Below are 57,671 nucleotides of genomic sequence, written 5' to 3'. Positions count from 1 at the left end.
CCACAGCTCGGCGAGGGTTCCGTCAGCCGTGGCCCCGCCCGTGACATCGAGGCACAGGCCGGACTGGACGCCGGTGATCGTGCCGTCGGAGTTCAGCGACCACTGCTGGTTGCTCTGGCCGTTGCACTGCCAGATCTCCACCTTCGTCCCCGGTGTGGTCTGGTTGTTGTAGGCGTCCAGGCACATCTGACCGCTGCCGGAGTAGACGGTGAGCTGGTTGGAGACGGTGTGCGTCCAGGTCTGGTTGGCGCCGCCGTTGCAGCTCCAGATCTCCACCTGGGTACCGGCGGTCGTGGTGGAGTTCGGTACGTCCAGGCACTTGCCCGCGCCGACCGCGTGCAGCTCACCGGTCACGCCGGTGCCTCCGCCGCTGCTGCCCCCCGCGACCCGGTACATCACCGTGCCGTGTGCCGGGACCGAGGCGCTGATCGTGCCGGAGGTGGTGGAGGACGCCCCCGACCACAGGTCGGTCAGGGTGTAGGCGGACGCCCCGGTCTTGCCGATCGCGGCCGCGGTGGTGGTGATGGTCGCCGTGGAACCGGTCTCGTTGAACAGCGCCACCGACACGTCTCCGCCCGCCAGCGGCTTCGCAAGCACGTCCAGGCCGCCCGAGGACGACACCATGGTGCCCTGTTTGCCGAGGGAATCCTGGTCGACCGCGATCACCCGGGAGTTGGTCAGCGTGGACAGGGTGTCCGCACTGGCCGAGGGGATGTTGGTGCCCGCGATCAGCGGCGCGGCCATCTCCGCCCACAGACTGAACTCGCTGCGGCTCTCGGTGGCCGTCATCGAGCCGTTGCCGACCTCCAGCATGTCCGGGTCGTTCCAGTGGCCGGGTCCGGCGTAGGAGGCCAGTCCGACATTGCTGTGGAAGATCGACAGCATGCTGGAGAAGTTCGGGCTGATGTCCCCGGTGGTGCGCCAGCTGTTGCCCACGTCCGCGCCCCAGGTCCACACGTTCTCCTGGCCCCAGTTGCACAGGCTGTACAGGATCGGCCGGCCGGTGGCCGCCAGGGCGTCCCGCATCGCGGTGTAGCGGGTCTGCGCCGGCACTCCGTTGTTGTTGCAGTTGTCGTACTTCAGATAGTCCACGCCCCACGACGCGAACGACTGTGCGTCCGTGGTCTCGTGCCCGAGGCTGCCCGGGAAGCCCGCGCAGGTCGCGGTGCCGGCGGACTCGTAGATCCCGAGCTTCAGCCCGAGCGAGTGCACGTAGTCCGCGGTGCCCTTGATGCCGTCGGGGAACTTGGCCGGGTCCGGCACCAGGTGGCCGCCGGAGTCGCGGTTGTTGGTCATCCAGCAGTCGTCGATGTTGACGTACGAATAGCCCGCCGCCTGCATGCCGTTGGTGTGCATCGCCTGCGCGGTGGACTTGATCAGTGACTCGGAGACGTTGCAGCCGTACGCGTTCCAGTCGTTGAAACCCATCTGCGGGGTGGGCGCGAGCCCGTTGCCGAGCGCCGCGGCCGGCTGCGCCGTGCTGAGCGAGAGCACAGGGGCGGCCAGGGTGAGCAGCAAGGCCGAGAACGTGAGCGCCAGGGTTCTGCGCAGGGACCGCAGCGGGGGCAGCGGCCGAAGACGCCTGGTTCTCGACATGGTCATGGGCATAAGTCATCCGCTCCTGGGGCGAGTTGGGGACTGAAAGGCGTTCAGCGATAGCCGGCGGCAGTGATGTCGGCCTGCACCGCGTCGTCGGTGGCGTCGGAGGGGTAGCCGGCGACGACGGCTCCCTCGTAGAAGGTGCCGGCGCTCAGGTTGGCGCCGCCGCCGGGCTTGCAGCAGTCGCCGCCGCTGCCCAGGACGATGGCCCCTTGTTTCTTCATGGGGCTGTATCCGCCGGGAAGCCCGCCGTCCCACAGGGTGGTCAGGCCGCCCGACTGGGCGTTGCCGCCCTTGAGGGCCAACCTCGACGTGCCGTTGTTCTTCAGCATCGCCGTGACGAACTTGCTCGGGAACGCCCGCTGGTTGGGGTTCCAGGACTGGCTGCCGCCCGGGTACAGGCCCCATTCGAGGTCGGCCTGCACCCAGGGACCGCTTCCCGAGCAGCCGCCGAACCAGCACTCGGTACCGAAGTTGATGGCGTCCATCGCCCCGGCGGCGTCGGCCTTCCTGGTCGTCTCGCTGTTGCCGTAGTCGAAGCAGCAGCCGTTGTTCACGTGGGTGCCGCTGGTCACCATGTACGCCCCTTCGGGTGCGGCACCGGTCGGCACGCCCGTCAGGTGACCGTCCCGCCAGTAGCTGTTGCCGGGGTTGATGTACAGCGAGTACGCCTTGGTGCCCCCGGCGGTCAGCGACTCGGAGGTCGCCTTCGCGGGGCTGCTCTGACCCGAGCCCGGGACCTGGGCCGAACCCTGGTACCACAGGTCGTTGCCGTGCCCCGACTGGTCGCGGACGGCGGTGATCACGCAGGTGGTGCCCGCACAGAACGAGTCCTGCGCCGCGGCGTCGGCGAAACCGCCGGGCGTCAGCACGCCGATGTCCCGGGTGGCGTTGTCCGAGGAGCGCCTGACCTGGTAGAGAGAGCCGTTGTACGAGCCGTAGAGCGCCCGCACCGTGCTGTGCGCGGCCACACACGGCGTACCGCCTGCGGCGTAGAGGTCGCACGGGCGGCCCGACCCGCCGGACGGCGGCTGCGGGATCGACGCGGTCGCCCACTTCTGGTTGCTCTGGCCGTTGCAGGTCCACAGGACGACGGCGGTGCCGTCGGCGGTGCCCGCGCCGCTGACGTCCAGGCAGAATCCGGCGGCGACACCGGTGACGGACCCGTCGGAGTTCTGCTGCCACCTCTGGGTCGGCCGCCCGTCGCACGGCCTGATGACCACCGGGGCCCCGGGAGCCGTCCGGTTGTCGTAGGCGTCCACGCAGCGGGTGCCGTTCATCGTCCGCAGCTCGCCCGCCGACGTGAACGCGAACGCCTGGTTGGCCTGGTCGTTGCAGTCCCAGATCTCCAGCGCCGTGCCCGACGTGTCGACATTGCCCTTGACGTCCAGGCACCGCCCCGACGCCGCGCTCACCAGGGCTGCCGCGGACGCCGGCGCCGACCAGGTCGGTGCGGACGCCAGCAGCATGGCCAGCAGTGCCGTCACGCATACGGCTGCGGCCGCCGGTAAGCGTGGGACACGAGCCGCGGGGCGGCAGGGCGGAGCGGATAGAGGCTGCATTCTGTGTCCTCGGATCTGCGGGGGAAAGGGGACGGAGAGTGCCGTGCCTGTCCGAAGGTGCTCGGAAGGGGCGTCGACCGTTCCCGTCAGCGCGCGCTGGAGCGCCCACAGGGAACACTCAGACATCCCATGACGCATAGTGATCCCACAGCCCCATCTCCCTGTCAATAGACCTGTCTTGGCGACCCAAGGCGGGATACATCCCATGTCTTGGTCCTGGTCGGACGGTTGTGAGGGCATGCCGAAACCCGCGTCCGGCGACGGCTGCCGTGCCGGACGCGGGGACGGGCCCCCGATCACCTCACCTGAGGTTCCAGTGCTGGTTGGCACCGCCGTTGGTGTCCCAGACCTGGACGGGACTCCCGTTGGCGCCCTGGCCGGCCGGAACCTCCAACGCCCGGCCGGAGGCCACGTTGACCAGGGTGTACGAACCGTCGCCGTTCTGGGTGGCCCGCCAGTGCTGGTTCGCACCGCCGTTGTTGTCCCAGATCGTCAGGCGCGTGCCGTTGCCGGTCTGGCCACCTGGCTCGTCCAGCACCCGCCCACTGGCGATGTTGGTCAGCGTGTACGAGCCGTCGCTGTTCTGGTTCGCCCGCCACTGCTGGTTCGCGGCGCTCCCGTTGGCGTCCCAGACCTGCACCGGCGTGCCGTTCCCGGTCTGCCCGCTCGGCACGTCCAGCACCCGCCCCGCGGAGGCCACGCTCACCTGGTACACCTGGCCCGAGACGATGCCGCCGCCCGGGTTCTGGGTGCCGCCGCCCAGCGCGGACAGGACCGCGTCGTAGGCGGGCTTCTTGTTGCCGTTGTTGTCGAACAGCAGCGGGTTCTCGCCGCTGCGCCAGGAGTCGCTGTCCCGGATGCCCCACACGGTGATACCGGTGCAACGCGCGACGTTCATGCACGCCTTGACGGTGTTCGCGTAGGCGCTTGCCGGCGCCTGCGCGATGTCCAGCTCGGTTATCTGTACGTCGACGCCGAGCGCGGCGAAGTTGGACAGGGTGGTCTGGAAGCTCGCGGGCGGGCCGCCGGTGCCGAAGTGGGACTGGAAGCCGACGCAGTCGATGGGCACGCCCCGGGACTTGAAGTCGCGCACCATGTTGTAGACGCCCTGGGTCTTGGCGTCGGACCAGTTCTCGATGTTGTAGTCGTTGTAGCAGAGCTTGGCCGCCGGGTCGACGTTCCGGGCGGTGCGGAACGCCTCCTCGATGAAGCCGTCGCCCAGCACGTCCTGGAAGACCGAACTGCGGTGCCGGCCGCTGCCGTCGTCGGCGAACGCCTCGTTGACCACGTCCCAGGCGTAGATCCTGCCCTTGAAATGGTTCATCTCGGTGGTGATGTGGTTGTCCATCACGCCGCGCAGGGTGTTCGCATCCCTGATGGAGCTGACCCAGGACGGGAGTTGGGAGTGCCAGACGAGCGTGTGCCCGCGCATCCGCTGACCGTGCGCGGCGGCATGGCTGACGATCTGGTCGCCGGGCCCGAAGTTGAAGTTGCCGCGGGACGGTTCGGTGGTGTCCCACTTCATCTCGTTCTCCGGGGTGATCATGTTGAACTCCCGGTCGAGAATGGCGGAGTACGTCGAGTCTCCGAGGCGGCCCGCGGCCACGGCTGTGCCGAAGTAGCGGCCGCTGTCGGCCGCTGCCGCGCCCAGGGTGCCGGAGGCCGCGTGGGCGGCGGGGTTCGCCGGACCGGCCAGGGCCAGAGCCGTGCCGGCTGCCAGTACCCCGGCCAGGGCCAAGGCCTTGCGCGAACGGGGCTCTGCGTTGAGCCAGAACATGACGGATCCTTCTCCTTGTGTGTGTGGGGGGAGCACCGATCACAAGCCGGTGCCGGGGTCGCGAGTCGGGCCGGTCACTGGGCCGAGCTGACCGGCAGTGCGCTCCACTGCTGGTTGGCTCCGCCGTTGCAGTCCCACAGGACCAGTTGCGTACCGTCGGTGGCAGACGCGCCGGGGTCGTCGAGACAGCGGCCGGAGACCGGGTTGCGGTAACCGCCGTTGTACGCCTGCCATTGCTGGTTGCTGCCGCCGTTGCAGTCCCAGATCTCGATCTTGGTGCCGTTGGCGGTACCACCGCCCGTGGCGTCGAGGCACTTCCCGAGCGCTCGCAAGGTGCCGTCCGAGCGCGCGGACCAGGCCTGCGCATCGGCGCCGTTGCAGGACCAGATCTGCACCGCGGTCCCGTTGGCGCTGTTGCCGCCGTTGACGTCCAGGCACTTCCCCGCGACCCCGGAGCGCACCGGCGCGCCCACGGATACCGGCGGCTTGATCCAGCCTGCCGCGTCGGCGGCCTGGACTCCGGCGTGGAAGGCGTCCGCCATTTTGCTGTAGCCGTTGTCGTTGGGGTGGTAGGGGTCGGACAGATCCGCGGTGGTCACAGCGCTCATGTCCACCAGGCGTACATGCTTGCCGGCGGCCTGCTCGGCCTGGACGATGCCGGGCAGCCTGGAGTTGAACGCGGGGCGGGTGGCCTCCTCGGTGCTGCTGGTGGAGACGATCACGGTGCCGACGAGGACGGTCGCGTCAGGGGCGTCGGCCGTGATCTGGTCGATGAGCGCATGGAGCCGGTCGGCGGCGGGATCGGCCTGGGAGCCGCCGTTCAGGTCATTGGTGCCGATCTCCAGAGTGATCACGTTGGGTCGGTACCGGGCCAGCACGGAGTCCGCGATGCCGGCTATCTCACTGATGTGCCAGCCGGAGTGGCCTTCGTTGTCCGGGTCGGACATCGTGCCGTTGCGGCCCGACCCCACGAAGTCCAGGGCATGCCCGTCGTTCGCCAACTGGTTCCACAGGAAGCCCCGGTAGCCGTTACCGGAGGAGCTGCCGACGCCCCAGGTGATCGAGTCGCCCAACGGCATCAGGCGCAGGGTTGTGGGCGCCGCGGCGGCCCGTGCGGCAGCGGCCGGTGATCCGGTGCCGGTGGCGGCCGCCGCGGGCAACGCGGTGCCGGTGCCGATCGCTGCCGTCAGAGCGACGGCCAGGAGTGCCGTGGACTTCTTCATCTGTGTTCCTCACTGGGTGCGGGACAGTGGGTGGGGTTGAACGAGCGGGTGAGTCGGTCAGCGCGGAGTGAAGTCCTGGTTGCTGCCGGTCGTGTTCTTGCAGGGCCATTGGTCGAGTTGCCGGCCGAGGTTGCTGCCGCCGCCGTAGACGTCCAGGCACAGGCCGCTGTTCTGGTTCTGGAAGGAGTACGAGCCGTCGGACTGCCGTACCGGCAGCCACAGGGCACCGGTCGCTCCGCTCGGGGCCTGCTGCACGATGTCGGGCGTACCGGAGGCCGTGAGGCTGCCCGAAACCCCCACCGCCAGGCCGGAGTTCTGCGCCTGCAGCTGCCCGTAACCTCCGGAGACCGGCACGAACTGGAACTGCTGGTTGCTCTGCCCGTTGCAGGTCCACTGGTCGATCGCGGCGCCCGCACTGCCGGAGCTGCCGTACACGTCGAGGCACAGGCTGTCGCTGCCGATCACCAACTGGTGGTAACCGGTGGGGAAGCCGCCACCGCCACCCGGGGCCTGAACGCCCGCCTGCTGGATGACCTGCTGCGCGCCCTGCGGCCAACTGGTGCCGCTGACCTGGACGTTGCCGGTCAGGACGTTGTTGTGCGGCGGGCCGGTGGCCACGTACGTGTTGCCGCCGTTGTACCAGTTGCCGGAGAACGTGCTGTCGTCCGTGTGGTTGTTGGCGTTGGCGTTGGTGAGCGCCCAATTGCCCGCGTCCTGAACCACGTTGTTGGACACCTTCAGGTACCGGGAGCCCTCGTCGAGGTAGAGCGCGGTGGTGCGGTGGTTGTCGTACATGTAGTTCTCGGAGATCACCGAGCCGGGGTTCGCCGACAGGTTGTAGATGCTGCCGCCGTCGAACATCGCGTTCTTGGTGTCGTAGATCAGGTTGTGGGAGACGGTGTTGTTCTTCAACGTCGTCGGAGTGGTGTAGACGGGCTGGTAGTTGTACGTGCCCCGGTTCACGTAGTCCTGGCTGCCGCCCGGGTCGTTGGCGCCCCAGCCCCACCCGATGTCGATCCCGTCGTAGGGCAGGTGGTCGCACTGGTTGTGGGTGATCGTCGCGTTCGTGACGTACGTGGACAGGATCGCGGCGGTCTCCTTGTAGTCGGTGCCCACGCCGCTGACCTTGTTGTTGCTGATGGTGATGTTCTGGTTGGTCATCTGCGGGTTGCTGGGATGGTGCGCGTCCGGCTGGATCCCGCCGACCTGGATGCCGCTGCCCGCGGTGTCGGTGAACGTGTTGCCGGTGATGGTGACGCCGTTCGCGCCGAGTCCGGTGCCGGAGGCGTTGGCGACGCCGTCGTTGCCCACGCCGAGCCCGGCCTGTCCGAGCTCGGAGAAGGTGTTGCCGGAGAAGGTGATGCCGCCGGCGGCCGAGACCTGGACGGCCGCGGGCATCTGCGCCCAGCGGTTGCGGGTGGCCTCGAACTGGGTGCATCCCGACTTGCAGCTGCTCAGCCAGTTGTCCGGCATCGGGTAGGCGCCGGTGATGTGCGCGCCGCTCTGCTGGTCCGCGTAGCCGTCGGGTCCGCTGGGTCCGAGCCAGGAGGTTCCCGTGAACCGGATGCCGCTGAAGGCGAGCCCGGTCGCCGGTGCGCCGTAGCTGCCGCTGATGCCGAGCAGGCTCTGCAGCCGGGGCAGTTCGACGTCGAGGCTGTTCGGGTTCTGGCCCGTCTGGGCGCGGTAGTACAGATCGCCGGCGGACGAGTCGAGGTACCACTGTCCGGCCTGCTGCAGGAACGCGTAGTTGTTCTCCAGGTACATCGTCCCGCCGGCGAACGGCGCGTTGATGGTGTCGTAGCCCCAGGAGTTGTTGTTCCATGCGGGCTGCTGCATCGTGATGGTCCTGCCGCTCATGGACTGGACCGGGGCGTAGCGGTCGGTGAAGGAGTTGAGGCTCTCGACCTCCATGTGGTTCTGGTCCGAGAGGCCGGCCAGGTAGTCGAGGGAGGAGTCGGTGACGGTCAGGCCGGTCTGGGTGAAGGCGAAGGCGGAGCGGGGCACCTGGATCGCCGCCCGCGGCGCCTCCTTGCCGTTCACGTACAGCTGGCGGGTGTTGATGCCCGTACCTACGTGGACGGACCAGATGCCTTTCGCCTGGTCATGGACCTGCCAACCAGTGATCTGTTGGGCGCCGGACACCACCGGCTGCTGACCGGACGCGGCCTGGTAGGTGATGGTGTGACCGTTCTGGCCGCCGTCGCCGGAGCCGAAGGCCAAAGGCCTGGACAGCCGGTAGGTGCCGCCCGCCAGATGGACGACGACGTCCGTGTCGGCCGACAGCTTGTGCGCGGGCTGCTGCGCCTGGTCGAGGGCGGCGAAGGGATGCGCGGCGCTGCCGTCACCACCGGGCGCCGCGTCCGGCGCCACGTACAGGTCGGCGGCCACCGCCGCACGCTCGACCGTCTCCGCGTGGGCGACCCCGGCCGTGGCCGGCCCGCAGGCCAGCAGGGCGAGCAGCGCCATGGGGGTGGCCCACAGGCCGCGGAGCGCTCTGGCTCTGGACATCGTCATCCTCCGGTGGTGACGCTTGTGGTCCTGTGCTGGCTGTCACGCGGTGGTGCGCGGCCCGAGACCGGCGGCGAGCCGGCCTCGGGCCGGGGCCCTTCAGGTCAGTTCAGGCGCCACTGCTGGTTGGACCCGCCGTTGCAGGTCCACAGTTCGGCGAGGGCGCCGTTGGCGGTGGAGGCGCCGGTGACGTCGAGGCAGAGACCGGACTGGACGCCCGTGACGGTCCCGTCGGAGTTCACCTGCCACTGCTGGTTGGCACCGCCGTTGCAGGGCCAGGTCACCACCTTGGTGCCGGCGGACGTCTGGTTGTTGTAGGCGTCCAGGCACATCTGGCTGCTGCCGCTGTAGACGGTCAGCTGGCCCGAGGACGTGCGCGTCCAGGTCTGGTTGGCGCCACCGCTGCAGTCCCAGATCTGCAGCTGCGTACCGGCCGTGGTGGACGAGTTGGGCACGTCCAGGCACTTGCCCGCGCCCACCGCGTGCAGCGCGCCCGTGCCCGTGCCGCCGGAGGCATTGCTGTATCCGGCCGCGGTGATGTTGGCCTGGACGGCGTCCTCGGTGGCGTCCGACGGGTAGCCGGAGGTCATCACGCCCTCGTAGAAGGTGCCTTGGGCGCCCTTGCTGTTGTCGCCGCCGGTGCCGAGGATGATGGCCCCCTGCTTGCGCATCGGGTTGTAGCCGGAGACGTTGGGCCGGACACCGTCGTAGAAGGTGGACAGGCCGCCGGACTGCGCGTTGCCGCCGCGGATCGCCCAGTGGTTCGGGCCGCCCTTGATGATGGCGGTCGTGTAGCGGTAGTTGATGGTCGGATCATTGGCGTTGTAGTGCTGGTTGACGCCGGAGAACAGGCCGTTTTCGAGGTCGGCCATGATCCAGGGGCCGTTGCCGCTGCCGTAGCCCCATACCTTGATGTTGCCGAAGTAGATGGCCTCCATCGTGCCGTTGCCGTCGTCGTTGCTGTCCGTCTCGGCGTTGCCGTAGTCGAAGCAGCAGCCGCCGTTGTAGTGCGTGCCGTCGAAGATCGCGTACATGCCCTCGGGGTTGTCCCCGGTCGCGATACCGTTGGTGTGGTTGTTGCGGTAGCCGGTGCCGGGCGCCACGAAGACGCCGTACGCCTTGTGGCCGCCCACCGTGGTCGGCGCCGCGGTCGCGTTCGCGAGGTTGTCGGGTCCGCCCGCGGCGCCGCCCCCGGGCGCCTGGGTGAGATTGTTCCCGCGGCCCGACTGGTCGTAGATGATCGTGATCAGGCAGCTCGTCCCCGAGCAGAACGAGTCCTGGGCGGCGGCGTCGGCGTATCCGCCCGCGCTCAGGACTCCGATGTTCGTCGTGGTGTTGTCCGAGGCACGCCGGACCTGGTAGAGCGGCCCGTTGTAGGAGGCGTACAGGGCGCGTGTCGTGCTGTGCGCCGCCACGCAGGGCGTACCGCCTGCGGCGTAGATGTCGCACGGGCCGGACGTGGCGGCCCGGGCCGTCCCGGCCGTGGCTGTGGCCCCGGCCAGCGCCCCGGCGACGAGCGCGGCCGCGGCCCCCGCCCGGGCGACTGTCTTCCAGCGAGTGCGGACCGAGCGGCCCGGCGAAGGCGCGTCTGCCCGCAGCGGCATGCCGTCCGGCGTGCCACGGTGCCGAAGCGCTGCGCACAACCGCTGGACGCCGCCGCGTCCGAAAGGCAGGCGGCGTCTGGTACGTGTGGTTCCCATCTGATCTCCCTACCGTGCCGGCGCAACCCGGTCGGGTTGTGGCGGTGGCGCTGACAGAAGCGGAAGCGCTCGAACGTGCGGTATTGCCAGGGGATTGCAGAGAGGTTTCAGGGGGAGCCAGGGCTCCCGGTGTCGTGGGGGGTGTCAAGGGCACAAAGCCCTGTGCTGCGAACGGTGTTGCGGAATCGATTCGACTGCTGATTCCTGTGGTGCGCAAGCCGTCGGCGCCGTCGAAAAGTTGCGATGTGGCGGCAGTCGGACCACGGCGCCACCGCCTGCCGGGGGGAGGTGGGGGTGCGGCCCGGATCCTCCACAGGTCTCACGATCATGCTGGTGAGCAGGTATGTCGTCGGTAGACCGGGCCGCGGAGAGCCAGGTCACAGGGCGCTGACCGAAGCTGTCGCGCCGCACCCGCGCGTCGCTGACGCAATTTGCGCCGGGACACGCCGTTGACCGGCACACAGCCAGTCATGACGTCCCGTCGAAGCGCTTGCGTCGAACCGATTCGCCCACACCTCGGGGCGCCGAGTGCGACTCGGACGTATGCCACTGCCGGCAGCTCGACGAGCCAGCAACGCGTTCCAGCGCTGCTCCCCTACTGGTTGAGCACCCCGAGCGGATCGTCCAGTACCGGCTGCCACGCCAACTCTGCCGCGCCGACCAGGCTGTTGTGGTCGAGGGTGCAGGCCAGGATGGGCACTCCCCCGCTCTGGCCCCACAGGCTGCGGTCGGCGACGACGGCGCGCAGGCGCTCGGGGTCGGCGTCCAGGAGGGTGCGGTGGAGGCCGCCGAGGATGATGCGGTCGGGGTTGAGGATGTTGACCAGACCCGCGAGGCCGAGGCCGAGACGGTCGATGAGGGCCTCGGCGGCGGTGCGGATGGCGGGATCGTCGTAGTGGTGGCGGATCAGGTCATTGGCCTGGCGGAGGAGGTTGACCTCGGGGCCGGGGTCGCGGCCCGCGGCCGTGAGCAGGGCCAGCGGATCGGCCTCGACATCGAGGCAGCCGCGGCTGCCGCAGTGACAGGGGCGGCCCTCGGGGTTGACGGTGAGGTGGCCGACCTCCAGGGCCAGGCCCGAACTGCCCATGTGCAGGCGGCCGTCCAGGACCAGGGCACCGCCCACGCCCCGGTGGCCAGTGGCCACGCACAGCAGGTCCCGGGCGCCGCGGCCCGCGCCGTGCCGGTGCTCGGCGAGGGCGGCGAGGTTGACGTCGTTGCCTGCGAAGGCGGGCCCACTGATGCCGGCCTCGCGCACGCACTCCGCGAAGATCCGGCGGACCGGCGCACCGGCGGGCCAGGCCAGGTGCAGGGGGTTGAGGGCGAGCCCGTCCGGTTCGGCGACCGCGGAGGGCACGGCGAGTCCGGCGCCGACGCAGCGCCGTCCCGTCGAGTGCAGCAGCTCGGCGCCCGCCTCCACGACGGAGCCGAGGACCTTCGCCGGGTCGGCATCGACGGTCTCGCAGCCGGGTGCGGTGGCGACGATACGGCCGCCGAGACCCACCAGCGCCGCCCGGAATCCGTCGGCATGCACCTGCGCGGCGAGGACGACCGGGCCGTCCTCGGCGACCGCGAGCCGGTGCGAGGGACGGCCCTGCGAGCCGGCCGCCGCGCCGGGCCGGGCGTCGACCCGGATCAGCCCGAGGGCCTCCAGTTCGGCGGCGACCGCTCCGGCCGTGGCCCGCGTGACGCCCAGCTCGGCGGTGAGCACCGCCCTCGTGGGCGCGCGCCCGGTGTGCACGAGCTCCAACGCGGGACCGAGCGCACCGCGCCCCCGGTCCAACCGCGTTCTCGAGGTGGTCCCTTCCCCCGTCGGCCGGGGGTCCGCCTTGCCGCTCATGAGGGCGAGTCTCCCATGATCCGCAGTTACAGCGGGCTACAGGCCGCTGACCCGGAGCGTGATGTTCAGCCGTCCTGCCAGCCCCAACTCCGGGGGCGCGGTGCCCGCGTACACGCGCGGCACCCCGTGGTGGGCCGGCCGGGACGGTCCGCCGAACACGAACAGGTCGCCGCTGCGCAGCTCGAGATCCGTGTAGGGCTTCGTGCGGGTCTCGGTGTTGCCGAAGCGGAAGACGCAGGTGTCGCCCAGGCTCAGGGAGACCACCGGTGCGTCGGCCTTCTCGTCGCTGTCGCGGTGCATGCCCATGCGGGCTTCGGCGTCGTAGAAGTTGATCAGTGCGATGTCGTACGGTGCCGCCGGTTCGCCGAGTGTCTCCAGCACCGCCCGCCGCCCCAGCTCGCCGAGCCAACCCGGAAACGGCTTCACCGGAGCACCGTCACCGTCGACCGCCGTGCGGGCGTAGCCGTACGGGTACCAGTGCCGGCCCAGGCAGACCTGCCGGGCGGTCATCGTGCCGCCGCCGGGAGTGCGCACCGTGCGCAGGCCGGCCGGTGGGCGCGCCCACCCGCGACAGGCGTCCAGCAGCTCCCGCTAGGCGTCCGCGGCCAGCCAGCCGGGCACGTGCACCGCGCCGGGCGCAACCTGCGTGCGCTCCCGTGGGAACAGCTCGGCATCCATGTCGCCCATTCTCCCCCCCACCGGCCGTGAGCTGCGGCTCGGTTAGCCTTGACGCACGATGAACGACCGTATGACGACGCCGTGGGGCGAGCTCGCGCTGGCCCGTTTCCCCGAGGACCCGCGCGAGAGGCTGCGTGCCTGGGACGCCTCCGACGAGTACCTGCTCAGGCACCTGGCGGCCGAGAAGGTGCCGCTGTCCGGCACGGTCGTGGTCCTCGGCGACCGCTGGGGCGCGCTGGTGACCGCGCTCGCGGCGCACCGGCCCGTGCAGATCACCGACTCGTTCCTGGCGCAGGAGGCGACCCGCGCGAACCTGGCCCGGGCCGGCGTCGAGACCGGGGCCGTACGGCTGCTGACCACGCAGGATCCGCCGCCCGAGCGCATCGACGTCCTCCTGGTCAGGGTCCCCAAGAGTCTCGCGCTCCTGGAGGACCAGTTGCGTCGGCTGGCGCCCGCGGTGCACGAGGGGACGGTCGTCGTCGGCACCGGAATGGTGAAGGAGATCCACACCTCGACGCTGCAGCTGTTCGAGCGGATCCTGGGGCCGACCCGCACCTCCCTGGCCGAGCGGAAGGCCCGGCTGATCTTCTGCACGCCCGACGCCGCGCCGGAGCGGCCCGCGAACCCGTGGCCGTACAGCTATGCGCTGCCCGAGGGCATCGGTCCGGTCTCGGGGCGCACCGTGGTCAACCACGCGGGGGTGTTCTGCGCCGACCGCCTCGACATCGGCACCCGCTTCTTCCTGCAGCACCTGCCGGCGGCGCTGGGCGGCCGACGGGTGGTGGACCTGGGCTGCGGCAACGGCGTGGTCGGTACGGCGGTGGCGGTGGCCGAGCCCTCGGCCGAGGTGCTGTTCGTGGACGAGTCGTTCCAGGCGGTGGCCTCGGCGGAGGCGACGTACAAGGCGAACGGCGTGCCCGGGCACGCGGAGTTCCGGGTCGGGGACGGGCTGGCGGGGCTGCCGGACGGGAGTGTCGACCTCGTGCTCAGCAATCCGCCGTTCCACTCGCACCAGGCGACGACCGACTCGACGGCGTGGCGGATGTTCACCGGGGCGCGGCGGGTGCTGCGTCCCGGCGGTGAGATGTGGGTGGTCGGCAACCGGCACCTGGGATACCACGTGAAGCTGCGCAAGGTGTTCGGCAACAGTCAACTGGTCGCCGGCGACCCGAAGTTCGTGGTGCTGAAGGCCGTCAGGAAGTGATCAGGCGGCGGGCCGGCCGACGGTCCGGATGATCCCGGTCACCGCCCGCGTCATCGCCTCCCTCCCCACGCTCAGGTACTTGCGTGAGTCGACCGCCTCGGGATGGGCGGCGAGGAAGTCGCGGATCGCGCCCGTCATGGCGATGTTGAGGGCCGTGCCGACGTTCACCTTGGCGATGCCACCCGCGACCGCCGCGGCGAGTTCGTGGTCCGGCACGCCCGAGGAGCCGTGCAGGACGAGTGGCACGTCCAGGGCGGCCGACAGGCGTTTGAGGAGGTCGTGGTCGAGGGCGGCGGTGCGGGTGGTCATGGCGTGGGTGCTGCCGATGGCGACGGCGAGGGCGTTCACGCCGGAGTCGGCGACGAAGGCGCGCGCCTCGGCGGGGTCGGTGCGGGCGCCGGGCGCGTGGGCGTCCAGCGGCGGCTCCGCGGGCTTCTCCCGCCCACCCGACCCTGCCTTGCCGCCGACCTGCCCCAACTCGGCCTCGATCCAGAGGCCTTGGGCGTGCGCCCAGTCGACGGCGGCTCGGGTCGCGGCGAGGTTCCGCTCGTAGGGCAGGCGGGCCGCGTCGTACATCACGGAGCTGAAACCGGCGTCCGCCGCCTGGCGCAGCAGGTCGTCGCTCTGGACGTGGTCGAGGTGCAGCGCGACGGGCACCGAGGCTCGTTCGGCGGCGACGAGGGCCGCGCGGGCGAGCGGGAGCAGTCGGCCGTAGCGGAACTTGACCGCGTTCTCGCTGACCTGGAGGACGACGGGGGCCTCGGCGGACTCGGCGCCGGCGATGACGGCCTCGACGTGTTCGAGGGTGATGATGTTGAAGGCGGCGACGGCGGAGCGCCCGGCGGCGGCCCGGGTGACCAGTTCGCCGGTGGTGACGAGCGGCACGGCTTCTCCTTCGGGCTTTTCGGGGCGGTCAGGGCGGTCAGGGCGGTCAGGGGGCGAGGATCACCGAGCGGGTGAGGTGGCGCGGCTGGTCCGGGTCGAGGCCGCGGGCGGCGGCGACGGCGACCGCGAGGCGCTGGGCGCGGACCAGTTCGGCGAGCGGGTCGAGGCCGCCCGCGATCCACAGCCCGCCGGTGGCGCGCACCTGCTCGGCCAGGCCCTCAGGGGCTTCGCCGAGCATCCAGGTCGCCGTGCCGTGGGTGGTGATGCTGATGGGGCCGTGCCGGTACTCCATTGCCGGGTAGGCCTCGGTCCAGGCGAGTGCGGCCTCGCGCATCTTCAGGCCGGCCTCGTTGGCCAGGCCCACCGTCCAGCCCCGGCCCAGGAAGGTGAACTGCGTGCAGGCGACGAGCCCGTCCGGCAGCGGGGCCGTGAGAGCGGTGCGGGCGTCGGCGACGACGGCATCGGTGTGCAGGCCCAGCTGGGCGCGGAGCAGGGTCAGCGCGGTCGTCGCGAACCGCGTCTGCACGACGGACCGTTCGTCCGCGTAGTCCAGCACGACGGGGTCGTCGGCGGCCGCCATGACCGGCGTGTCCGGGTCGGCGGTGATCGCCGTGGTTCGTGTGCGTCCCTTCAACCGGTCGAGCAGGTCGAGGACTTCGGTGGTGGTGCCGGACCGGGTGAGGGCCACGACACGGTCGTACGAGCGGCCGTGGGGGAACTCGGAGGCGGCGAAGGCGTCCGTCTCGCCCCGTCCCGCACCCTCGCGCAGTGCGGCAGCCGCCTGCGCCATGAAGTACGAGGTGCCGCACCCGACGATCGCGACCCGCTCCCCAGGCGCCGGGAGCGCTCCGCGGTGCCGGTCCGCCTCCGACGCGGCACGTGTCCAGCACTCGGGCTGGCTGCCCAGCTCGTCCTCGACATGGGTCATGCCGGGCCCTCCACTGTTCCGATCCTGACGCGATGACGTATGTGATTGTTCTTGCAAGATATAGCGAGCTTTCGAGCAGAATCAAGCATTCGAACGCATGCGGGGGTGTTCTGACGTCGCCGGGGATCGAGGCTCGGAGGTGGCTCCCCGGTTCGAGATCGCGGTGACCGGCGGGGTCGCACGCCCGTGGTCGTACGAACTCACCGGGCCGCTCGCGGACGGCGTGCTCGACCGGATCACCGTCGATGTGGCCGTGCCCGGTGTCGTCACCTTCGACGTCACGCCCGTCGCCGCCGCGCACGACGAGGCGTGACCACCGACTCCGGCAAGCTCGGCCGGCGGGCGTTTGCCGGGACCTGCGCGGCCGAGTCGGTGGGCACCCTGGTCACGGACACGGCGGCGGGCGCGGACATGGTGCGCCGCTTCGAGGAGACGGGGATCGCGGTCGTCACGGTCCGACTCCCGGCAGCGCGCCCCGGCCTGCGCGATCCAGACGCCCGGCCGGGTGATTCCGCCTAGGCTGGGAGCGCGGACGCAGGTCGGGCCAGGGAGGCTGCGATGGGCTCAGAAGCGATCTACCAGGGCGTCCCGGAGGCCGCTCCCCGGTATCTGCCCATCGCCGAGCACGGGCTGATCGGCGATCTGCGCAGCGTGGCCCTCGTGGGCACCGACGGCACCATCGACTGGTACTGCTGCCCGGCCTTCGACGCGCCGAGCGTCTTCGCGGCGATCCTGGACGCGGAGCGCGGTGGCTCCTTCGAGCTGGCGGCGTCCGTGCCGGCGCGGACGAAGCAGTTCTACTTCCCCGACACCAACGTGCTGATCACCCGGTTCTTCACCGAGGACGGCGTCGGCGAGGTGCAGGACTTCATGCCGCTCGACGGCGGCAACGTCGAGACCGAGCGGCACCGGCTGATCCGGCGGGTGGTGTGCGTGCGCGGCTCCATCCCGTTCCGCACGCGCGTGGCCCCGCGCTTCGACTACGGCACCCGGCCGCACACCCTGCGCCTGGTCGGCGAGGTCGCGGTGTTCGCATCCGAGGCGCTGTCGCTCGCACTGACGGCGACCGTGCCGCTGGAGGCCGACGGGCAGGACGCGCACGCCGACTTCAAGCTCTCCGAGGGCGAGACCGCGGTGTTCGCGCTGGACCAGGTCGGCGGTGACGTGGAACCGCGCCGGTGCGCCAAGCTGGAGGCGGAAGAGCAGTTCGGCACGACGGTGGCGTACTGGCGGCGCTGGCTCTCGGCGTCCAAGTACCGTGGCCGCTGGCGGGAGATGGTGCACCGCTCCGCCCTCACCCTGAAGCTGCTCACCTACGCGCCCACCGGCGCGATCGTGGCCGCGCCGACCACCAGCCTGCCCGAGCAGCTGGGCGGCGAACGCAACTGGGACTACCGGTACGTATGGGTGCGCGACGCCGCCTTCGCGGTGTACGCGCTGCTGCGGCTCGGCTTCACCGAAGAGGCCGAGGCGTTCATGAAGTTCCTCACCCGGCACGTCAGTCCGTGCGCCGACGGCGCCTCCGCACCCCTGCAGATCATGTACGGCATCGACGGCCGCACCGACCTCACCGAACTCGAACTCGACCATATGGAGGGGCATCAGGGCTCCGCGCCGGTACGGGTCGGCAACGCGGCCGCCGATCAGCTCCAGCTCGACATCTACGGCGCCCTGATCGACTCGATCTACCTCTACGACAAATGGGCCAAGCCCATATCAAGCGCCCAGTGGGACGACGTGTGCACGCTGGTGGAGTGGGTGTGCCGGCACTGGGACCAGCCCGACGAGGGCATCTGGGAGACCCGCGGCGGACGCAAGAACTTCCTCTACTCCCGCCTGATGTGCTGGGTTGCCATCGAGCGGGCCATCCGCATGGCCAACCGCCGCGGTCTGCCCGCCGATCTGCCCCGCTGGCGCGAGTCCCGTGACACGATCTACCGGCGGATCATGAAGCGGGGCTGGTCCGAGACCCGGCAGGCGTTCGTCCAGCACGAGGACGGCGACGACGTACTCGACGCGGCCGTCCTGATGATGCCGCTGACGAAGTTCATCGCCCCCACCGACCCCAAGTGGCTGTCCACCCTCGACGCGCTCACCCACGACCTGGTGTCCGACTCCCTCGTCTACCGCTACGACCCGATGGCCAGCCCCGACGGGCTGCGCGGCGACGAAGGCACGTTCTCCATCTGCTCGTTCTGGTACGTCGAGGCCATGGTCCACGCCGGCCGCATCGACGAGGCACGCCTCGCCTTCGAGAAGATGCTCACCTACGCCAACCATCTGGGCCTGTACGCCGAGGAGATCAGCCACACCGGCGAGCAACAGGGCAACTTCCCCCAGGCGTTCACGCATCTGGCCCTCATCAGCGCCGCCTTCAACCTGGACAAGGCCCTCGGCTGAGGGTGGTGCTGAGGACACCGTTGATCCGGTCCCCAGGCCCAGGGACGGCGGACCCCGCGGCCGGAAGGATTCATGACGTCGGCACACAGGCCGACGCGGAATCCACCTCACGGACTCGGGGGAACACCCATGACCGAAACCTTCGCCAGGCGCCTGACAGGCGTCGCCGGCATCGCCGCCGCGGCCGCACTCATCGTCGAAGTGCCCCTGTACTTCGTCTACTCGGGCCCGCCGCCGGACGCGAACGTGCTCGCCCGGCTGCTGCTCGGAATCGTCGCCCTCGCGTGTCTGGTCGTGTTCGTGACGGCCTTCCGTGAACTGGTCAAACGCACGCATCCCGGCTACGAGTGGGCAGGCTCGATCGCCTCCGCCACGGGACTGGTCTACGCGACGATCACCCTGGTCTCCATGGGCCTTGAGGCCGGCGCGGTCATCGCCACCGACCATCCGATCGATCCGACCATTACGGTCAGCGGCACGTACATCCTCTACGGATCGATCTCCCGGCTGATGCTGGGCCTCTTCCTGACGGCCGTCGGCCACGTCGTCGCACGCACCGACGTCCTGCCCCGCTGGATCAGCCGCTCGGCCTACGTCCTGGCCGCGATCAACCTGGCCTTCGTACCGTCCCTGTTCTTCGGCAACACGCCCGCGCACTTCTATGCGGCGAACGGCTGGGGCACGACCGCTCTGATGGGGGCGATCCTCAGCTACTGGCTGCTGGCCGTCGGCATCTCGACCTACCGAAGCTCCACCCGCCTGCGCGACTCCGTGGCCGCGTAGCCTCGGACGCGGATCACCGGGACCTCATCCACTGGAGCCCTGATGACGAGCCTCGACGGCCTGTCCGGCCCCGCTGCGGACGAACTCGACGCACCGCCCGCGCTGACACTCTCCCGAGTGCGGTTGGGCGCCGGTCCGGCCTTGAGGGCACGAAGGAGGCATACGGCATTCAGGAGACCGCGTACGAGGAGCTGGTCCGCCTGATGCGGCGTGCCGTCGCACATGGCATCGAGCACGCCCGGCTGCTGACGGCCGCAGATGTGCCGCGGTTCGCGGAACTGGGCGTCACCGCCGGGGTGCAGCCCGCGGATGCCACCGATGACCGCGATGTGGCGGACCGGCACTGGGCGGGGCGCACCGGCCGCGCCTTCGCGTACGGCGACCTGCTGGCGTCCGGTTCCCGGCTGGAGTTCGGCTCCGACGCTCCCGTCTCACCGCTCGACCCCTGGCTGGGGATAGCGGCGGCCGTACACCGGACGGACGACGGGCGGCCTGCCTGGTATCCCGAGCAGCGGATCCCGGTGGCGGCGGCACTCGCGGCGTCGGCACAGGGACGCTCAAAGGTCGGGGTCGACGACGCGGCCGACCTGGTGGTGGTGGACGTGGACCCGTCGGAGGCGGACCTCCGCACGCTGCGGGAGATGCCGGTGCACGCCACGATGCTGGGCGGACGCTGGACGCACGGGCCGCACTGACGGTCCGGCCCGGCAACCTCCCGCAGAGAACCGGCCAAAAACCGCAACCTTTCTGTCATCCTGGATGTCTCATCAAATACCAGTACGAACCATGCTTCGGGGGACGAGATGAGACGAAGCAGAAAAACACGCAGCAGAACCGCATGGGCGACGCTCATGCTCCTGGGCACCGCGATGGGAGCGGCCGCGATTCCGGCCGAGGCCGCACCAGCCACGACCGCCCAGACCGTCACCTGCCCCACCGGCTGGGGCAGCCTCGCCAAGACGCGCGCAGCATCCACGACGAAGCCGGTGAGGAACGTCAGGACCGGCCGCCACACCTGCTACGACCGGATGGTCATCGACATCCCCGGCGCGGGCCGGAACAGCCTCGGCTACTCCGTGAAGTACGTCAGCCGTCTCCACCAGGACGGATCCGGGCGCCTCATAAACGTCGGCGGCCGCGCCGTCCTCGAGATACGGGTGCATGCACCCGGCTTCGACCCCCACACCGGGGCGCCCACCTATCCCGCCCGGGCGGGCCGTCCGCTGCCGGGCGTCGACGTCACCGGGTACCGCGCCTTCAGGGACACCCGGTTCGCCGGCAGCTTCGAGGGCGACACCCTCCTCGGGCTCGGCCTCCGGGCCCGGCTGCCCTTCCGCGTACTGCGGACGGACGGCCACGTGGTCGTCGACGTGGCCCATACCTGGACCGGCAAGCCCTGACGCGCATCAGACACCAGGAGAACCGGCAGAACCGGCAGAATCGGGAGAACCGAGAGAACCGAGAGAGCCGAGCCAGTCGATCAGTAGCCGGTTGACCTCCTCGGGGCGTTCCTGCTGAATCCAGTGGCCGCAGCCGTCGAGGACGTGCGAGGAGGCCAGGCCGGGAAGGGTGGTGGGGTACGCCTTGATCGCGTCCGCCAGCCAGGTGGTGGACGCGTCGAGGGCTCCGCCCATGAACAACGAGGGCTGCGCGAGGGGGGCGCCGTGGTGGGCGGCCAGGTCCTCCCAGTCGCGGTCCATGTTCCGGTAGCGGTTCAGGGCCCCGGTCAGGCCGGTCCGTTCGAACTCCCCGGCGAAGACGTCGAGTTCGGTCCTACCGAGCCAGTGCGGCAGACGGTCTGCCGGAAACCTGTCGCACAGCGTCCCGCCGCGGCCGACGAAATGCGGGTCGGGCGCGCCGGGCGCGGGCATGGTGTCGGCGGACAGGGCCGCATAGAAGCCGGCGAGCCAGCCTCGTACGTCGGGCTCGATCTCGGCCTCGGCCCGGCCCGGGCGCTGGAAGTAGGAGACGTAGAACTCCTCCTCGCCGCCCATTCCTGCGAAGACCTCGCTGGGCCTGGGGCCGCCGGGCGGGGTGTAGGGCACGCTCAGCAGCCCGACCGCGCGGAACACGTCGGGCTGCAGCAGAGCCGAGGTGGCGGCAATGGTGGCGCCCCAGTCGTGTCCGACGATCACAGCGGACTGCTCGCCGAGGGCGTCGACCACGGCGACGTTGTCCGCGACCAGGTCGAGCATGCGGTACGCGGCCACGTCCTCGGGTCGGGAGGAACGTCCGTAACCGCGGACGTCAAGGGCCACGGCACGGTAACCGGCGGCGGCCAGGGCCGGCAGCTGGTGCCGCCACGAGTACCAGAACTCCGGGAAACCGTGCACGAGCAGCACCAGAGGCCCGCTGCCCTGCTCGACCAGGTGGATGCGGCCGGCGGGTGAGGGCACAAGGCGGTGGTGGGGGCGGTCGGCGGCGAGGGTCGGCGGCATGGGTCCCTCCCGGGGGCGAGCAACGAAGGCGCGAGTGACGATCCTGCCGGGTGCGCGGCGATGCGGTCGATGCCCGTTGCCATTTCGGCAAATCGGCGACCGGCCGCCGGACATCTGCGCGGCGAGCATGAGCGTCGGCCGGCAGACCCCGCCGTCGGGCCGCAGGCCCACGCACCGGTCGCTGGGCCGGTACGGGACGGCGCACCCGTGCGGGACGGCGGGGCCCATTGGCGGGCCAGGCGCCTTGGCGGGCCCGAAGCCCCGGCGCCGAGTCGCCAAGCGCCCATGCCTCGACGAGCGCAGGCCATGAGACGGCGGAAGCGTGCGCCGGGCCGAAGGCTCCGGCGTCCGCCGAAAAAACCTCGCACCCGCACAGCGGACCAATGCCAGACAGCGGACGCCTCTCCACCCCGCAAGGCCGGTATGCCGACCCCCATGCCCGCCGAACAGCCCAGGCGCCGGACGCCGTGTGCCCGGCCCAGACTGCAAACCCGGGCGGCGCACGCCTCGCCGGGCCGAAAGCCCAGGCGCCAGTCGCGCGACAAGCGCGCCCCCGACGGCGGATGCGACGCCGGGCCGCACGCCCCCGGACCAGCGCCGGCGCCGGCCGCGAGACAGGAGATTCGTCGGTCGGAGTGCCGGGATTCCCGGCCGCTCAGTCCTCCGCGAGCAGTTCCACCGGTGTGGCGATGACGTCCACGAGGGCGTCGCCGCGCAGTGCCGTGAGGGCGAGGGGGTGTCCTATGGCGTCCTCCAGCATCAGGCGCTGCAGGGCCTGGGCACTGGTCACCGGTTCGCCGTGGGCGGTGAGCAGCAGGTCGCCGTCCCGCAGTCCGGCCCGGGCGGCGGGGGACGCGGGCACCACCTCGACGATCCGCAGGCCCGTGCGGCGGCCGGTGCGTGCCCGCAGCAGGGGCGGCAGCGGCGCGGGGATACCGGCGAGGCCCAGACAGGCGCGGCGGACTCTGCCGTCGGAGAGCAGGGTCGCGATGATCCGACGGCTGGTGCCGTTCACCGGGATGGCAAGACCCAGGCCGACGTCGGCGATGGCGGTGTTGATGCCGACGACGCTGCCGTCGGCCGTGGCGAGCGCCCCGCCCGAGCTGCCGGGGTGGAGGGTGGCGTCGGTCTGGACGACGTCGTCGATGACGCGGGTCGCCCGGCCCGCGCTCGCCGGCAGCGACCGGCCCAGTGCGCTGACCACGCCGGCGGTGACGCTGCCGGTCAGCCCGAGAGGGTTGCCGACCGCCACGACCAGCTGCCCCACCCGTAGCGCGTCGGCCTCTCCGAGCCGGACCGGGGGCGGCGTCGGCCCGTCGGCGCGGACCACCGCGAGGTCGGAGAGCGGGTCGGCGCCGATGACGTGGAAGGGGGTGGTCGTGCCGTCCGCGAAGTGCGCCGTACCGGCGTCGGAGTGCCCCACGACATGGGCGTTGGTGAGCAGGAAGCCGTCGTCGGTGAACACCACCGCGGAGCCGGTCCCCATGACGAATCGGCCTCTGGAGCGGCGGTGCGCGACGTTCAGGGCCGCCACCTTCGGGGTGAGTTCGGCGGCGACGGAGGTGACGATCTGCGAGTAGGAGTCGAGCGCGGCCTGCTCCTGGCGGGAGCGGTCGGGCTCGGAAAGTGTCTCAGCCACGAGTCGGCCTTTCCGCTGGCCCAAGGGCATACATGCGCGTATTACATGCTTACACCCTTGCATCGGCAGACGGACCGCGACTTCGCTGCGGGCTGACGCCGGCGTCCGTTCAACGTGTGCGGGGCCCCGCGGTGCCGGAGTCCGTCCGCCTCGAGGTGCGCAAAGTGCCGACCGTCCTCAGCAGACGGTCCGCGGGTGCGCGCAGCTCGGGGTGGGCATTGACCGTGTTCCGCAGGCCCCGCACCGGTCTCCGCCACAGCCGGTGGGCCGCAGCGACCGGGTGGGGGCGGCTGGCGAATCCTTCCGCCACGCGCAGCTCGCGGGTCTTGAGCCAGTCCTTGTACTCCTTGTCGCCACGCCCCAGGTCCATCAGCGTCACCCCGTTCCGGGCAGCAGCCTCGGCGGTGCGCAGATGCATCATCAGGCCGGGCGAGTAGTAGTGCAGGTCGGGGTCGTAGGCGGTGAACCAGGCGGCCAGCACGGTACGCGACCTGGGCCCGAAGTGCGCCGCCACCGGCCGGTCGCCCGCGTACAGCACCGACAGCACACCGGTGAAGTGCTCCTCGCGGACCTCGAAGAGATGGTCCACCAGGTCGACGATCCACGGCCGCGAGAAGCGGTCCATCCGGCCCGTCCTGCGGTACTGGGCGGACTTCCACTGCATGAGCCGGCGCAGCATCCGCGGATCGCGCTCGTCGAACTCGAAGCGCACCTCGCCCACGTCGCGCCCGAGACGGCGTTCCTTCTTCAGCGTCGTCTTGGCCAGCCCCGGGTAGGCACCGCGCAGCCACGGCGCATAGCCGCTCTCGTCGGGCTTCAGATCCACGACCGGGGAGGCGAACGTCCCCGTGACATGCCGGCCGAACGGCCTCTGTTCCGCGACGAGATGGTCGAACTCGAAGATGGACAGCCCGCAGGCTCTCAGCAGGTCCTGGGCGTCCCAGGTGACTCCGGGGCGGTGCACCAGCGCCTGGCAGTCGGAGAGGCCGAGCCCGACGGCCCGACCGATGCCGAAAGCGTTGCGTTCGTACGGGAAGAAGCCGACCGGCGCCCCGTCCTCACGCAGGACGGCGATCCGGGTACCGGCGCGGTATCTGCCGATCCCGAGTGCGAACTCCGGAGCCAGGAAAGGATTGGCGTACTCGGGGGACTCGTCCATCGCCGCATGCCACGCCGTACGCAGCGAGGTGCTCAGTTCGTCGGCTCTGTGGATCGTGACGTCCACGTCAGATCATCCGCCCTTCCCCAGGCTCCGCGAGGGACGACCCGGCCGCAGGGCAGGCCGGTAGAGCGTGTGGACCCCTGTTCATTGATCGCATCCGCGACCGCTCCCCCCGTGACGTCCCCCCGCGGCGCACTGTCCGCGTCCTACCACGTTCTTTGAGTATCAGCCGGTTCCCGGCCGTGTACACGGTCGTTCCGCGTTTGATCCTCGGGTTCCGAACTGCCCGCCGAGGATCAAACGTCGCGAAACAGTACGCATGTTGTCAAGAGTGCCTGCCGCTGCAAAACGGCAGCGGAAGAAGTGGTCCTGGCCGGGCACGTACATTTCACGCCGTCCTCATGTGCGGTCCGTTTCGCCGGGCCGGGCTCCAACTAGCGTCGTGCAGTGGCCCGAACCGACCCGAGTGAGGTTTCGATGTCCGCAAGACACACCCTCGCCGCCCTGGCGCTGGCTCCGGTGCTCGCCTTCCCGGCGGCGGCTCATGCGACGACGCACGAGGGCTCCCGCGTGCCGCCCGGGAAGACGCACTTCGATCTGCAGGCCCACCGCGGCGGCATCGGCATGACGACCGAGGAGTCCCTGGAGGGATTCGGCAAGGCGATGCGCCTTGGGGTGTCCACCCTGGAACTGGACACCCAGATCACCAAGGACGAGAAGGTCGTCGTCAACCACGACCGACAGGTCAGCGCCCAGAAGTGCCGTGACACCGCACCCGTCACGCCGGGCGACCCGATGTATCCGTACGTCGGGAAGTACATCAAGGACCTCACGCTGGCCCAGATCAAGACCATGGACTGCGGCTACCAGCAGCTGCCCGGTTTCCCCGAGCAGGAGGTGGTCAAGGGGTTCCGGATGGTCGAGCTCAAGGACGTCCTGAACCTGGTCAGGAGCTATCACGCGAGGCAGCTCAAGCTGAACATCGAGACCAAGGTCGAGGCGGGCGCCCCCGAACAGACCGCGCCGCGCGCGCTGTTCGTGCGACGGGTCTACGAGGAGATCCACCGCTCCGGCCTCGAGCGCCAGGTCACCATCGAATCCTTCGACTGGGGCGCGCTCAAGGCGATGCACAAGCTGGCTCCGAAGTGGCCCCTCGTCGCGCTGACGAACTACGACTTCCTCCAGGTCGGCCGGCCGGGCGCCTCGCCGTGGCTCGGCGGGATCGACGCCGACGACTACGGCGGCGACTTCGTGAAGGCGGCGGCCACCATCCCCGGTGTCAGGGCCCTCTCACCCAACTACGGCTTCCCGCAGACCGGAAAGGTCGGTGACCCGGACTTCCGCTTCTACTCCGACCGGACGATGGTCGAGGAGGCCCACGCACGGGGCCTGAAGGTCATCCCGTGGACCTGCGACGATCCGGCCACCGTGGAGGCGCTGATGGACATGGGCGTCGACGGAGTCATCACCAACTACCCCAACCACGTACGGCAGATCATGGCCGACCGAGGCATGCGTCTGCCCAAGCCGTACCAGCCCCGTTGACACAGGCACAGCGGCAGCACACCCGTTTCCTTGGCGCCGGCAGCGCAAGTGATCTACGTCTCAGCCGGTGAACCGGGGGGCGGTGAACGCGGTCACAGCAGATGACGTAGTCATCGAGTGCCCGCGGCGGATGATCCGTGTCGGCACATAAGGACGCCCTCCACTGTGCCCCACACCCCCACTTCGCTCCTCCCCGACAAGTCCATACCGGCGCCGGTCGCGCCTCCCCCGCATGACCGGCGCCCCCGTCCGCCCGGCCGCCTCGATCCCCACCTCCTGGCGACCGCCCTGTTCGCCGCGTACGCGACACTGTCCATCCTCCGGTACGAGCATCTGGCGACCCGCTCCTGGGACCTCGGTATTTTCGAGCAGGCGGTCCGTGCCTACGCCCGGCTGCAGGCACCGGTCGCCGATCTGAAGGGGCCCGGGTTCGACATCCTGGGCGATCACTTCAGCCCGGTGCTCGCGCTACTCGCCCCCGTCCACCGGTTCTTCCCCTCCCCTGTCACGCTGCTCGTCGCCCAGGCCGCCCTCTTCGCGCTGTCGGCCGTGCCGGTGACCCGTGCGGCCGCCGGGCTGCTGGGGCGGCCGCGAGGGCTCGTCCTCGGCCTGGCGTACGGCCTTTCCTGGGGTCTGCAACGGGCGGTCGACTTCGACTTCCACGAGATCTGCTTCGCCGTACCCCTGATCGCCTTCAGCCTGGAGGCGCTGCTGGCCCGCCGGTGGCGGCCCGCGCTGTGGTGGGCGCTGCCGCTGGTGCTGGTCAAGGAGGACCTGGGCCTGACGGTGGCGGCCATCGCGCTGGTCGTCGCCCTGCGCTGCCGCCGCTCTCCGCGCCCGCTCGTGTACGCCCTCGCGGTGGCGGTCCTGGGCATGGTGGCCGCCCTCGTCACCGTCACCGCCGTCATCCCCGCCTTCAACACCACCGGCGGCTACGGGTACTGGTCCAAGGTCGACAGCGGCTTCACCCTCTTCGACGGCACGGGCACCAAACTACGCACCCTGGCCTGGCTGTTGATCCCCACCAGCGGCCTGCTCGCCCTGCGTTCACCCCTGTTCGTCGTGGCACTGCCCACCCTGGGCTGGCGCTTCTGCTCCGCCGACGACCACTACTGGGGCACCGACTGGCACTACAGCGCGGTCCTGATGCCGGTCGTCGCGCTGGCCCTCGTCGACGGGCTCGCCCGGGCGCGCACGAGCTCCCGGCCGTGGCTGCGTTCGTACGCCCAGCACCTGCCCGCAGCGGTCGCCGGAGCCGCCCTGGCCCTCACGACCACGCTCCCGCTGTCCACGCTGACGGAGTCCGCCACCTACGACACCCCTGAAGGCGTCCCCCGCATCGAACGCGCCCTGGACCGCATCCCGGACGGCGCGACGGTCGAGGCGGACATCGGCCCCAGCAGCCGTCTCACCTCCCGCTGCCGCGTCTTCTGGATCGGCGCCACCCGCGGCATCACCCCCGACTACATCGCCCTGAACAACACCGGCAAGTGGGTCGGCGACGTCCAGGCATACGCCCATCAGCTGCACCCCGACGCCCGTTATGTGATCGACGACGCCGCGTACGGTTACGTCGTCCTCAAGCGCAGCTCGTGACCGGCAGGCACCGGACGTCATTGACAAGCCGGATCCGCCAAGGTTGTCATGTCCACATGCTGCGATGCTCTGGGACCTGCTGCCCTCGCCGCGGGTACCGTCATTGAGCGGGCGCCGCGCGCTGCTCGACGCCGCCCTGACCGAGTTGACGGCCCGCCCCGGAGTGCTCCTCCACGGCCCCGCGGGCATCGGCAGGTCCACGCTCCTGACTGCTCTGGCGGCGTCCCTGGCCGCGCAGGACAAGTCCTGCACGCTGTTGTACTGCTCGCCCGCCCAGGAGGACGCCCGGCTGCCGTTCGTCGGCCTGATCGACCTGTTCACGCGGGTGCCGGAGCACTCCCTGGAGGCCCTGGCATCCCAGCCGCGGGCGGCGCTGCGGGCAGTCCTGCTGCGCGGCCCGGAGCCCGCCGACGACCAGGGCCGTCTCGCGGTGCGCGTCGCCGTCGTCGACGTGCTGCGCACCCTTGCCGCCACCGGCCCCGTGCTCCTGGTCGTCGACGACCTCCAGTGGCTCGACGAGCCGAGCGCCGAAGTGCTCGCCTTCGCCGTACGGCGACTCGACGGCCTCGCCGTCCGGGTGGTGGCCGCCGAGCGGGTGGCCGACGGCGAGCAGCCCGAACGGCTGCGCTGCTGCCCACCGGGCACCGTCGAACTGCCGGTGCCACCCATGACGGACGCAGAGGTGGCCCACCTCGTGCGTACGGCGATCGGCGCGGATCTGCCGCCGGCGGTGCTGCGGGCGGTCCAGGACATCGCTGCCGGAAACCCGTCGTACGCGGTGGAGTTGGGGCGTGCGGCCCCGCGCGATGCGGCATCGGTCGGCTTCGGGCGGGCGCTGCCCGTGCCCCGGAGACTGCGCGCCCTGCTGCTGGACCAGGTACGTACGCTGCCGGCGGCCGTGCGGCACACTCTGCTCGTCGCGTGCACCACCGCCCGCCCCAGCCTCACCGTGCTGCGTGCCGCCGGGCTCGACGACCCCGCCGCGGACCTCGCGGAGGCCGAACGGCTCGGTGTCGCGGCGGTCGACGCCGACGGAACCGTACGTTTCAGCCATCCGCTGATCCGGGCCGCCGTCCGTGCCGACGCCCCGGAACACAGCCGCCGGCAGGCGCACGCCCTGCTGGCCCGCGCGGTCACCGAGCCCGTGGAGCAGGCCCGCCACCTCGCTCTCGCGCACCCGTACGAGGACGAGGCGACCGCGCGCACGCTGATGTCCGCGGCCGAGGCGGCGCGCCGCGACGGCGCACCCGATGCCGCCTTCGAACTGGCCGGGCTCGCCGCCCTGCGCACTCCCGGCGACCGCCCCGCGGACCGCGCCGACCGGCTGCTGGCCGCGGCCGACTACGCATGCGACGCGGGGCAGTTGGAGGAGGCGGGGCAGGCGGCCGAGACCGTGCTCGCCGGGTCGGGCTCCGCACGGCAGCGGGTGCGGGCCCGGCTGATCCTGCTGCGCAACGCCGGGCAGGCGCTCGGGGGCGCCCGTGACCTGATCGAGGAGGGCCTGCGGGACGCCGACGGCGACCCTGAGGCCGAGGGATGGCTGCACCACTGGGCGGCCGTACGCGGCCTGCTGTGCGGGGAGTTGGCTCAGGCGGCCCGGCATGCCCGGCGCGCTGCCCGGCAGGCGGCCCGGGCGGACGACACCGACACCCGCATCGGCGCCCTCGCCACCCTCGCCCGGGTGCAGTCCCTGGCCGGGGAAGCGGCCGCCGCCGGCGCCGCACTCGACGAGGCCCTCACCCTGGTCGGCGGCGCCGACGCCGGCCCGGAGAGCTGGGGGCTGATCCGGATGCGGGCCATCCTCGCCCTGGACTCCGACCGGGTCACCGAGGCCGGACAGCAGGTCGCCGGACTCCTCTCGGAGATCGGAGAGTTCGCCGGGGTCGAGGAGGTCATGGCGACCTTGGTGGCGCTGACCCGTATCCAGGTGCGCGCCGGGCACTGCCGGGACGCACTGCGCACCGCAGCCCGCTGCACGCGTGCCCTGGCCGAGACGGGCGTACAGGCGGCTCCCGCCCTGTATGCGGCGGCGCTCGCGGCGATCGCGGGCGGCACCGCCGACGAGGCCCGGCACCTGGCCGAGCAGGCGGTCAGGGCCTCGGAGGCGGACGGCGACCGGCTGTTCCTGCTGCGCGCACTGGCCGTGCTCGGACAGGCCGAGCTGCTCGCCGGCGACCCTCGGAGCGCGGCAGCAGCGGCCGAGGCGCTGCACCGTGTCAGGGAGCTGGGCGAAGCGATGGGCGCCGCCGATCCGCCGTTGCTGCACTGGTACGGCGACCTGGCCGAAGCCCTTGTGATCCTGGGCGAGACGGACACCGCCGGGGCGGTCCTCCACGAGGCCCGCACACGGGAGTCCGGCGATGCGCCCGGCAGCGTACTTGCGGCTCTGGAACGGGCGGAGGGGCTGCGGGAGGCGGGGCTCGGCCGGGCGAAGGAGGGGGCGGTACGGCTGCGTGGCGCGGTGGACCGTCTGCGTCAACTCCCGCTGCCCATGGAGCTGGTGCGCACCCTGATCGCCCTCGGCGCGGTCGAGCGCCGTGCGCGCCGCAGGACCGCGGCACGAGCAGCCCTCGGTGAGGCGTTGGAAACCGCGACACGGATCGGCGCCGCTCCGCTGGCGGCGCGGGCCGGGGACGAGCTGGCACGGCTGGATGCCGGGGACCGCAGCGGCGAGGCGGGCGCGGCCGGACCCGAACTCACCCCCACGGAAGCCAGGATCGCCGAACTCGTCGGCGGCGGAGCCACCAACCGCGAAGTCGCCGCGGAGCTGTTCATCAGCATCAAGACCGTGGAGGGCGCCCTGTCGCGGGTCTACCGCAAGGTCGGTGTCCGCTCGCGCACCGCGCTCGCCCATGCGATGGCGGTCGCCGTCATCGCGTCCGGCGCGGCAGCCGTGAACTCGGGCGACGACGACCAAGTCAGGCCCGCCGTAGAGGCAGTGACGTCGAGTCAGCCCGGACGGGTCCGGGCGGCCCGTGCGCTGGACAGCCACCGCTGACGTGACATCCGGCGTTCATGTGACATCAGTTGTTAACACGTGAAGCAAGGGTTCCCCCGCTTATGCGGGTGGGGCGGATGTTCCTACGTTGAAGCCGTTCCGACTTCCGGGACATCACCCCCCACCTCCGGAGGACTTCAGTGAAGTCACGTCTGAAACTGCTCGGCCTGGTCACCGTTCCGGCGCTGCTCGCCGCCGCCGTACCCGCGGCCCACGCCGCGGGCACCGCCCAGCCGCACTCGACGCGCGCGGCCGTCACCGGAGATGTCCTCAAGGGACTGAACAAGAACGCCACCCGCACGGGCAGCGTCGCCGCCGGGAAGCGGATATCGGTGGCCATCAGCCTGACCCCCAGAAACGACAAGGCGCTCGACACCTTCGTCGCCGAGGTCAGCGATCCGCGGTCGAGCTCCTACGGCCACTACCTGACGAAGGGCCAGTTCGCGGCGCGCTTCGGCCGGACCGCCGCCGAGGTCCAGCAGCTCAAGGACTATCTGCGCGCGCAGGGCCTCACCGTCGGCAAGGTCCACTCGGGCAACCTGCTGGTCGACGCCAGCGGCACCGCCGCCCAGCTGGAGAAGGCCTTCGGCACCAAGCTGTCGACGTGGAAGGACACGGCGTCGGGGCGCTCGTTCTACGCCAACGACACCGCGCCGACCCTGCCGACCTCCGTCGCCTCCCTCGTCAGTGACGTGGCCGGCCTCAACAACCGCCTCACCCTGCACCACCAGGCGCCCTCCACCGTCACCCCGCACAACGGTCCGGGCGGCGGCTACACACCGGCCCAGCTCAAGGGCGGCTACAACGTCTCCGGCACGTACACCGGCAGCGGCCAGAAGATCGCGCTGCTGGAGTTCGACGGTTTCCAGCAGTCCAACATCACCAAGTACGACACCAACTACAGCCTGGGCTCGCCCAACCCGACCGTGCAGCAGGTCGACGGCGGCTCCGGCGCGCTCGGCGACGGCCAGGTCGAGGTCGAGCTGGACATCGAGGTGCTGCACGCGATCGCCCCCAAGGCGAACGTCACCGTCTTCGAGGGCCCCAACTCCGATGCCGGCGAGGTCGACACGTACCAGGCCATCGTCGACAGCGGTATCCCCACCACCTCGATCAGCTGGGGCGCCGCGGAGAGCGCCCGCACCACCTCGGGCATCAACGCGGTCGACGCCGTCTTCAAGGCGGGCGCCGCCCAGGGCCTCGGCTTCTACGCGGCCTCCGGTGACAGCGGCTCCGACGACGCGGGCGACGGCGGCACCTCCGTCGACTACCCGGCCAGCGACCCGTATGTCACCGGCGTCGGCGGCACCAAGCTGACCGTGACCTCGTCCAACGCCTTCAGCAAGGAGGTGGCCTGGTCCGGCGGTGGCGGCGGCAAGTCCTCCGTCTTCAAGATCCCCAGCTGGCAGACCGCGGTGCAGAAGAGCGCCGGCGGCGGCTTCCGCCAGGTCCCGGACGTCTCCGCGCACGCCAACCCGAGCCCGGGTGTCTCGATCTACTCGCAGGGCTCGTGGTCGTCGGTCGGCGGCACCAGCGCCGCGGCGCCCGAGTGGGCGGCGTTCGCGGCCCTCTACAACCAGCAGGCCGCGGCGGCCGGCAAGGCCAACCTCGGCTTCGCCAACCCTGCCCTCTACTCGGCGAACGGCACCGGCTTCCACGACATCACCAGCGGCAGCAACGGGGCCTACTCCGCGGCCACCGGCTGGGACTTCACCACCGGATGGGGCTCGTACAACGCCGCGACCCTGGCGAGCAAGCTGCTCGGCTGATCACGGGCGGCTGACGACGGATCCATGAAGCGCGGGGCGGGATCTCTACCGGCCCGCGCAGCGACATGAACCAAGGGGAGCACGTCAGGCCACCTCGAGGGCGAACGTCAGGAGACCCGACGCATCACCTCCCGGCAGAACGCTCCGACCCCGTCCGGGTCGTCGATGAACTGGTTCGGCTTGATGCAGAAGGTCGTGAAGCCCTGCTCCAGCTGCTCCGGGATCGATGCGAGAGCCGCGCCGAGGTCGGCCGGCGAGTGGTCGTCGGGGAATACGGCCTGGGTGCCGCCGATCATCTCCAGTTCGGCGGCGTCCCGGCCGGCGGCGGCCATCGCGTCCTTGAGCAGTTGCAGGTCCTGCGGTGCGGGCCGGCCCAGCGGGTGGAAACCGTGGCCGTACCGGACGAGTCGGCGCAGGACGGGTCCGTGCAGGCGCTGTCCGCCGAACCACAGCCGCGGACCCTCCGGCCGGTACGCCTTGGGCTCGAAGTAGACGTCCCGGAAGGGGTAGTGCTCGCTCTCGTGCGAGATCGGCGACGGCCCCCAGGCCTTGGCCCAGACCTCCAGGTGTTCGTCGAGCAGCCGCCCTCGCCTGCCGAAGGGCACCCCCAGCGCCTCGTACTCGTCCTTGCTCCAGCTGACCGTGGGCTGCACCAGCAGCCGGCCCTCGCTGATCAGGTCGAGGGTGCTCAACTCCCGTGCCATGAGCAGCGGATGACGCAGCGGCGCGAGAACGGCCGCGGCGGCCAGCCGCAGGCGTTCGGTGACGGAAGCGATGGCGGCGAGCAGGAGCAGCGAGTTCGGCCAGGGGGTGTACGGGTCCTGGTTGCGGTCCAGTCGGAGAAGTACAGCCGGTCGCCGTGCCAGCGGGGTGACTCGACCAGGCCCCGGCCGGTGAGCAGTGTGGATACGTGGGTCATCGTTCTCACAGCCCTGCGCTCGGGCCGGCCCGGTGCCGGCCTGTCAACCTCTACACGAACGAGGGCCCGCCGAATCGACAGCGCGCGGCGACCGGTACCCGGACACTGCGGGCCCGGCTACCCGGCCTTGCGGCCGACTCCCGCATACACCCAGTACTCCGACGGCTTTTCCGGGATCGGGTCGCCGGGGTCCGGGCGCCACAAGGGTACGTGGACCAGGCCCGGCTTCACGAGGTCGAAGCCGGTGAACAGGTCGTGGATCTCGTCGTGGGAGCGGGCGGTGACCGAGGAGGTGGCCCTGGCGCTGTACAGCTTGCTCACGGCGGCGGCCGTGTCCGGGCGGTCCTCGTTCGTGGCGTGGGTCAGTGCCAGCCAGCTGCCTTCGGGCAGTGCGTCCCGGAAGGCGGCGACGATGCCGGCCGGGTTCTCCTCGGGCGTGACGAAGTGCAGGATCGCGACCATCAGGACGGCGAGGGGCTGCTCGAAGTCGATCAGTTTGCGCAGTTTCGGGGCGGCCAGGACGTCGGCCGGCCGGCGGATGTCGGCGTCGACGATGTCCGCGTCCGGGTTGTCGGCGAGCAGGGAGGTGCTGTGGGCCACGGCCACGGGATCCTTGTCCACGTAGACCACCCGGGCCCCGGGGCTCGCCGCCTGGGCCACCTCGTGCACATTGCCCTGGGTGGGGATGCCGGAGCCGAGGTCGATGAACTGCCGTACCCCGGCGTCGACCAGGTGGCGCACGGCCCGTCCGAGGAAGGCGCGGTTGGCCCGGGCCAGCGTGCGGACCTGGGGGTCGATGCCGGTGACGGCCGCGACCGCTTCCCGGTCTATGGCGAAGTTGTGCCGGCCGCCCAGCATGGCGTCGTACATGCGGGCCACGCTCGCCTTGTCCGGATCGGTCCCCGGCGGAATCCGTTCGTTGTCGAGCACCACAACTCCCTTTCCGACCAAAGACCTTGACGCGACATCATATAGTTGCCGACGACACACGGCGAGCCACCCTCATCGCTGTGCGCCCGGAGCCCCACACCCGGAAAGGCACGACCCCTGCGGAACGAACCGCGCAGCCGCACCGACATACCCCCCGCCGCACTGCCCTCGCCCCGCCGGTCGGCCTTCTCCCCCGCCGCCGACGCCATCGGTTCGGAGCTCGACCTGGGGCTGACCGGCAGCCATGTCGTGCACGCGCTGACCCCCGGCTTCTGCGATGCGGCATCGATCTATCTGCTGGAGCGCTGGCTGCGCGACGAGAACACGTACGCCGTCGCCGACCCGCCCCAGATAGAGGCGCGCCGTCTGGCGCTGCGCATCGGCACGGACGCGGTGCAGGACTGGGAGGGCGTGCTCCCGGTCGGCGAAGTGATCGTCTTCCCGCGTGAGACGCCGTACGCGCGTGCTCTCGCCGCCGGGCACGCGCAGTTGCTCGACACGATCGACCCGCACACCTCCCAGCGGCTGGTGGCCTCCGGGGGCGGCGACGCGCGGATCGACGATCTGCTGCACGTTTCGTCCTTCGTCGTCGTCCCGCTGCAACTGCGCGGCACCGCGGTCGGGTTCGTGGCCTGCTCGCGCGGCCCGGACCGGGCCCCCTTCCGGCCCGCGGACGTCGTGGCCGCGGAGGCGCTGGCCGCACGAGCCGCCACGGCCCTGGACAACGCGCGCCGCTACGAGCGCGAGCGCCGCACCGCCCTGGCCATCAGGAACAGCCTGCTGCCCGGCACGGCGCAGGAGGTCGAGGGCTGCCGCATCGCCCACGGCTGCCTGCCCGCCGGGCAGGGCAACATCATCGGCGGTGACTGGTTCGACGTGCTGAGACGGCCCGGTGACCGGGTCAGTCTGGTCGTCGGGGACGCCATGGGGCACGGCCCGGAGTCCGCCGTCGCGATGATCCAGCTGCGCACCGCCGTCCGCACCCTGGCCACCCTCGACATCCCGCCGGCCGATCTCATACGCCGCCTCGACGCACTCGCCTGCGACACCCCGGGAGCATCGTTCGCGACCTGTATCTACGCCGAGTGGGACGCCCGGCGGCACACCTGCACCCTGGTGGGGGCCGGCCACCCGCCCCCGCTGCTGCGCGGCCCCGACGGCCGGACCGCGCCCGTCGCGCTCACCGGCCCGGGCCTGCCCCTGGGGCTGGGCACGGGCAGCTACGAGGCGACCGTACTGACCCTGGACGAACCCGCTCTGCTCGTGCTCTACAGCGACGGCCTCGTCGAGTCCCGGGACGCCGACATCGACCAGGAGATCGTCCGCCTCGCGCGCGCCCTGGACACGGCGGCCGTCGAGTCCGCGGCCGCCGGCGAGCACGACCCGCTGCAGTCCCTGTGCCGACGGCTGCTGAGCGCCCCTTCCGCCGCGGCCGCCGCCGACGACCGCACCCTGCTGCTCGCCGAGCTGACCCCCCGGAAGGGCTGAACGCCCTTCGCCCGGCAGCCTTTCAGGCCGTCAGGTGTGCCCACACGGCGTTGCCGCCGGTGAGTCTGGACCGGTCGACTCCCCAGCTGTCCGCGATCGCCTCCACGATGAGCAGCCCGCGGCCGCTCTCGTCGTCGGGGCACGGCTCGCACCGGGGCAGGCCGCGGTCCGTGCGGTCGTGGTCGTGGACCTCGAGCCGCAGACACTGGTCGGTGATGAGCCCGATGCCGCACAGGATCCGGGCGCTGAGGGTGTGCCGTACGGCGTTGGTGGCCAGTTCGGACACGAGCAGGACGGCGTCCGCGCACAGGTCGGCCGGCAGCCGCCAGGCGCTCAGGCGCGCGCCGATGGAGCGGCGGGCGACCTTGATGCTGGAGCGGTGCGGCGGCAGTTCGAGCCAGTGGGTGCGCTCCTGGTTCGGGGCGTCTAAGAGCTGCGGGGAGGAAGTCGTGTGGGGGGACACGCAGTTGCCTTCCGTGGGGAGCGGGGCGCGCAGTGACCGTCGAAGCGATTCACGTAAGTAACTATGCTCACAGGGCAGTTCAAGCTGCAACCAGCTGCCTGATAATTTCATGGAGCCGGTATCTGTCCGTCCGCATCGTCAAGTCGCTTTCCTCAGCGTCACGATGACGGCGGCTCAGGAGGTACAGCGTGGTGAACGAAGGTCGGTCGGGCGCGGGCAACAGCCCCAGTGCACCTACCGTTCTCCGCATGATCCTCGGCCGGCGGCTGCAGGAGCGGCGCCAGGATGCGGGCCTGACGCTGGACCAGGCGGCCAGGGCCCTGCGGGTGACGTCCTTGACCATCCGCCGCCTGGAGAAGGCGGAGGTCGGCCTCAAGCCCCTCTACGTGGACAAGCTGCTGGAGACGTACGGGGCCGACCGACAGGAGATCGACGAGTTCGTCGCCCTCGCCGAGCGGGCCAACGAACCCGGCTGGTGGCATGTGTACCGCGATGTGCTGCCGAGCTGGTTCAGCGGCTACGTCAGCCTGGAGTCGGGGGCGACGACGCTGCGCACCTACGAGCCGCACTATGTGACCGGGCTGCTGCAGACCCACGACTACGCGCGCGAGGTGCTGCGCGGCGGCTTCCCGGGCGGCAGCGAGGAGGACCTGGAGCGGCGGGTGGATCTGCGGCTGCGCCGCCAGTGCCTGCTGGACGGACCCGATGCGCCCACGCTGTGGGTGGTACTCGAAGAGACGGTTCTGCACCGGGTGGTGGGTGGTCCCGAGGTGATGCGGGAGCAGATCGACCGGCTCCTGGAGGTCTCGGAGCTGGAGCACGTCAGCGTCGACGTCGTGCCGTTCTCCGCGGGCGCCCACGTCGGCGCGTGCGCCCCCTTCACCTACTTCCGGTTCAAGGAGCCCGAGCTGCCCGACATCGTCTACAGCGAGATCCTCTCCGGCGCCATGTACCTGGACCAGCGCTCGGACGTCTCGGCCCATCTCGAGGCGCACAACCGCATGTCCCTGCTGACCTCGGACACGGACAGCAGGGCGCTCCTGAACCGCATGCGAAAGGAGTACTCATGACCAGCGCCGACGGCGGTGTCCGCGGCGTCTACAACGGCATGCCGGCGACGGACCTCGGCGAACAGGGCTGGGAGTCTCCGTGGAGCGGCCCCAACGGGGGCCAGTGCGTGCAGACGAAACAGCTCGCCGACGGCCGTGTGGCCCTGCGGCAGTCGACGGACCCCGCAGGCCCCGCGCTGATCTACACCCCGGAGGAGATCACCGCGTTCGTCGCGGGAGTCAAACGAGGTCTCGCCGATCATCTGACGGCCCTGTACCCCCCACGCACACCACCGAAAGGGACAGCATGACCAACTCGCCCGCGCGCGACATCGACACCACTCGGCCCCACTCCGCCCGGATGTACGACTACTACCTCGGCGGCAAGGACCACTTCGAGGTCGACAAGCTGGCCGCGGAGACCGTCGCCTCGGTCTACCCGGCGATCTTCGTGTGCGCCCGTGAGAACCGGGCGTTCATGCATCGCGCCACCCGGGTGCTCGCCCAGGAGCACGGCATCCGCCAGTGGCTGGACATCGGCACCGGCATCCCCACCGAGCCGAACCTGCACCAGGTGGCCCAGTCCGTGGTCCCCGAGGCCAGGGTGGTCTACGCGGACAACGACCCGCTCGTCCTCAAGTACGCCGAGCGCCTGATGCGCAGCACCGCCCAGGGCCGCACCACGTACATCGAGGCGGATGTCAACGACCCGGCCGCGCTGCTGAACTCCCCTGCGCTGGCCGAGGTCCTGGACCTGGACCGGCCCGTGGCCCTGTCCCTCAACGCCCTGATGCACTTCGTGACGGACGCGCAGGACCCGTACGGCATCGTGGACCGTCTGCTGGCCGTCCTCCCCTCGGGCAGCGCGCTGGCCCTGAGCCACTGCACGCCCGACTTCGACCCGGTCACCTGGCAGAAGGTCACCGACATCTACACCAGTGCGGGCACGCCGGTGCAGTTCCGCTCGAAGGACGACGTCGCCAAGTTCTTCAGCGGACTGGATCTGCTCGACCCCGGAATCGCGGTCGGCCACCGCTGGCGCCCGGACGGCGACCCCGGCGCCACGGACGCCGAGGTCAGCCTCTGGACCGGGGTGGGCATCAAGCCTTAGCCACGCGACGTTTCGCGAAGTACCGGACGGCCCCGGGCCCAGTGGCTCCGGGGCCGTCCGGCGGCTGTGGCCCGGGTCAGGGCTGGACGGGCCGGCCGCGGCCCCAGGCCCAGGCGAGACGGTCGGCGCCGGACTGGTTGGTGGTGGCAAGCCAGGGGCGGGAGGCGTCGCCGACGAGCTTCTGTATCGAGTAGATGTCGTCGGTGCGCAGGCCCGGCCAGTACACCGAGCCCATCTTCAGTTCGCGGGCGGTGTCCGTCTCGGCCTGGATGAAGTTGACGTAGTTGTCGTCGGGCGCCGGCTTGTCGTAGTTCAGGCCGGTGGTCATCGGGGCGCCGAACTCGTCGATGACCGTACGGCTCGCGCAGTCGCCGATGCGCTCCTTGAGGTCGGCGGTCCACTGGTCGTAGGTGGCGTACGACTTCCAGAAGCCGTAGTGGTGCAGCGACAGGTAGGTGCCCTTCAGCCGCGGGTCGGCGCAGACCGAGGTGACGTGGTCGTTGTAGCCGGCGCCGCTGACGAAGACGCGGCCCCGGGGGACGGACCCGTACGTCGACAGCCACTTGGCGGCGATGTCGGCCCACTGGGTGTCGGTGTAGCCGTGCGGCTCGTTCATCGGCTCGAAGTAGACCTTCGAGTTGCCCTTGTAGGCCTTGACGACGGTGTTCCACATCGGCCAGTAGGTGGCCTCGTCGTCGATGAAACCGTCCTTCTGGGCGCCCGTGCCCTCCCAGTACGACAGGATCACCTTGAAGCCCTTGTCCGTCGCCGCGTCGATCACGCCGCGGTACGACTTCCAGTAGGAGCCGTTGACGGTGTACGGGTTGATGGGCAGCCGGACGGTGTTGGCACCGAGGTTGGCGCGGAACGCGGAGATGACCCGGCTCGCCTTGGTGTACGTCTGCGCGTAGGTGTCGGAGAGCGACAGCCCGGACAGGACCACGGGGTCGTTGGCGTAGTTGTCGCGCGGGTCTGCCCAGTTGACGCCCTTGAACTGGGTGGTGTCCGTCTTCGGTGCGGCGGAGGCCGGGCTGCCGGTGAGGGTCGCGCCGCTGACCGCGGCGATCGCGACCGCCGCACAGGCGGCGCGCAGCAGCCGGGGAGCGAGGCGGTGGGTGGGGGTCTTGCGCATCGACGTGGCCTTTCAGGAGGTGGCGGCTCGGCGCCCCGCATGTTTACGTAAACATGAGCTGTCGTCGCAACGGATGTTTACGTAAACTCGGCGGCGCCGGAATCGTGGCATCCGCCCCAGCGGCCGTCAAGGCTCCTCACGCGTAACATCCGGTGCGTCGCGCAACAGGTCGGGGCACCCGAGGGAGGCACCAGTGGTGGAACGGGGCAGCACCGGCGTCCCGGGCGGACGCCGCAAGCAGCGGGTCTCCATGGCCGACGTCGCCAAGCTCGCGGGCGTGTCCTCCCAGACGGTCTCGCGGGTCTCCAACGGCTACCCCGGGGTGATCAGTTCGACCCGGGAGCACGTGCTGTCGGCCATGAGGGACCTGGGCTACCGGCCCAACAGCGCGGCCCGCGCCCTGCGCTACGGCCAGTTCAACACCATCGGCGTGATCCTCTTCAGCCTGTCCTCGACGGGCAACAGCCGCACCGTGGAGGCGATCGCCACCCATGCCGCGGCCGAGGGGTATGCGATCACCCTGATCCCCATCGACGTCCCCACCCAGGACAACGTGCTGGGCGCCTTCACGCGCATGGGAGAGCTGGCCGTCGACGCCGTGATCGTCATCATGGAGGTCCATCTGCTGGACACCGGCACGGTGCAGCTGCCGCCCGGTGTGCACGTCGTCGTCGTGGACTCCGACGCCGGCGACCGCTACAGCGTGGTCGACACCGACCAGGCCGACGGCACCCGCAAGGCCGTCAGCCACCTGCTCGACCTGGGCCACCGCACCGTCTGGCACGTGACCGGCCCAAAGACGTCCTTCGCCGGGCAGCGCCGCACCCAGGCCTGGCGCGCCGTCCTCCAGGAGGCGGGGCGCCCGGTGCCGCCGCCCCTGCACGGCGACTGGTCGGCCGAGTCCGGCTACGCGGCCGGTCTCACGCTCGCCGAAGAGCCGGACTGCACCGCCGTGTTCGCCGCCAACGACCAGATGGCGCTGGGGCTGCTGCGCGCCTTCCACGAGCGCGGCCTCAGGGTGCCCGCGGACATCAGCGTCGTCGGCTTCGACGACATCCCCGACGCCGCCTTCTTCGTCCCGCCCCTGACCACGGTCCACCAGGACTTCGCGGAGGTCGGCCGCCGCTGCGTCCAGGACGCCCTCCAGCAGATCCGCACCCGCGGCGACTCCGAGCCCGGCACCGATCTCGTCCCGACCAGACTGGTGGTCAGGCGGAGCACCGCCGCCCCGCGGGACCGGCAGCAGTGACTGTGCCGTGGCGCACGACGCCGGCGAACCCGGGCCCGTTCGAGCAACCGGGCCGCTGCTCGCGTGCTACAAGGCCGGACATGGAAATCGAACCGGTCACCCCGTCCACCCCGCGGCCCGTGCGCCGACCGACGCTGGTGCAGGGCTGGCACGAACTGACCTTCCTGCACTGGCCGGTCGAGCCGGAGCGGGTGGCCCCTCTGCTGCCTTCCGGTACCCGGCCGGACACGCTCGACGGGGTCACCTATGTCGGCCTGGTGCCGTTCCTGATGCGCGGCGTGGGCCTCGGCCCGGGGCCCGGTCTGCCGTATCTCGGGACGTTCTGTGAGACGAACGTACGGCTGTACTCGGTGGACGGGCAGGGCCGCCGCGGTGTCGTGTTCCGCTCCCTGGACGCGACCCGGCTGCTGCCCGTGCTGGTGGGGCGGCTGGGCGTGCGGCTGCCCTATGTGTGGTCGGCGATGCGGCTGCACCGCGAGGACGGCCGGCTCACCTACACCTGCCGGCGCGGACGGTCCACGGGCCGCGGCCCCCGAAGCCGGGTCGTGGTGCGACCCGGCGCGCCCATGGCGCAGCCCACACCGCTGGAGCTGTTCCTCACCGCCCGCTGGGGCATGCACGTCCCGTGGCACGGCCGCACGGTGCACCTGCCGAACGAGCACGCGCCCTGGCCGCTGCACCGGGCCGAACTGCTCGACCTGGACGACGAGTTGATCACAGCGGCCGGTCTGCCACGGATGACGGACGCGCCGGTCAGCGTGCTGTACTCGCCGGGCGTCTCGGTCCGGTTCGGGACGCCGTCCATCGCCCGCCAGCGGGCCCGGTGCCGCCAGGTACGGGGGCAAGTACGTCGTGCGCCTTCGGCTGCGCGCTGACCACCCCGCGGGTGTAAGGCCAGACCTGCTGGAACTCGTCCTGGGGGTGGTGATGAGGTAGTCGGCCTTCTTCGTGTGGCAGACGCCCTGCCGCAGCTCCTCCGCCTCCACCCGGGTCCTGGCCTTGCAGCCGGTCGGTTCGGCGATGACCTCCATCTTCGCAGGTGCCACCACTCCCGCTTCCGGGCGGCAGTCACCACAGAGCGATCAGGAATCGAGAAGCGCCGTCCCCTCGCCCACACCTAGCGTGACCGGGGTGATCCGACGCCTCGTTCCCTCCACGTACCGGCCGGTCCTCGCGCACCGGCTGTTCCGCCGGCTGTTCCTCGGTTTCGCGGTCTCCTCCCTCGGCGACGGGATGAGCTTCGTGGCGGTGGCGTGGCTCGCCATCGAGCTCGCGCCGCAGGCCGGTGCGGGGCTGTGGGTCGGCGGCGCGGTCGCCGCTTACACCCTGCCGGGTGTGCTCGGAGCGCTTCTGTTCGGCCGCAGGCTGCGCCGGGTGCCGGCCAGACGACTGCTGATCGCCGACAGCGTGGTGCGCGGGGCGTTCCTCGGCGCCGTGCCGCTCATCCGGCTCGCCGGGCTGCTTTCGCCGTCGCTGTACGTCGTGCTGCTCGCGGTCTCCTCTCTGCTGCACGCCTGGGGCGGCGCGGGCAAGTACACGTTGCTCGCCGAGCTGCTGCCGGACGGACAGCGGCTCGCCGCGAACACCCTCGTCGGATCGCTCGACTTCGCCGCCACGATCGCCGGGCCCGCGCTCGCCGGAGTGCTGGTGACCTACGGGAGTTCGGCGCTCGTACTGGGCCTGGACGCGCTCACGTATGTGTTCCTCGCGGTACTCGTCGTACGCACCCGGCTGCCGGAGTCGGGGCAGACCTCCCCCGTCGACGCGGCGGCCGCCCGCGGCGGGCTCGCGCTGCTGCGGTCCCGTCCCGAACTGCTGGGGCTGCTGGCGCTCACCTGGTTCTTCAACTTCCTCTACGGCCCGGTCGAGGTCGCCCTGCCGCTGCATGTGACCGAGGACCTGCAAGCATCCGGCACGCTGCTCGGCCTGTACTGGATGCTGTTCGGCTTCGGCGCGGTGCTCGGCTCGCTGGCGGTCGGCGCGCTGCAGCGGCTGCCGCTGTGGCCCGTGACGGTCGGCATCGTGACGGCCTGGGGGCTCGTACTGGTGCCGTTCGGGGCCGGTGCGCCGACGGCCGTCACCGTCGCGTGCTTCACGCTCGGCGGCGCGATCTACGGCCCGTTCGTGGCGCTCTCGGTGACGTTGATGCAGGCGAAGTCGCCTCCGCAGCACCTGGCGGCGATGCTCGCGGCCCGCAGCGCGGTGCTGCTCACCGCGTCGCCGCTCGGCACGGCCCTCGGCGGACCGCTCACCACGGCGCTGGGCCCGCGCGCGACGCTCGGCGCCTCTGGGCTCGCCACCGTGACGCTCGGCGCGCTCACATGCGTCCTGCTGCTCGCCCGGCGCAGGAACCGATCAGGAATCGAGAAGCGCGCTCTGGTGAGCCACGGCTAACGTGACCGCACAACGACGACTCCCGCGCCCGCCCGGCCCGACCCATGGAGAGACGATGACCACGGCGAAGAGGACGAACGCGCAGGTGCCCGCGCTGCACGCCGCAGACAGCCACGACATGATCCGCGTGCACGGCGCGCGCGAGAACAACCTCAAGGACGTCAGCATCGAGATCCCGAAGCGCCGGCTGACGGTGTTCACCGGCGTCTCCGGTTCGGGCAAGAGCTCGCTGGTCTTCGACACGATCGCCGCGGAGTCGCAGCGTCTGATCAACGAGACCTACAGCGCCTTCGTGCAGGGCTTCATGCCCAGCCTGTCCCGGCCCGAGGTCGACGTCCTGGACGGTCTGACCACCGCGATCAGCGTCGACCAGCAGCGGATGGGCGCCGACCCGCGCTCCACGGTCGGCACCGCCACCGACGCCAACGCGATGCTGCGGATCCTGTTCAGCCGGCTCGGCAAGCCCTACGTCGGCCCGCCCGGGGCGTTCGCCTTCAACGTGCCCTCGGTCTCCGCGGCCGGTGCGATCTCGGTGGGTGGCGGCGCAAAGCAGAAGGTCACGTTCAACAAGGTGGGCGGCATGTGCCCGCGCTGCGAGGGCCGTGGCTCGGTCTCCGACCTGGACCTGACCCAGCTCTACGACGACAGCAAGTCGATCAACGAGGGTGCGTTCACCATCCCCGGCTACACCGGCGGTGGCTGGAACTCCCGGCTGTACGCGGAGTCCGGCTTCTTCGACGCGGACAAACCGATCCGCAGCTTCACGAAGAAGGAGCTGCACGACCTCCTGCACCGCGAACCGACCCGGATGAAGATCGCGGGCATCAACATGACCTACGAGGGTCTGATCCCGCGCATCCAGAAGTCGATGCTGTCCAAGGACAAGGAGGCGATGCAGCCGCACGTGCGGGCCTTCGTGGAGCGAGCGGTCACCTTCACCGTCTGTCCCGAGTGCGAGGGCACCCGGCTCGCCGAGCACGCCCGCTCCTCGAAGATCAAGAAGATCTCGATCGCGGACGCCTGCGCGATGGAGATCAGGGACCTGGCCGACTGGGTGCGCGCACTCGCGGAGCCGTCGGTGGCGCCGCTGCTCACCTCGCTGCAGCAGACCCTCGACTCGTTCGTCGAGATCGGTCTCGGCTACCTCTCGCTGAACCGGCCCGCCGGCACGCTCTCCGGCGGTGAGGCGCAGCGCGTGAAGATGATCCGCCATCTCGGCTCCTCGCTCACCGACGTCACGTACGTCTTCGACGAGCCGACCGCGGGCCTGCACCCGCACGACATCCAGCGGATGAACGGACTGCTGCTGCGGTTGCGGGACAAGGGCAACACGGTGCTCGTCGTGGAGCACAAGCCGGAGGTCATCGCCATCGCCGACCACGTGGTCGACCTCGGCCCCGGCGCCGGCACGGCGGGCGGCACCGTCTGCTACGAGGGCACGCTCGACGGGCTGCGCGGCAGCGACACCGTCACCGGGCGCCACCTCGACGACCGCTCGAAGCTCAAGGACGGGGTGCGCAAGTCCACCGGCGCCCTGGAGATCCGCGGCGCCACGGCGAACAACCTGCGGGACGTCGACGTGGACATCCCGCTCGGCGTGCTCGCCGTGATCACCGGTGTGGCGGGGTCCGGCAAGAGTTCGCTCGTGCACGGGTCGATCCCCGCCGAGCTCGGGGTCGTCTCGGTCGACCAGAGCCCGATCCGGGGTTCGCGGCGCAGCAACCCGGCGACGTACACCGGTCTTCTCGAACCGATCCGCAAGGCGTTCGCCAAGGCCAACGGCGTGAAGCCCGCGCTGTTCAGCGCCAACTCCGAGGGCGCCTGCCCGACCTGCAACGGCGCGGGCGTCATCTACACCGACCTGGGGATGATGGCCGGGGTCGCCAGCACCTGCGAGGACTGTGAGGGCAAGCGGTTCGACGCCTCGGTCCTCGAATACCGGCTCGGCGGCCGGGACATCTCCGAGGTGCTCGCGATGCCGGTGTCTCAGGCCCTGGAGTTCTTCGCCGAGGGCGAGGCCCGCACCCCGGCCGCGCACAAGATCCTGGAGCGTCTCGCGGACGTCGGGCTCGGCTATCTCACCCTCGGCCAGCCGCTCACCACGCTCTCCGGCGGCGAGCGCCAGCGTCTGAAGCTGGCCACGCACATGGGAGAGAAGGGCGGCGTCTACGTCCTCGACGAGCCGACCACCGGCCTCCACCTCGCCGACGTCGAGCAACTCCTCGGTCTGCTGGACCGGTTGGTGGACTCCGGCAAGTCCGTGATCGTCATCGAGCACCACCAGGCAGTCATGGCGCACGCCGACTGGATCATCGACCTCGGCCCCGGCGCCGGCCACGACGGCGGCCGCATCGTCTTCGAGGGCACCCCGGCCGACCTGGTCGCCGCCCGCTCCACCCTCACCGGCGAGCACCTCGCGCAGTACGTCGGCGCCTGACGGCCGCGCCACGGTCGGCCTTGCCCCTTGGACAGGGACAAGGCCGACCGTGGCGGTATGGCTGACGACGCACTGCCGGCCGAGCGGTTGCAACTCGCAGAGGTGAAGGAACTCCTGGCTTCCATCGATGGTCTCCCGATCATGGGCCCGGCTGCCCGCGGCGCCGGCACGCTCGGTGCACGATGCCCGGGCGCTCACGAGCGACCTCGCCGCGCTGGGACGGTCGGTCCGCATCCGGCCGGTGGCCGGTTGGTTCATCGCCGTTGTAGAAGCTGCGAATGACCCTCGCACATCGGATCAATCCCTGACGCGTTGAGGCCGTTGACGCCTCCTGCGGTCTAGTCCTACGCTCCTTCAGAAAATAGATCCGATGTATCCAACCGTCAGGAACCGTCCGTTCGCATCGTGGAGGCACCCCGCAATGACCTCTAGACGAACCGTGCTCGGCTCAGCGCTCGGCGCCACGACGGCCGCCGCCTTACCCGGCGTTGCTGCTGCCGCCACCGCTCCCCCTGATGAAGCCTCCGCGCCCGGCGGCCGCTGGCAGCTTCGCAACCGGATGGACTCCGACGGCGCATGGGCCGGCTTCCTGCGTGGGCAGGATCTGGTGTGGCACCGGCTGCCCACGGTCTGGTACGAGGGCCCGTTCCTCGGCGACGGGCGCCTGGGCAGCATGGTGTACCGGGAGCCGGACGCGAACAGCATCCGCTTCACCGTGCAGCACGGCGAAGTGCAGGACCACCGGCCGGAGTTCGGCAGCGGCTGGGGCACCGCCAGGCTGCCCGTGGGGCACCTGACCCTCGACCCGGCCGGCACCATCGCCTCCGTCGACTGGCGACTGAGCCTCTGGAACGCGGAGCTCACCGGCACGGTCACCACGGACAAGGGCACCCTGACGCTCTCCGCGCTCATCCACGACGGGATCCTCGCCGCACGCGTGACGGCCGACGGCGAGGAGCAGGTCCGCTGGACCTTCCACCCCGAGGAGGCCATCAGTCCCCGCAAGATCCAGGAGGCGCCACCGGCCGGATACGTCGCCAACCCGCCCTGGACCACACAGACCACCGGCGACGTCGAACAGGTCCTGCAACCGCTCGTCGGCGGCGGCCAGACCGCGACGGCCCACCGCCGCTCGGGCGACACCCTCCTGCTCGGCGTGGCCCACAGCCACCCCTCCGACACCCGGGCCGCCGAGGTCTCGCTCAGGAAGATCCAGCGCGCCGGTTCCTACGGCGAGCTCCGCTCCCAGCACACCCGTTGGTGGCACGCCTTCTACCGCAAGAGCTTCGTCTCGATCCCCGACCAGCGGCTGCAGAGCTTCCACTGGATCCAGCTGTACAAGGTCGCGTCGGCGAGCCGCGCGGGCGGCCCCGTGATGGCCACCTCAGGACCGTGGCTGGAACCGACGCCGTGGCCCGCCGTGTGGTGGAACCTCAACGTCCAGCTCGAGTACTGGCTCATCCACGGCTCCAACCATCTCGAACTCGACTCGCTGGTGAGCACGTTGAGGCAGAGCCAGGAGCAGCTGACCGCCAATGTGCCCTCCGCCTACCGCCCGGACAGTGCCGGCATCGGCCGCAGCTCCGACATGTTCGCCGACCGCAGCGTCGGCATGCCCGGCACCGGCGCCGAAGTGGGCGACCTGACCTGGGCGCTGCACAACGCGTGGCTGAGCTACCGGCACACCATGGACGAGACCCTGCTGCGCGACACGATCCACCCGCTGCTGCGCCGCACGATCAACTACTACTGGCACTTCCTCCAGCCCGGCGACGACGGCAAGCTCCACCTGCCCTCGACGCTCTCGCCCGAGTACCCGGTGGTCCCTCCGCGGGACACCAACTACGACCTGGCGCTGATCCGTTGGGGCTGCGCCACGCTCCTGGACGCGACCGCACAGCTCGGGATCGACGACCCGCTGAAGCAGCGCTGGCAGGAGATACTGGCCAAACTGACCCCGTATCCGGTCGACGAGAACGGCTTCATGATCGGCGCGGAGACTCCGTACGCCCAGTCCCACCGCCACTACTCGCATCTGCTGATGGTCTATCCGCTCTACCTCGTGAACTGGGACCAGCCGGAGCAGCGGGAGCTGATCGAGAAGACGGTGGTGCGCTGGCACGCGCTGACCGGTGCGCACCGCGGTTACAGCTACACGGGCGCCGCGTCGATGTACGCGATGATGGGCCGCGGCGACACGGCGCTGACGTATCTGCAGAAGTTCTTCGACCCCACCACGCGCTACCCGTGCCGGGCCAACACCCACTACACCGAGGCCGGTCCGGTCATCGAGACACCGCTGTCGGCCTCGCAGTCCCTGCACGACATGCTGTGCCAGAGCTGGGGCGGTGTCGTACGGGTCTTCCCCGCCGTCCCGTCCTCCTGGCCGGACGTGACCCTGCACGACTTCCGCACCCAGGGCGCCTTTCTGGTCAGCGCCGTCCGCACCAAGGGAGTCACCCGCTTCGTGCGCGTGCGCAGCCTGGCGGGCGAGCCGCTGGAACTGCGCCACGGGCTGTCTGACGGCCGGCTGACCGCCGTCCTCGACGACGGTCGCCCGGCGCACACCCGCACCACCTCCGAGGGCACCCTCGCGATCGACCTCCCCGAGGGCCGTGAGGTCCTGCTGTACACCGGCGACCGGCCCGATCTCGTCATCGCCCCGGTGGCCGTGAGCGAGCCCGGTGCGGCGTGGGGGCTTCCGTAGCGCCGTCCGCACCCGGTGCAGGACAATGACCGCATGGGTGAGCCGGTGGACGAGGCGGTGCGGGCGGTGCCTGCGCCGCCGCTGCGCGGGCTGGTCGGCTGGTACTCCGGCTACCGTCAGCGCGGCATCCCGCACGGCCGGCACCGGGGGCTGCCCTCGCCGTGGCTGACCCTGATCATCACCCTCGACGAGCCGCTCAGCATGGCCGCCCATCCCGATCCGGGCGCCGCCCCCGGCGAATACCCCACCCTGCTGGGCGGCCTGCACCTGACGCCCGCGCTGATCGACGTCCCCGGGCGGCAGTCCGGCATCCAGGTCGCGATCAGCCCGCTCGGCGCCCGCGTCCTGCTGGGGCTGCCCGCGGGAGAGCTGGCCGGGACCGACGCCCACGCCGAGGACGTGCTGGGCGCGGGCATGCGCGAGGTCCACGGCAAGGTCCGCGAGGCACCGGACTGGGCCGCCCGGTTCGCCGTCGTCGACGACTGGCTGCTGGACCGCATGTCCAGAGGCGACGGTGCGCAAACGATCACCCCGGTGGCGGAGGCCTGGCAGCGGCTGCTGTGGGCCGGAGGTCGCCTGCGCATCGACAAGCTGGCCGCCGACACCGGCTTCAGCGAGCGGCACCTGCGCAACCGCTTCCGCGCCGACATCGGCCTCACCCCCAAGGCTGCCGCCCGGGTCATCCGCTTCGACCTGGCACGACGCCGCCTGGCGGCCCTCCCGGGCGTGCCGGACCTCGCGGGGCTGGCCGCCGACTGCGGTTATGCGGACCAGTCCCACCTCGACCGCGAGTTCGCCGCCCTGGCCTCCTGCACACCGAGCGCCTGGCTGGCGCAGGAGTTCCGAAACATCCAATCCGGGCACCATCCGCCGGCGTGACCCTGGTGAGAGCGGCCGGGCACCCCCGGCAGGCTCCCGGCTCCCGCGAAACGGAGGCGCATCACCATGACGACCAGTACGCCCGACACCGGCAAGCAGCCGCCCGCCCCACAGGTCTGGCCCACCCTGCGCGCCCACGACGCCCGCGCGCTGATCCGCTTCCTCGTCGAGGCCTTCGGCTTCGAGGAGAGCGTGGTCCACGCAGAGGGCGACCTGGTCCGGCACGCCCAGCTCAGCTGGCCCGAGGGCGGCGGCATCATGCTGGGCTCCGTACGCGAGGAGAAGGAGCCCGGCACCGGCCCGACGCCGCCCGGTGCCTTCAGCGCCTACGTCGTCACCGCCGACCCGGACGCCGTCCACGCCCGCGCCAAGGCCGCCGGCGCCGAGATCACCACGGATCTGCACGTCACCGACTACGGCTCCCGCGACTTCGCCGCCCGCGACCCCGAAGGCAACCGGTGGTACTTCGGTACATACCGGGGCGAACCGCGCTGATCATCATGAGGTGAGCATTCTCACCCGGACCGGTCACAGCAGGGCCGACCTGGGATTTGTCGCCCTCCGGCCGCTGTCCCGGCATCCACATCACTGCCGCCGTTCACTGGGGGCGCGCACACTGGGGCATGCGCTGCTGCCTGTCCGCTCCCCTCGCCGCTCTCTCGGCCCTGCCGGACCCCTGTCAGATCCTGCGTTCCGGCGCCCTTCTCACCCCCGCCCTGCTGCGGACCGCCGCCGATGCCCTGCGCGGCCCCGCGGGCAGGAGCAGGCACAGCCACCGCGACGGCCTGGCCGCCGTCCATCTGGAACTGGTCACCCTGACCGAGGACCGCGCCGTCATCACCTGGTACACCGGCATACCAGGCACCGACGACGGCTTCGGACACATGCTCCCCGCGGTCACGGAGGGCGAGGTCGTCTACGGCACCCACCCCGGCCGTCTCACCCGCGTCGCGGCGGAGGACGGTCCGGGGGCGCACCACTACGTGGAGCTCACGGACCTGGAGCCCGGGCAGACGTACTACTACCAGGCCCGCTCACGGGGTGTCGCCGCGACGCCGACGCCGCTGCATCTCGTGCGCGGCAACGCCGTCGGCACCAACCGCCACGGGCTGGGCTCGGCCGGAGGCCCCTACTCCTTCACCACGCCGCAGCCGCCGCCGGGGCGGCACCTGCTGTCGATCGCGCTCTGCAACGACCTGCACCTGGGTGAGACCACCGCCGGCCTGGTGACCGGCATGCCGCTGATGCGCGGGATCAGGCAGGAACACGGCCGCGCGCCGTATCCCGAGATCATGAGCCGGGCCGTGGTCGAGGAGGCACGCCGGCGCGGCGCGGACGTGCTGCTGGCCGCCGGAGACATCTCGGCCGGCGGGGCGGCCGAGGACCTGGCCGAGGCCAGGCAGATCCTGGACGGTTTCGGCGCCCACGGTCAGGACTACTTCGTCGTACGCGGCAACCACGACCGGCCCGGACACGGCAACTGCCGCTCCTGTGACGGCGGTTGCGGGGACTCCTTCCGGGACGGGTTCCTCGGCGGCGACGGGCCCGCCTATTTCGCGCGCGAGCTCGGCGGGCTGCGGATCGTCGGGCTCGACACCTACGAGAAGGACGGCAACGGCGCCGACTCGGGCGGCCTCGGCTCCGAGCAACTGGCCTGGTTCCGGGCCAGGTTGAGGGAGAACAGGGACCAGCCCACGGTGGTGTTCGGACACCATCCGCTGGCCGTGCGGGACTCCGTCTTCCCGGTGACCGGCGGGCAGCGCCTCGGCCGCCGTCAGGCCCGCTCCATCCTCGACGCCTACGCGAGCGCACCCGGCGTCTTCCTCCACCATGCGGGCCACACCCACCGCAACAAGCGCACGGTGCTGCCGCAGGCCCCGCACGTCACGATGCAGGAGGTCAGCGCGGTCAAGGACTATCCAGGCGGGTTCTGTCTGCTGCGGATCCACTCGGGCGGGTACGCCGTGAACCACTACAAGGCGAGCGGCGCCGCGGCCCGCGAGTGGACCGAGCGCAGCCGCCGGGTGGCCGCAGGACTGTGGCCGCACCACGCCTTCGGCCGCTCGGTCACCGACCGCAACAGCATGACCGCCCGCGACCTGTCCGGCATCACCCGCCCGGCACCGGCGCTCCCCTCCCAACGCCGGCCCGAGGCGCACGCGATGCGTCCACAGCACTGACCGCTGACGCCGGCCGGCTCAGGAACGGGCGGCGGCCCACCGCACGTCAACGGCAGTGAGCGCCAACGCCAGCGGCCCGGGCGCCAGAAACGCCAGCGGCACCAGCACCCAGGCGCACACGGCGGCCGTCGCCACCGCGAGGAGCACCAAACCGCTGCCGCCCAGGTCCCGTACGGCGTCCTTGGCGGCCTCGCGCAGGGCAGCCGGCCAGTCGTCGAGGGATTCGGAGCGGGCGCAGGCCCTGAGGGCGACCACGGTGGCGCAGGCGCCGATCGCGGCCGCGGCCACCGCGAACAGCGGTGCTCCCGGCAGCCCCGCCCCCGCGAGCGCCAGGTCCGCGGCGAACAGCAGCGCCCCCGCCACGGCGGCGGCGCCTGCGACCAGGTCGCCCGCCCGCAGGCGCCGCCGCAGCAGGGCGAAGTAGCGGCCGGCGGTGACGGGCCGGTCCTCCCGCGCGCCCCGCAGCACCGCGCAGGCCGTCGACAGCGCGGCCGGGGCGGTCAGCAGCGGCAGACAGGCCGCCGCCGTGGCGAGGCCGACGCTCAGCATGTCGGCGAACAGGGTCATGCGCGGCCCGAAGACCTCGCCCGGCTCGCGCGTACGCGTCTCGCTCATCCCGCTCACCCCTTCAGTCCGGAGCTGGCCATGCCCTCCACCAGGAATCGCTGGAAGGCGAGGAAGAACAGCACGATCGGCAGCAGCGCGATCACCGACATCGCGAACATCGGGCCGAACGCCGACTGGCTGGAGGCGTCCACGAACGAACGCAGCGCGAGGGTGAGGGTGAACTTGTCCGGGTCGAAGAGGTAGATCAGCTGGGTGAAGAAGTCGTTCCACGTCCAGATGAACGTGAAGATCGCGGTGGTGATCAGCGCGGGGCGGGTCAGCGGCAGGATCACCTGGAAGAAGCTGCGGAACGGTCCGCAGCCGTCGATGCGCGCCGCCTCCTCCAGCTCCCTCGGCAGCCCCCGCATGAACTGCACGATGAGGAAGACGAAGAACGCCTCGGTGGCGAGGAACTTCGGCAGGATCAGCGGCCAGTACGTGTTCACCATGCCGAGCTTGTTGAAGATGATGTACTGCGGGATCAGCACCGCGTGGTGCGGAAGCATGATCGTCGCGATCATGAAGGCGAACATCGGGCCGCGGAAGCGGAAGCGCAGCCGGGCGAAGGCATAGGCCGCAAGGGAGCAGCTGATGACGTTGCCGACGACCGCACCGCCCGCGATCAGCAGCGAGTTGCCGAGCAGCCGCCAGATGGACACGTGGTTCACGCCGTCCAGGGCGGTCTTGTAGTTCGACCATTCCAGGTGGCTGGGCAGGAGGTTGAGGCTTGCGATGACCTCGTCGGCCGGTTTCAGGGACGTCGCGAGCAGCCAGGCCAGCGGGTAGAGCATGACCAGCAGTGCGGCCGGACAGCCGACATGTACGGCGATGCGGCCCCAGCGAACGGGCTTGCGGACTACGGCTGTTGTGGTCATCGCTCCCCCTCGGAGGCGTAGAAGACCCAGGAGCGCGAGGTGCGGAACAGCACCGCGGTGACGACGCCGATCACGAGCAGCAGCACCCAGGCCATGGCGGAGGCGTAGCCCATGTGGGAGGCGACGAAGCCGCGGTCGTAGAGGTAGAGGGTGTAGACGAGGGTCGAGTCCGCGGGGCCGCCCTTGCCGCCGCTGACCGCGAAGGCGGGGGTGAACACCTGGAACGCCTGGATGGTCTGCAGCACCAGGTTGAAGAAGAGCACCGGGGACAGCATCGGCACGGTGACGGACCGGAACTGCCGCCACCTGCCCGCCCCGTCCACGGCCGCGGCTTCGTACAACTCGGCCGGTATCTGCTGCAGACCGGCCAGGAAGATGACCATCGGCGCACCGAACTGCCACACCGTCAGCAGCGCCACGGCGAGCAGCGCCCAGCCGGGTTCGTCGACCCAGCCGCCGGTGCCGAAGAGGTTGTCCACGGTGCCGCCGTCGTTGAACACCGCACGCCACACGAGGGCGATGGACATGGACGCGCCGAGCAGCGAGGGTGCGTAGAAGGCGGAGCGGTAGAAGCCCTTGCCGCGCTTCATGGTCTTCAGGGCGAGCGCGACCACGAGGGCGAGCGCCAGTTGCAGTGGCACCGCGATCACGACGTACGTCAGCGTCGTCACGACGGACCGCCAGTACCGCGGGTCCTCGGTGAACATCTGCGTGTAGTTGCGCAGGCCCACCCAGTGCGGCGGGTTGAACAGGTCGTAGTCGGTGAAGGAGAGATACAGCGACACGGCCATCGGCAGCAGGGTGAGGACACTCGCGCCGAGCACCCACGGGGACAGGAACACCCAGGCGGCGCCCTCGCGTTCCCGCTTGGGGCGGCGCCCGGCGGCGGGCGCGGGCCGGGGCGAGCGTGCGGTGGGTGCGGGGATGTCGGTGGTGGTCATGACCTCAGCTCCGCCTTCGCCTCGGTGACATAGTTCTCGGCCGCCCGGCGCGGCGACATGCGCTCGTACGACACCTGGTCGTAGTCGCGCTGGAAGGTGGTCTGCAGTGCGTTGTCACCGGAGGGCGGAGCCTGCGGCGGGTCCTTGAGGGAGCCCTCCAGGGAGGACTGGAAGTCGGCGACCGTCCTGTCGAAGTCCTTGAGCCGGGAGGCGGTCTGCTTGCGGATGGTCTCGTTGACGGGGATGCCGCGGGTCGCGCCGAGGATCTTCGCCGCCTGCCGGTCGTTGAGGAGGAAGTCGACGAGTGCGGCGGCCTCCTTGCGGTGGCCGGTGTGGGCTCCTATGCCGAGGAACATGGACGGCTTGAAGTACTGGCCGGGCGTGCCGTCCTCCCCCGACGGCATCGGTGCGAGCGCGACGCCGCCCTTGACGAGTGCGAGGTAACCGCTGGACGGGGCGTCCCAGTTGAAGTCGGCGGTGGCCTTGCCACGGCCGAGCGGGGTGTTCTCGACGGAGCCGTCGAGCTGGGTGGTCTGTTCGGCCGGGGAGACGGCGCCCTCCCGGCGGAGCCGGTCGGTGAAGGTCCACCAGCGGGCGAGGTCGTCCGCGCTGAAGCCGAGGCCGCCGGCCTTGGTGTAGAGGGCCTTGCCCTGGCCGCGCAGCCACACCTCGAAGGCGTCCTCGCTCTGGCCCGGGTCGGTGGCGCCGGGCCTGCCGGTCCTCTTGGCCAACTCCCTTACGTCGTCGGCCCATTGGGTCCAGGTCCAGCCCTTGCGCGGGAGGGGCACCCCGGACGCCTTCCAGGCGGCGACGTCGTAGACGACGGTCTCGGTGCCGCGGCCCTGCGGAATGGCGTACTGGGTGCCGTTCACCCGGCCGGTGGCCAGCAGGCCCGGGGCGATCTCGGCGGTGCGCAGGACGTCCTCGACCTTGCCGAGGTCGAGCAGGACGTGGCCGGAGGCGTACTGGTCGATCTGACGGTAGTCGAGCTGCATCACATCGGGGGCGTCGCCGCCCGTGGCCTGGATGGCGAGCTTCTGCTTGTAGGCGTCGTAGCCGGAGAACGACGTCTGCACCCGCACGTTCGGATGCTGTTTCTCGAACAGGGCGACGGCCTGTTCGGTGCGTGCCGCGCGGTCGGGGTTGCCCCACCAGGTGTAGCGCAGCACGACCTTGCCGCCACCGGCCGACTCCCCGGATCCCCCGCAGCCGGCCAGCATCGCACTGAGCACGAGTGCGGCGGCCGCTGCGCAGAACCCCTTTGTCCTGTGTCCGGGCATGCCGAGGTCACCTCTTTTCTCACGACTGCTTGCTCTCAGGACCGGTCGGTCACCACGCCAGACCCGCCAGGTGGCCGGCGACACGGTCGCGGTCCCAGGCGCCGTCGGCGACGACAAGCCGATAGCGGTAGGCGAAGGACGCGCCGGGCGGCAGCTCGAACTCCTCGAAGAACGCCCAGGAGAACGCGACCGTGGGGATGGGTTCGGAGCGCACGAACCAGTGCGAGTCGTGGATCGCCGACTGCCCGTCGAGGTTCTCGGGTGCGTGGGCGAAGACGAGCGTGGAGTGCGCGTCGACGTCGTCGTGCTCGGTGGTGAAGGCCAGCCAGGGGCCCTGGGTGCCCATCAGCTTGCCCGCGTCCGCGCCCGCTCCTCCGTCGGCGTCGGGTCCGAAGGCGGTGCCGCCGGTGAAGTCGCGGGGGCCGCGCCACTGCAGACCGGTGTAGCCGGCCATCTCGCGGCCCTCGGTTGTGGGCGATCCGAAGGCGAGGGGCTCCTCGCGGAGGTTGGTGAGGTGGATCGACCAGTCCAGCACCCAGGCTCCGGCCTCCGGGTCGACGGAGTGGACGGTGAGCCCGCGCTCCTCGCGTGCCCACTCGGCGCCACCGTTCTCCACCCAGGTGAGGGCCTCGGTGAAGGCGAGCCGGTCGTCCTCGACCGTGAACGCGGGGAAGCCGTCGTGGCGCATCGAGCCGATGCGCTCGGGCAACGGCAGATAACCATGGCCGTGGACATAGCAGTTGCCGCCCCAGAAGTTCTGCCCGGACAGATGACTCGCCGTCATCTGCAGGCCCTTGTGCCAGCGGTGGTCGCTGGGACGGTAGCCGGTCACGGTACGTCCGGCGAGGGTGCGCACCGGGTGCGCGTAGGGCTTGCGCGCCTCGAAGGCATCGGGGTCGGGACGGTAGACGTAGCGGAGGATCTCGGTGCCGTCCGGCGCCGCGACGGCGATGTGGTCGCCGTACACGTGACTGACGCGAATGCTCATGCGCACTCCTCGGGGCGCAGTGTGGGGGTGGTCGCCATGCCTGGCCTGGTTGCAGAAAGCGCTTGTGCCCGAAGGTGACCTTAGGTGCGGGGGAATGTCAGGACAACCCCCCGTGCAGCGATGGGTGTCCGCACGAGCAAACAGGGCCCAGGGGATCGAACTCATCACGCCTGTATCCCGCTTGGGATTGGTATGGACCTCCCCTCCATCCCCCGCTAGGCTCTGCCGCGCATGAAGTGAGAGCGCTCTCAACGTTCTGCTGTTCCACCCCCACCCTGCTGGAACAACGAAGGGGCCACTCCCTTGAGACCCACAACAGCCATGCGCGCCGCACTGTCCGCACTCCTCCTGGTCGGCGGCTGGGCCACCGCGAGTGCCGTGCCGGCCTCTGCCGCCGGCTCCCCCTCGCGCTCCCCGGAGCCACCGGCCTCCGCCTCGCTCCTGGCCTCCATGCGGCACGACCTGGGCCTGACGCAGAGTCAGGCCGAAGCGCGTCTGGCCGCCGAGAAGACGGCGACGGCCGTGGAGCAGAAGGCCAAGCGTGCCGCCGGGTCGTCGTACGGCGGCTCCTGGTTCGACGCCGGAAGCGGCAGGCTGACCGTCGCCGTCACCCGCGGCGCCAACACCGGGGCCGTGCGCGCGACCGGCGCGACCGTACGCCTCGTGCAGCACAGCGCGCGGCAGCTGGACGCGGCGAAGGCACGCATCGACGCGCTCTCCGCGCCCGCAGGCATCGGCAGTTGGTACGTCGACGCCAAGACGAACAAGGTAGTCGTGGACGTCGTCACCGCACACCGTAATGACAACGATGTCCGCGCCTTCCTGGCCCGAGCCCGCCAGGCCGGCCCGGTCACCGTGCAGGAGACCACCGAGGCACCGCAGACGTTCGCCGCCGGCACCGTGGGCGGCGACCCGTACTACACCGGCAACGTCCGTTGCTCCATAGGTTTCTCGGTGTACGGCGGCTTCGTCACCGCCGGGCACTGCGACCAGCACACGGGCGCGGTGTACGGCTGGGACGGCTCCTATGTCGGCAACTTCCAGGGCTCGTCGTTCCCGGACAACGACTACGCCTGGGTGAACGTGGGCAGCGGCTGGTGGACCGTGCCGGTGGTGCTCGGCTGGGGCACCGTCTCCGACCAGCTCGTGCGCGGCTCCGCGGAAGCCCCTGTCGGTGCGTCCATCTGCCGCTCCGGCTCCACCTCGCACTGGCACTGCGGCACCGTCCTGGCCAAGAACGAGACGGTCAACTACAGCCAGGGCGCCGTCCACGAGCTGACGAAGACGAGCGTCTGCGCCGAGCCCGGCGACTCCGGCGGCTCCTTCATCAGCGGCGACCAGGCGCAGGGCGTCACCTCCGGCGGCTGGGGCAACTGCAGCTCCGGAGGCGAGACCTGGTACCAGCCGGTCAACGAGATCCTCAACCGGTACGGGCTGACGCTGCAGACCGCTTGAGGCCGCGCCGCCGCTGTCGAGCGGGCCTCGCCCGGGACCAACCGGCGGAGCCCGCACAAGCCTTGCGCAGATGCGAAGGCCTATCGGAACGCAGCGATATGGCTCCGCGCCCAGCCGGCGAACATGCGGGGCACGCGATGGAGGACCTGCTCGACGTCGGAACTGATGCGCTGCTCGGCAGGCATGGGCTCACCGACACCAGCACGGGCTGCCCCTCCAGACCGCCCGAGGCCGCGCCGCCCCGGTCGAGCGGGCCTCGCCCGGGACCAACCGGCGGAGCCCGCACAAGCCTTGCGCAGATGCGAAGGCCTATCGGAACGCAGCGATATGGCTCCGCGCCCAGCCGGCGAACATGCG

General features: G+C 70.9%; 42 protein-coding genes and 3 pseudogenes (1 of these 45 cut by a window edge). 23 read left to right on the top strand and 22 right to left on the bottom strand.

Going from position 1 to position 57,671, the window contains the following annotated elements:
* The 8 genes from AB0N07_RS09370 to AB0N07_RS09335 form a co-directional block, all read right to left on the bottom strand.
* Positions 1-1,596, bottom strand: partial view of a ricin-type beta-trefoil lectin domain protein gene (locus tag AB0N07_RS09370; protein WP_365833624.1) — the 5' portion only. It extends 42 nt beyond the left edge of the window; 1,596 of the gene's 1,638 nt are visible here — the first part of the coding sequence; its start codon is at positions 1,594-1,596; its stop codon lies beyond the left edge, outside the window.
* Between the two features lie 53 nt (positions 1,597-1,649).
* A complete protein-coding gene (locus AB0N07_RS09365) occupies positions 1,650-3,068 on the bottom strand; it encodes an arabinofuranosidase catalytic domain-containing protein (protein ID WP_365833651.1) in 1,419 nt (472 codons plus the stop codon).
* A gap of 394 nt (positions 3,069-3,462) precedes the next feature.
* Positions 3,463-4,938 (bottom strand): endo-1,4-beta-xylanase, encoded by a 1,476-nt coding sequence (locus tag AB0N07_RS09360; protein ID WP_365833623.1) that lies wholly within the window; start codon positions 4,936-4,938, stop codon positions 3,463-3,465.
* 74 nt (positions 4,939-5,012) lie between these two features.
* Entirely contained in the window at positions 5,013-6,161 is a 1,149-nt protein-coding gene (locus AB0N07_RS09355) for a ricin-type beta-trefoil lectin domain protein (protein WP_365833622.1), read from the bottom strand.
* 57 nt (positions 6,162-6,218) lie between these two features.
* Positions 6,219-8,669, bottom strand: a complete 2,451-nt coding sequence (locus AB0N07_RS09350) for an RICIN domain-containing protein (RefSeq protein ID WP_365833621.1) — start codon at positions 8,667-8,669, stop codon at positions 6,219-6,221.
* Between the two features lie 104 nt (positions 8,670-8,773).
* On the bottom strand, positions 8,774-10,273 hold the full coding sequence (locus AB0N07_RS09345) for an arabinofuranosidase catalytic domain-containing protein (RefSeq protein WP_365833650.1): 1,500 nt from the start codon (positions 10,271-10,273) through the stop codon (positions 8,774-8,776).
* 691 nt (positions 10,274-10,964) lie between these two features.
* Complete coding sequence (locus tag AB0N07_RS09340) at positions 10,965-12,206, bottom strand: ROK family protein (protein ID WP_365833620.1); 1,242 nt, start codon at positions 12,204-12,206, stop codon at positions 10,965-10,967.
* Positions 12,207-12,242: 36 nt separating this feature from the next.
* Entirely contained in the window at positions 12,243-12,791 is a 549-nt protein-coding gene (locus AB0N07_RS09335; RefSeq protein ID WP_365833649.1) for an alpha-ketoglutarate-dependent dioxygenase AlkB, read from the bottom strand.
* A gap of 163 nt (positions 12,792-12,954) precedes the next feature.
* On the opposite strand from AB0N07_RS09335, the gene AB0N07_RS09330 reads away from it, so the two are divergent.
* A complete protein-coding gene (locus tag AB0N07_RS09330) occupies positions 12,955-14,088 on the top strand; it encodes a methyltransferase (protein WP_365833648.1) in 1,134 nt (377 codons plus the stop codon).
* Here AB0N07_RS09330 and AB0N07_RS09325 read toward each other — a convergent pair whose 3' ends face one another.
* The gene (locus AB0N07_RS09325; RefSeq protein WP_365833619.1) at positions 14,089-14,973 is read right to left on the bottom strand and encodes a class II fructose-bisphosphate aldolase; all 885 of its coding nucleotides are present in this window, start codon (positions 14,971-14,973) and stop codon (positions 14,089-14,091) included.
* 46 nt (positions 14,974-15,019) lie between these two features.
* Positions 15,020-15,901 (bottom strand): SIS domain-containing protein, encoded by an 882-nt coding sequence (locus AB0N07_RS09320; protein ID WP_365833618.1) that lies wholly within the window; start codon positions 15,899-15,901, stop codon positions 15,020-15,022.
* A gap of 139 nt (positions 15,902-16,040) precedes the next feature.
* Between AB0N07_RS09320 and AB0N07_RS09315 the strand changes: the two are divergent.
* The 5 genes and pseudogenes from AB0N07_RS09315 to AB0N07_RS09295 all read left to right on the top strand — a co-directional run.
* Positions 16,041-16,357 (top strand): annotated as a pseudogene (locus tag AB0N07_RS09315) (alkaline phosphatase); the annotation flags it as partial.
* A 102-nt stretch (positions 16,358-16,459) separates the two neighbouring features.
* A complete protein-coding gene (locus AB0N07_RS09310; protein ID WP_365833617.1) occupies positions 16,460-18,301 on the top strand; it encodes a glycoside hydrolase family 15 protein in 1,842 nt (613 codons plus the stop codon).
* Between the two features lie 129 nt (positions 18,302-18,430).
* Positions 18,431-19,084, top strand: a complete 654-nt coding sequence (locus tag AB0N07_RS09305; RefSeq protein WP_365833616.1) for a hypothetical protein — start codon at positions 18,431-18,433, stop codon at positions 19,082-19,084.
* A 137-nt stretch (positions 19,085-19,221) separates the two neighbouring features.
* Positions 19,222-19,779, top strand: a pseudogene (locus AB0N07_RS09300) (amidohydrolase family protein); the annotation flags it as partial.
* Positions 19,780-19,935: 156 nt separating this feature from the next.
* Positions 19,936-20,484: a hypothetical protein gene (locus tag AB0N07_RS09295; RefSeq protein WP_365833615.1), complete on the top strand. Its 549-nt coding sequence runs from the start codon at positions 19,936-19,938 to the stop codon at positions 20,482-20,484.
* A 6-nt stretch (positions 20,485-20,490) separates the two neighbouring features.
* Here AB0N07_RS09295 and AB0N07_RS09290 read toward each other — a convergent pair whose 3' ends face one another.
* The 3 genes from AB0N07_RS09290 to AB0N07_RS09280 all read right to left on the bottom strand — a co-directional run bounded on the left by AB0N07_RS09290 (position 20,491) and on the right by AB0N07_RS09280 (position 24,386).
* Positions 20,491-21,522, bottom strand: a complete 1,032-nt coding sequence (locus tag AB0N07_RS09290) for an alpha/beta hydrolase (protein ID WP_365833614.1) — start codon at positions 21,520-21,522, stop codon at positions 20,491-20,493.
* Positions 21,523-22,177: 655 nt separating this feature from the next.
* Positions 22,178-23,161, bottom strand: a complete 984-nt coding sequence (locus AB0N07_RS09285) for a trypsin-like peptidase domain-containing protein (RefSeq protein ID WP_365833613.1) — start codon at positions 23,159-23,161, stop codon at positions 22,178-22,180.
* Between the two features lie 109 nt (positions 23,162-23,270).
* Positions 23,271-24,386: a GNAT family N-acetyltransferase gene (locus AB0N07_RS09280; protein ID WP_365833612.1), complete on the bottom strand. Its 1,116-nt coding sequence runs from the start codon at positions 24,384-24,386 to the stop codon at positions 23,271-23,273.
* Between the two features lie 414 nt (positions 24,387-24,800).
* Between AB0N07_RS09280 and AB0N07_RS09275 the strand changes: the two genes are divergently transcribed.
* The 4 genes from AB0N07_RS09275 to AB0N07_RS09260 all read left to right on the top strand — a co-directional run bounded on the left by AB0N07_RS09275 (position 24,801) and on the right by AB0N07_RS09260 (position 32,231).
* Complete coding sequence (locus AB0N07_RS09275; RefSeq protein ID WP_365833611.1) at positions 24,801-25,868, top strand: glycerophosphodiester phosphodiesterase family protein; 1,068 nt, start codon at positions 24,801-24,803, stop codon at positions 25,866-25,868.
* 204 nt (positions 25,869-26,072) lie between these two features.
* Entirely contained in the window at positions 26,073-27,464 is a 1,392-nt protein-coding gene (locus AB0N07_RS09270; RefSeq protein WP_365833647.1) for a DUF2079 domain-containing protein, read from the top strand.
* Positions 27,465-27,528: 64 nt separating this feature from the next.
* Positions 27,529-30,462: an AAA family ATPase gene (locus AB0N07_RS09265; protein WP_365833610.1), complete on the top strand. Its 2,934-nt coding sequence runs from the start codon at positions 27,529-27,531 to the stop codon at positions 30,460-30,462.
* 140 nt (positions 30,463-30,602) lie between these two features.
* Positions 30,603-32,231 carry a S53 family peptidase gene (locus tag AB0N07_RS09260; RefSeq protein ID WP_365833609.1) on the top strand — a complete coding sequence of 543 codons (1,629 nt, stop codon included), beginning with the start codon at positions 30,603-30,605 and terminating at the stop codon, positions 32,229-32,231.
* Positions 32,232-32,338: 107 nt separating this feature from the next.
* On the opposite strand, the pseudogene AB0N07_RS09255 reads toward AB0N07_RS09260, so the two are convergent.
* Positions 32,339-33,058, bottom strand: a pseudogene (locus tag AB0N07_RS09255) (LLM class flavin-dependent oxidoreductase); the annotation flags it as partial.
* Between the two features lie 209 nt (positions 33,059-33,267).
* Positions 33,268-34,080 carry an SAM-dependent methyltransferase gene (locus AB0N07_RS09250; protein WP_365833608.1) on the bottom strand — a complete coding sequence of 271 codons (813 nt, stop codon included), beginning with the start codon at positions 34,078-34,080 and terminating at the stop codon, positions 33,268-33,270.
* 45 nt (positions 34,081-34,125) lie between these two features.
* On the opposite strand from AB0N07_RS09250, the gene AB0N07_RS09245 reads away from it, so the two are divergent.
* Positions 34,126-35,568 carry a PP2C family protein-serine/threonine phosphatase gene (locus AB0N07_RS09245; RefSeq protein WP_365833607.1) on the top strand — a complete coding sequence of 481 codons (1,443 nt, stop codon included), beginning with the start codon at positions 34,126-34,128 and terminating at the stop codon, positions 35,566-35,568.
* A gap of 22 nt (positions 35,569-35,590) precedes the next feature.
* On the opposite strand, the gene AB0N07_RS09240 is transcribed toward AB0N07_RS09245, so the two are convergent.
* Entirely contained in the window at positions 35,591-36,031 is a 441-nt protein-coding gene (locus tag AB0N07_RS09240) for an ATP-binding protein (RefSeq protein WP_365833606.1), read from the bottom strand.
* Between the two features lie 191 nt (positions 36,032-36,222).
* On the opposite strand from AB0N07_RS09240, the gene AB0N07_RS09235 reads away from it, so the two are divergent.
* Genes AB0N07_RS09235 through AB0N07_RS09225 form a run of 3 tightly spaced genes read left to right on the top strand, consistent with a single transcriptional unit; the run spans position 36,223 to position 38,191 of the window.
* Positions 36,223-37,101, top strand: coding sequence for a helix-turn-helix transcriptional regulator (locus tag AB0N07_RS09235; RefSeq protein WP_365833646.1), 879 nt, complete (start codon positions 36,223-36,225; stop codon positions 37,099-37,101).
* Positions 37,098-37,391, top strand: a complete 294-nt coding sequence (locus AB0N07_RS09230; protein ID WP_365833605.1) for a DUF397 domain-containing protein — start codon at positions 37,098-37,100, stop codon at positions 37,389-37,391. Before AB0N07_RS09235 ends, AB0N07_RS09230 begins: the two co-directional genes overlap by 4 nt.
* Positions 37,388-38,191: an SAM-dependent methyltransferase gene (locus AB0N07_RS09225; protein ID WP_365833604.1), complete on the top strand. Its 804-nt coding sequence runs from the start codon at positions 37,388-37,390 to the stop codon at positions 38,189-38,191. Before AB0N07_RS09230 ends, AB0N07_RS09225 begins: the two co-directional genes overlap by 4 nt.
* Before the next feature lie 76 nt (positions 38,192-38,267).
* On the opposite strand, the gene AB0N07_RS09220 is transcribed toward AB0N07_RS09225, so the two are convergent.
* Complete coding sequence (locus tag AB0N07_RS09220) at positions 38,268-39,323, bottom strand: cellulase family glycosylhydrolase (RefSeq protein WP_365833603.1); 1,056 nt, start codon at positions 39,321-39,323, stop codon at positions 38,268-38,270.
* A 193-nt stretch (positions 39,324-39,516) separates the two neighbouring features.
* Here AB0N07_RS09220 and AB0N07_RS09215 point away from each other — a divergent pair, with 193 nt between their 5' ends.
* The 8 genes from AB0N07_RS09215 (at position 39,517) to AB0N07_RS09180 (ending at position 51,169) form a co-directional block, all read left to right on the top strand.
* A complete protein-coding gene (locus AB0N07_RS09215; RefSeq protein WP_365833602.1) occupies positions 39,517-40,572 on the top strand; it encodes a LacI family DNA-binding transcriptional regulator in 1,056 nt (351 codons plus the stop codon).
* An 80-nt stretch (positions 40,573-40,652) separates the two neighbouring features.
* A complete protein-coding gene (locus AB0N07_RS09210) occupies positions 40,653-41,447 on the top strand; it encodes a DUF2071 domain-containing protein (RefSeq protein WP_365833601.1) in 795 nt (264 codons plus the stop codon).
* A gap of 256 nt (positions 41,448-41,703) precedes the next feature.
* Entirely contained in the window at positions 41,704-42,966 is a 1,263-nt protein-coding gene (locus tag AB0N07_RS09205; RefSeq protein ID WP_365833600.1) for an MFS transporter, read from the top strand.
* Positions 42,967-43,021: 55 nt separating this feature from the next.
* Positions 43,022-45,403, top strand: coding sequence for an excinuclease ABC subunit UvrA (locus AB0N07_RS09200; protein WP_365833599.1), 2,382 nt, complete (start codon positions 43,022-43,024; stop codon positions 45,401-45,403).
* Between the two features lie 421 nt (positions 45,404-45,824).
* Positions 45,825-48,110: a Tat pathway signal sequence domain protein gene (locus AB0N07_RS09195; protein ID WP_365833598.1), complete on the top strand. Its 2,286-nt coding sequence runs from the start codon at positions 45,825-45,827 to the stop codon at positions 48,108-48,110.
* A 33-nt stretch (positions 48,111-48,143) separates the two neighbouring features.
* Positions 48,144-48,989: a helix-turn-helix domain-containing protein gene (locus tag AB0N07_RS09190; RefSeq protein WP_365833597.1), complete on the top strand. Its 846-nt coding sequence runs from the start codon at positions 48,144-48,146 to the stop codon at positions 48,987-48,989.
* Between the two features lie 66 nt (positions 48,990-49,055).
* Entirely contained in the window at positions 49,056-49,484 is a 429-nt protein-coding gene (locus AB0N07_RS09185) for a VOC family protein (protein WP_365833595.1), read from the top strand.
* Between the two features lie 128 nt (positions 49,485-49,612).
* Complete coding sequence (locus AB0N07_RS09180) at positions 49,613-51,169, top strand: metallophosphoesterase family protein (protein WP_365833594.1); 1,557 nt, start codon at positions 49,613-49,615, stop codon at positions 51,167-51,169.
* A gap of 18 nt (positions 51,170-51,187) precedes the next feature.
* Here the strand turns inward: AB0N07_RS09180 and AB0N07_RS09175 are convergent, their stop codons facing one another.
* The 5 genes from AB0N07_RS09175 to AB0N07_RS09155 are packed head-to-tail and all read right to left on the bottom strand — an operon-like array spanning position 51,188 to position 55,859.
* Positions 51,188-51,784: a hypothetical protein gene (locus AB0N07_RS09175; RefSeq protein ID WP_365833593.1), complete on the bottom strand. Its 597-nt coding sequence runs from the start codon at positions 51,782-51,784 to the stop codon at positions 51,188-51,190.
* Between the two features lie 5 nt (positions 51,785-51,789).
* A complete protein-coding gene (locus AB0N07_RS09170) occupies positions 51,790-52,650 on the bottom strand; it encodes a carbohydrate ABC transporter permease (RefSeq protein WP_365833592.1) in 861 nt (286 codons plus the stop codon).
* Positions 52,647-53,591, bottom strand: coding sequence for a sugar ABC transporter permease (locus AB0N07_RS09165; RefSeq protein WP_365833591.1), 945 nt, complete (start codon positions 53,589-53,591; stop codon positions 52,647-52,649). Before AB0N07_RS09165 ends, AB0N07_RS09170 begins: the two co-directional genes overlap by 4 nt.
* Positions 53,588-54,871: an ABC transporter substrate-binding protein gene (locus tag AB0N07_RS09160; protein WP_365833590.1), complete on the bottom strand. Its 1,284-nt coding sequence runs from the start codon at positions 54,869-54,871 to the stop codon at positions 53,588-53,590. The genes AB0N07_RS09165 and AB0N07_RS09160 overlap by 4 nt, the downstream gene beginning before the upstream one ends.
* Positions 54,872-54,920: 49 nt before the next feature.
* Positions 54,921-55,859 carry a PmoA family protein gene (locus tag AB0N07_RS09155; protein WP_365833589.1) on the bottom strand — a complete coding sequence of 313 codons (939 nt, stop codon included), beginning with the start codon at positions 55,857-55,859 and terminating at the stop codon, positions 54,921-54,923.
* Positions 55,860-56,162: 303 nt separating this feature from the next.
* On the opposite strand from AB0N07_RS09155, the gene AB0N07_RS09150 reads away from it, so the two are divergent.
* Positions 56,163-57,314: a S1 family peptidase gene (locus AB0N07_RS09150; RefSeq protein WP_365833588.1), complete on the top strand. Its 1,152-nt coding sequence runs from the start codon at positions 56,163-56,165 to the stop codon at positions 57,312-57,314.
* Positions 57,315-57,671: the final 357 nt, after the last annotated feature.

Origin of the sequence: Streptomyces sp. NPDC051172, from assembly GCF_040682555.1 — a bacterium.
Taxonomy (GTDB): Bacteria; Actinomycetota; Actinomycetes; order Streptomycetales; family Streptomycetaceae; genus Streptomyces.
This window is presented reverse-complemented; position numbering and strand designations above follow the sequence as displayed.

What these genes read in the sequence shown, in the direction of transcription:
- AB0N07_RS09225 (WP_365833604.1), top strand. Translation starts at nt 37,388, where the DNA reads ATGACCAACTCGCCCGCGCGCGACATCGACACCACTCGGCCCCACTCC.
- AB0N07_RS09330 (WP_365833648.1), top strand. Translation starts at nt 12,955, where the DNA reads ATGACGACGCCGTGGGGCGAGCTCGCGCTGGCCCGTTTCCCCGAGGAC.
- AB0N07_RS09340 (WP_365833620.1), bottom strand. Translation starts at nt 12,206, where the DNA reads ATGAGCGGCAAGGCGGACCCCCGGCCGACGGGGGAAGGGACCACCTCG.
- AB0N07_RS09230 (WP_365833605.1), top strand. Translation starts at nt 37,098, where the DNA reads ATGACCAGCGCCGACGGCGGTGTCCGCGGCGTCTACAACGGCATGCCG.
- AB0N07_RS09180 (WP_365833594.1), top strand. Translation starts at nt 49,613, where the DNA reads ATGCGCTGCTGCCTGTCCGCTCCCCTCGCCGCTCTCTCGGCCCTGCCG.
- AB0N07_RS09295 (WP_365833615.1), top strand. Translation starts at nt 19,936, where the DNA reads ATGCTCCTGGGCACCGCGATGGGAGCGGCCGCGATTCCGGCCGAGGCC.
- AB0N07_RS09195 (WP_365833598.1), top strand. Translation starts at nt 45,825, where the DNA reads ATGACCTCTAGACGAACCGTGCTCGGCTCAGCGCTCGGCGCCACGACG.
- AB0N07_RS09290 (WP_365833614.1), bottom strand. Translation starts at nt 21,522, where the DNA reads ATGCCGCCGACCCTCGCCGCCGACCGCCCCCACCACCGCCTTGTGCCC.
- AB0N07_RS09160 (WP_365833590.1), bottom strand. Translation starts at nt 54,871, where the DNA reads ATGCCCGGACACAGGACAAAGGGGTTCTGCGCAGCGGCCGCCGCACTC.
- AB0N07_RS09345 (WP_365833650.1), bottom strand. Translation starts at nt 10,273, where the DNA reads ATGCCGCTGCGGGCAGACGCGCCTTCGCCGGGCCGCTCGGTCCGCACT.
- AB0N07_RS09365 (WP_365833651.1), bottom strand. Translation starts at nt 3,068, where the DNA reads ATGCTGCTGGCGTCCGCACCGACCTGGTCGGCGCCGGCGTCCGCGGCA.
- AB0N07_RS09155 (WP_365833589.1), bottom strand. Translation starts at nt 55,859, where the DNA reads ATGAGCATTCGCGTCAGTCACGTGTACGGCGACCACATCGCCGTCGCG.
- AB0N07_RS09275 (WP_365833611.1), top strand. Translation starts at nt 24,801, where the DNA reads ATGTCCGCAAGACACACCCTCGCCGCCCTGGCGCTGGCTCCGGTGCTC.
- AB0N07_RS09220 (WP_365833603.1), bottom strand. Translation starts at nt 39,323, where the DNA reads ATGCGCAAGACCCCCACCCACCGCCTCGCTCCCCGGCTGCTGCGCGCC.
- AB0N07_RS09165 (WP_365833591.1), bottom strand. Translation starts at nt 53,591, where the DNA reads ATGACCACCACCGACATCCCCGCACCCACCGCACGCTCGCCCCGGCCC.
- AB0N07_RS09350 (WP_365833621.1), bottom strand. Translation starts at nt 8,669, where the DNA reads ATGTCCAGAGCCAGAGCGCTCCGCGGCCTGTGGGCCACCCCCATGGCG.
- AB0N07_RS09190 (WP_365833597.1), top strand. Translation starts at nt 48,144, where the DNA reads ATGGGTGAGCCGGTGGACGAGGCGGTGCGGGCGGTGCCTGCGCCGCCG.
- AB0N07_RS09265 (WP_365833610.1), top strand. Translation starts at nt 27,529, where the DNA reads ATGCTCTGGGACCTGCTGCCCTCGCCGCGGGTACCGTCATTGAGCGGG.
- AB0N07_RS09320 (WP_365833618.1), bottom strand. Translation starts at nt 15,901, where the DNA reads ATGACCCATGTCGAGGACGAGCTGGGCAGCCAGCCCGAGTGCTGGACA.
- AB0N07_RS09210 (WP_365833601.1), top strand. Translation starts at nt 40,653, where the DNA reads ATGGAAATCGAACCGGTCACCCCGTCCACCCCGCGGCCCGTGCGCCGA.
- AB0N07_RS09360 (WP_365833623.1), bottom strand. Translation starts at nt 4,938, where the DNA reads ATGTTCTGGCTCAACGCAGAGCCCCGTTCGCGCAAGGCCTTGGCCCTG.
- AB0N07_RS09170 (WP_365833592.1), bottom strand. Translation starts at nt 52,650, where the DNA reads ATGACCACAACAGCCGTAGTCCGCAAGCCCGTTCGCTGGGGCCGCATC.
- AB0N07_RS09305 (WP_365833616.1), top strand. Translation starts at nt 18,431, where the DNA reads ATGACCGAAACCTTCGCCAGGCGCCTGACAGGCGTCGCCGGCATCGCC.
- AB0N07_RS09185 (WP_365833595.1), top strand. Translation starts at nt 49,056, where the DNA reads ATGACGACCAGTACGCCCGACACCGGCAAGCAGCCGCCCGCCCCACAG.
- AB0N07_RS09175 (WP_365833593.1), bottom strand. Translation starts at nt 51,784, where the DNA reads ATGAGCGAGACGCGTACGCGCGAGCCGGGCGAGGTCTTCGGGCCGCGC.
- AB0N07_RS09355 (WP_365833622.1), bottom strand. Translation starts at nt 6,161, where the DNA reads ATGAAGAAGTCCACGGCACTCCTGGCCGTCGCTCTGACGGCAGCGATC.
- AB0N07_RS09310 (WP_365833617.1), top strand. Translation starts at nt 16,460, where the DNA reads ATGGGCTCAGAAGCGATCTACCAGGGCGTCCCGGAGGCCGCTCCCCGG.
- AB0N07_RS09200 (WP_365833599.1), top strand. Translation starts at nt 43,022, where the DNA reads ATGACCACGGCGAAGAGGACGAACGCGCAGGTGCCCGCGCTGCACGCC.